The organism is Variovorax sp. 679 (assembly GCF_003952185.1).
In the GTDB taxonomy this organism is placed as follows: domain Bacteria; phylum Pseudomonadota; class Gammaproteobacteria; order Burkholderiales; family Burkholderiaceae_C; genus Variovorax.
The window spans coordinates 220,949-278,378 of record NZ_RXFS01000005.1 but is presented as its reverse complement, the minus strand read 5'-3'; the positions used below and the strand labels follow the sequence as shown (position 1 = coordinate 278,378).

Sequence of the window (57,430 nt, the reverse complement as noted above, 5' to 3'; positions counted from 1 at the left end):
CGCACAGGCCGGGCTCACCGCCGCCGACCTCGTCACCGGCGGCAAGGGTCCCGCTGTCCGCCCGCTGGCCACGGAGGTCCGCGCAGTCTCCGGAACCCCGCGAGCCGCAGGGTCCGCGCGAAGCGGCGGACTCCAGGTCGAGGTCATTCGCGGTGAACGCAGCGAAACCGTGAGTTACTGAGCCGACGCCAGCCAGCCGCCACCAGACACAGGTCACCCAGGAAAAACAAATGCATCACACGCCTCGCGAGTTGTCGACCCGTGCCGCTCGCCGTTCCAGAGATCTCAGCGATGTCGCGCCCAGGCTGCTGCGCTCATCGCTGATCGCCGCATTCGCGATGTCGCAAGCCATCTGGCCGATGGCCGTGACCGCCGCCGACGCGCAGGGAACAGGAACACGGCCGCAATTCCAGCCGCCGCGCTCGCTGGCGCTTGCCGCGGGCGCGCAGCAGGAGTTGCTGGTCGACAAGGGCATCGACCGCATGGCCATCGGCAACGAGGCCGTGGCCGGCGTCACCATCACCCGCAAGACGCCGAACTCGCCGGCCGCGCGGCTGATCGTGACCGGCAAGGCAGCGGGGCGCACCACGCTGATGGTCTGGGAAAAAGGCAACACCGCCGCGACCACTTACGAGATCGAAGTACGGCGCGCCACGGCCAACGTCACCGGCACCGTGGACAACATGGCCGCGCACCAGGCGCAGCGGACCGCGGCACTGGCCAGCCTGCCGCCCGGCGCCGAGAAGACCGACCTCATCGACCGCTCGGTCGTGAACGTGCGCAGCAGCACCGTCCAGGTCGAAGTGAAGGTGGTGGAGTTCAACCGCAGCGTGCTCAAGCAGGCCGGGCTGAACATCTTCAGCACGCGCGCCAACTCGAGCGGATTCAGCTTCGGCGTGTTCACGCCCTCGTCGCTCGGCAAGACCACCTTCTCGAGCAACGGGAGCATCAGCGGCGAATACAGCAACCCGGTAACGCAGGCCTTCGATCTTCTCTTCAACTTCGGCAAGGCCGGCATCGGCATCAACATGGGCTTCCTCGAAGGCAACGGCATGGCCCGCGTGCTGGCCGAACCCACTCTGGTGGCGCTGTCGGGCCAGAGCGCGAGCTTCCTGGCCGGCGGCGAGCTGCCGATCCCCGTGCCGCAGGGCCTGGGTACGACGAGCATCGAATACAAGCCCTTCGGCATCGGCCTCACGCTCACGCCCACCGTGCTGTCGAACGACCGCATCGTGCTGAAGGTGGCGCCGGAGGCCAGCGACCTCGACTACACCAACGCACTGAGCCTGAACGGCGTCGCGGTGCCGGCGATCACCACGCGCCGCGCCGACACCACCGTCGAGCTGGGCGACGGCGAGAGCTTCATCATCGGCGGCCTCGTTAGCCGCACCACCACCTCGAACGCTGACAAGGTGCCGCTGCTGGGCGACCTGCCGATCCTGGGCGCCTTCTTCAGCAAGAACAACTACCAGATGAAGGAGAAGGAACTGGTGATCCTGGTCACGCCGCACCTGGTCAAGCCCATCGCGCGCGGCACCGACCTCACACCGTATCTGCCCGGCACCGCCGAACAGCGCGACGGCGCCGTGTGGCGCTCGTACTTCCTCGGCGGCGCGGCCGACACCGCCGTTCCCGGCTTCTCCCGCTGACGGCAACCCGATGACCCGGACCATGCATCGCAGGCTGGCACCATGAACGCACCACGCGACAGCATCCCCGAGACAGGCAGCGAGACCTATCTGTTCGCGTCGAGCAACGGCGGCCACATCACGTGGCTGACTGACGCGCTCGGCACCCTCGGCTCCGTGGTGGTACTGCCCCCGGACACGAAGTCGATCGACGAACGCATCGCCCTGCTGGGGCCGGTGGCGGTCTTCATCGACTTCTCGCCCGACCAGGGCGCCACCGCCAGCCAGCTCCACCAGCGCCTCAAGCGCGACTGGCCCACGCTGCCCGTGCTCGCCACCGGCGTGTCGGCCGAGCCGGCCGCCATGCTCTCGGCCCTGCGCGCGGGCGTGGACGACTTCATCGACATGGCCGCACCACCCACGGAAGCCGTGGTGACGCTGCGCACGCTGCTCGAACGACGCAGCACGCTGCAGGGCGGCACGCGCGGCAGCACGCTGGCGCTGCTGGGCGCACGCGCCGGCCTCGGCGTGACCACGCTGGCCACCAGCCTTTCGCTGTCGCTGAACGACCAGCTCACGCAGGCGCCGCAGCGCCCGCCGGGCCGCAGCTCGCGCCACGGCGTGGCCCTGCTCGACCTGGGCCTGCCCGCGCGCGACGGCCTGCTCTATCTCGACACGCAAAGCGGCTTCAGCTTCGTCGACGGCGTGCGCAACCTGCGCCGGCTCGACCAGACGCTGCTGCACACCGCGCTCGCCCATCACACCAGCGGCGTGGCCATCCTGCCGCTGCCCGCGAGCCTGGCGCAGGTGCGCGAGATCTCGCACGCCGACTCCGTCTCGCTGATCAAGCGCCTGGCCGACTTCTTCGACTTCCAGATCGCGGACCTCGGCGGCTTCTCGACCATCGACTTCATGGCGCAGACGGTGCGCGAGGCGCAGCAGGCGTGGGTGGTGTGCGACCAGAGCATCGGCGGCATCGTTTCCACGGCCAACATGCTGAAGGAGCTGCGCGCGCGCGGCGTCGAGACCGAGCGCCTGTCGCTGGTGGTGAACAAGTTCGACAGCCACGTAGGCCTGTCGGCCAAGGACATCGCCGAGCGGCTCGAGCTGCCGCTGCGGCACGTGCTGCCCGCGCGCAGCGCACAACTTCTTGCCGCCGCAAGCCGCGGCGAGATGCTGGTGCGCACCGCGCGCAGCGACCCCTATGCGCAGGCCGTGACGGGACTCGCCCGCAGCCTGCACCAGGAATACATGTCTGCCACGGGCCAACCCCCGGCCAAGGATCCACGCTGGGTTGCGCTCATGTCGCAGGTCACCGGCCTCTGGAAGAGTTCACACGAAGGTTGAGCCCATGTCCACCGATATCGAATTTGCCGACGACGACCAGGCGTTCATCAACTCCCAGCAGTTCCAGGACATCAAGAGCTGGACGCACGACCACCTGCTCAGCCGCATCGAGGAGCTGGGCGCGGAGTTCGGCCGCTGGTCGCGCGCATCGATCCAGCAGTTCGTCGAACTGGAGGTCGACAGCTTCGTGCGCCTGCGCCGCGTGCCGATCAACGACCGCGAAATGCAGCTCATCTCCGATGCGCTCACGAAGGAGCTCGCAGGCTTTGGCCCGCTGGAAGACCTGCTCAACGACCCGGCCGTGGAAGACATCCTGATCAACGGCTACCAGAACGTGTACGTGTCACGCCACGGCGTTCTGGAGCGCGAGACGGTGCGCTTCGCGGACTCCGAGCACGTGATGCGCATCGTGCGCCGCATCCTCGCACCGCTGGGCCGCCGGCTCGACGAGTCGAACCCGATGGTCGACGCGCGCCTGCCCGACGGCGGCCGCATCAACGTGATCATCGAGCCGCTGGCCATCGACGGCCTGTCGGTGTCGATCCGCAAGTTCCGCAAGGAGCCGCTCACGCCGGCCGACCTGGTGAAGCTGGGCACCTTCGATGCGGGCATGGCGCAGCTGCTCGAGATCGCGGTGCGCGCGCGCTGCAACGTCCTGGTCAGCGGCGGCACCAGCTCGGGCAAGACCTCGCTGCTGAACGCGCTGGCGAGCTTCATCCCGGCGCGCGAGCGCGTCATCACCATCGAGGACACGGCCGAGCTGTCGCTGGGCACCAGCCACGTGGTGCGGCTCGAGAGCCGTCCCGGGGGCTTCGACGGCCAGGGTGTGGTGTCGATCCGCGACCTGCTTCGCAACAGTCTGCGCATGCGGCCCGACCGCATCATCGTGGGCGAGGTGCGCGGCGCCGAAGTCATCGAGATGATGCAGGCCATGAACACCGGCCACGAGGGCTCGATGGGCACCATCCACGCGAGCTCGCCGCGCGAATGCCTCTATCGCCTGGAGATGCTCGCGGGCTTCGCCGGCTACCAGGGCAGCGAAGTGAGCCTGCGCCGGCAGATCGCCAACGCCATCGACTTCATCGTGCAGATCGGACGGCTGTCGAACGGGCAGCGCCGCATCATCTCGCTGAGCGAAGTCACCGGCGTCAACGACAACGTGGTGGCGATGCAGGAGCTGTACCGCTACGAGCCCATCGCCTCGCCCGACGGCGAGGAGCGCGACCGCTGGGTGTCGCTGGGTATCGCGCCGCACTCGCCGAAGATCACGCGCTTCCGCCAGTCGCTGCAGCGCGCATCGCAGCATGGAGGCGACAACCGTGCATGAGGCCCTGCTCATCGCGCTCTGCATCGCGCTGCTGATGGCGGCCGCGGGGCTGTTGCTGTGGCAGTGGGCGAAGAACAGGCAGGTGCGGCTGGCGACGGAGCGGCATCTGGACCAGCAGATACAGGCAACTGCTGCTGCCGGCACGAACGCGACGCCGATACCGATGCCGCTGCGGGACCTTGCCAGCGACGGCCTCGTCTCCGGCCTCACCACCGACCCCTGGCTCGACGGCGAGGCGGCATCCGCCGCCCCCGTCAGCACCAGCCTGATCGAGCGCGCGATCCCCGGCTGGATGGTGGGCGTGATCGAGCCGCGCACCATCGTCTTCGCGCTGGGCGTCATTGCCGGCGTCTGCCTGCTGGTCGGCGTTCTCGTGGGGGCGCTCGCCGCGCTGGGGGTGCTGTTCCTGCTGGTGCTGATGGCGAGCTTCGTCCTGTGGCTGCAGCTGCAGAAGTTCCGCCGCAAGCTGATCCACCAGCTTCCCGGCTACATCGACGCGATGGTGCGGCTGATCACCATCGGCAACTCCACGCAGGCCGCGTTCCAGCTGGCGATCGCGACCACGCAGGCGCCGCTGCGCGGCCACCTTGAGCGCTCGGCGGCGCTGGTGCGCGCGGGCATGGACCTCGACCGCGCGCTGCACCAGACGGCCTCCAGCGTGCGCATCGAGGAACTGTACCTGCTGGCCGCGATCCTGGGCCTGGGCGTGCGCTACGGCGGCCGCGCCGACCTGCTGCTGGAGCGCGTCGGCAACTTCATGCGCGACCGCGAACAGGCGGAGCAGGAGCTCAACGCCCTGTCCGCGGAGACACGCCTGTCGGCCTGGATCCTGGGCCTGCTGCCGGTGGGCGTGGGCGCCTTCCTGATCCTCACCAACCCCGGCTACTTCATGGGGATGTGGAACGACGACACCGGCCGCATCCTGATCTTTTCCGCGCTGGGCTTGCAGCTGACGGGCGCGGCGCTCCTCTACCGGCTGGCGAGGCTGGCATGACATTGACGCCCAACCTGCTCGCCATCCTCAGTCTCGTGCTTCTGGCACTGGGCCTGCTGGTCGGCGCTGGAGCGCTCGTGGCGGCCGAACTGCGCCGCACGCGCAGCGGACAGATCATCGGCCGGGCGATCCGGCAGGCAGCCGTCGCGCCCGACCTCAAGTCCGCCACGGAAACTCCGGCGGACCCCGATGCGCCCTTCAAACCAGAACTGGACCTGCCGTTCCACTGGCTGGATTCGCGCGTCGGCCGGGCCCTGGTGGCGGACGAGGACCGCAACCTCATCGACCAGTGCGGCCTGCCGTCGAAGCGGGCCCAGCTGGTCTTCCTGGTCACACGGATCTCGCTCGCCTTCGTGCTCCCGCTGCTGGCGTACGTGTTCTGGAGCAGCGGTCACACGCAGGGCACCGTCACCATCGTGCTGACGGCAGCGGCGGCCATCGGATTCATGGCGCCCAAGTGGGTGCTGGGCCGTATCGCCGCCGGCCGGCGCGAACGTGCGGCCCGGGAGCTCCCGCTGTTCGTCGACCTGCTTCGGCTGCTGCAGGGCGTGGGCCTGAGCCTGGACCAGAGCCTGCAGATCATGGCGACCGATTTCTCGCACGTGCTGCGCGTGCTGGGCTACGAGCTGAGCATCGCCAACGCGCAATACAGCCAGGGCCGCACCCGCGAGCATTCACTGCATCGCCTCGCCACGCTGCACAAGAACGAGAACATGCGCGGCCTCGTCTCGCTGCTGGTGCAGGTCGACCGGCACGGCGGCGCGGTGCAGGAGCCGCTGCGCGTGTTCAGCGACCGGCTGCGCGAAAGCCGCCGCTCCGAATTGAAGGAACGCATCGGAAAGATCACCGTGAAGATGACCGGCGTCATGGTGACCACTCTGTTGCCGGCGCTGGTCATCGTCACCGCGGGGCCGGGCTTCATCGCGATATTCCGTTCACTGGGAGGCATCATCAAGTGAATACCGAAAACCTTCCCGCCTGCACGCACCGCGCCGGCCGCCTGCTGGCATGCGCCGTCGCCGCCATCGCCATCACCGGCTGCGGCGCGCTCAAGGACCAGTACGCCGCCAGCGCCGACGCCCAGCAGCGCGCCTCCGCCGAAGCTGCCGCCGACACCAAGGCCGGCGCCGCCGTCGACACCAAGGCCACCTACCTCAAGCTCGTCGAGCAGATGCAGAAGGAGGGCCTGTGGTTCGCCTCGCTCGCGCATATCGATGCGCTCGAACAGCGCTGGGGCGTGTCGCCCGAATCCACGCGCATGCGCGCCGATGCACTTCGCCAGGCCGGCCAGGCCGAAGCGAGCGGGCAGGCCTACAAGCGCCTCATGGGCACGCCGCTCGAAAGCGCCGGCTACCGGGGACTCGGCCTGCTGGCGGGCGCGCGCGGCAGCTATGCCGAAGCCGCGCAGCTGCTGAGGCAGGCGCAGCGCCTGACACCCACCGACGCTGGCCTGCTCAGCGACCTGGGCTACGCCAGCCTGCGCGCGGGCCAGGTCGCCGACGCCCGGCTGCCGCTGATGCAGGCGCTCCAGCTGCGCCCCGACAGCACGCAGGCCCTGTCCAACCTCGCGCTGTACCTTGAAGTCACGGACCAGGGCGAGCAGGCGAACAGGCTGATGGAAGCCAACCGCATGTCCCCGGCCGCCCGCGCGGCGGTGCGGGAGGCGGCACAGCAGCTTCGTGCGGGTGGCGTGACGCCGGCTCCAGTTGCCGTGCGCCCGCTTCCAGACACGACCACACTTGCACGCGAAGAGCCGATGCAGCCGCCGCCGCTGATGCTCAAGGCATCGCGCTGGCCGGGCAACGGCGGCATCCGCACCGCCAGCCAGCTCAATCCGTCCACCGCTGACACCGCCACCAGCGCCGCGGCGGCTTCCATTTCGCCGAATTCGACTTCACGAGGCACTCCATGAGAAAAACATCCACGCCCCGTCTCGCCACGCTTTCGTCCGCATTCGGCCTTGCGGCCGCATTGATGACGGTTGCGCCCTCCGCGCTCGCGCAGCAACAGCAGCCGGCCCCGGCCAAGGCACAGGAGCCCGCCGCGGCGCCCGCGAGCACCATGACACCAGCGGCAACACCGGTTGCACCGCAAGGCCAGGAAGAGGCAGCGCAGGCCCAGGAGCCCGTCTACGAGCGGCTGCAGGTGGGCGACGCCACGCAGAGCCTGCTCGCATGGCAACGCAGCGGCGAGATCACGTCCGCCACGCCGCGGACCATTTCGGGCGATGTCGCGAACCGCAGCTACGAGCGCTACCTGAAGAGCTTCGAGTTCCCGATACCGGAGCGCATGACTTCCAGCGTCAAGCCGTCGTCGGGCGGCGGTGGTGGCGGCGGCGCCACGCCGAAGTAGGCACGACCAGGCACAGGAAGATCCAGGCATCGCCATGGCAGCACCACGTCTTCGCACCGGCACGCGCGCGCATTCGCAGCGCGGCGCGTACGCGGTCGAGTTCGCCATGGTGTTCCTGATCTTCTTCGCGCTCCTCTACGGGATCATCAGCTACGGCATGCTGTTCGCGTTCCGGCTGGGGCTGCAGAACGCGGCGGAAGACGGCGCGCGCGCCGCCCTGCGCTACCAGTCGACCTTCGCGGCACGCGCCACCCAGGCCCAGACGACGGCAACGGCGAGCAGCGACTGGATGCCGCCGGTGGTCACGCGCAGCGTCAACGCCACCGTGTGCGGCGTGGTCAGCAACAACTGCACGGCCCCTACCTGCGGCGCCACCTGGGACACGCGCTGCCAGATGGTCGTGACCGTCACGGCCAGCAACCTGCAGATGCTGCTGCCGCCGTTCCCGAGCTTCGCCATGCCCACCACCATCGTCGGCAAGGCCAGCATGCTGCTCGACGGGAGGTCGCCATGATCCGCAACGGGCGCCCCCGGTCACTGCAGGGCAGCGAGCGCGGCGTGGCCGCCATCGAGTTCGCGCTGGTCTTCGTCGTGCTGTTCAGCGTGCTGTATGCGCTCGCGACCTTCGGCGCGGTGCTCTACACGCAGCAGTCGGTCACCCGCGCATCGGAGGAAGGCGCGCGCGCCGTGGGCCTGCTGACGCCGGCACCGACGGCGGCCGACCAGCGGGTCAAGGATGCGGTGTACGACTCGCTGGCCAACTCGCTCGTGGTTCCCGTGTCGGCCAACACCAGCGTGACGACGCGGCGCAGCTGGATCGTCTCCAACGTCACGGTCGACGTGACGCGCAGCGACCCGAGCGCGCCGGGCGCCTACATCCGCTACGTGGTGACCGTGACCTATCCGTACAGCGCCAACCGGCTGCTGCCGACGATGCCGCTGCTGGACACCAGCCAGTGGATGCCCGACCAACTCCGCAGCCGGACCACCGCCGCGCTGAAGTCTTCCTGAGGGCGCCAACGACATGAACGCCGCACCCCGGAACCGCTCCCGCCGCTCGCGATCGCGCGGCTCGGTCATCATCAACACCGCGATCGCGCTGAGCCTGATCGTGATCACGCTGATCGGCACCGAGATCGGCTTCATGTACTTCATGAAGCGCGAGTTCCAGAAGACCGCCGACCTCGCCGCGCTGGCCGGCGCGCAGCAGATCCGCGCCGGCTGCGCCGCGGCCACCACGGCAGCGCAGCTCAATGCCAACGGCGCATCCGGCGGCGTGCCGCGCAACATGCCGACGGGCCTCACACTGCTGCCGGGCGAAGTCCAGTGCGGCTACTGGGACAAGGACACCAGCTTCCAGTCGCCCGCCGTCACCGGCCCGGCCAACGCGGTGCGCGTGGCCTTCCAGAAGGCATCGCCCACGCTGCTGTCGTTCTTCACCGGCAACCGGCTCATCAGCGTGAGTGCGGTGGCGGCGCTGAGCGCGCCGCTCGCCGAGTTCTCCGTGGGCAGCAAGCTCGTCGTCGTGAGTGGCGACTCGACGCTGGGGCGACTGCTGAAGGGCATCGGGCTCGACCTGTCGGGCACCTCGCTGGTGGCCTACGACGGCCTCGCGCAGGCCAAGATCACGCCCGGCGGGCTGCTGGGCGCGCTGGGCATTCCGGTGGCCGCCGACATCGGCGTGGGCGAACTCAACACACTGCTCGCGGGGCGCTCGGTGGCACTGGGCGATCTGCTGAATGCCATCGTGACGGTGGCGGGGCAGAACAGCCTGCTGGCGAGCAACATCGCGCTGCTGCAGGCCATCCAGGCCAAGCTCGGGCTCACCAATCTCATGGTGCAGCTGGGTTCGCTGGCCAATGGGCCGAGCGGTTTGTTCGCGCAGATCATCTCGCCGGGCGGTACCGGCGCCAGCGCGCTGAACGTGGGGGTGAGCGCGCTGGACCTGCTCTATACCTCGATCGGCGTTGCGACTGCCAACCATGCGATCGATGTCAGTTCGCTCAACATCAACCTGCTTTCGCTGGCGCAGGTTTCAGTGAAGGCGGGTGTGATCCAGCCTCCGTCCATCGGCATCGGCGGCATCGGAGCCAAAGCCTACAACGCACAGGTTCGCACCTATATTCGTGTGACCACCACCGAAGGTCTGCTCGGCTCGCTGCTGAAACCGCTGGTCAGTCTCGACCTGCCGATCGTGCTCGATGCGGTCACGGGCACCGGCACGATCACCGACATGTGCACGCCTGCGCTGCAGGACCCGGCGAGCGGCAAGGATCGCGTTCAGTTTTCCGTGAACAGGAAGATCGCGAACGTGTGCGTGGGGGATATCGCGTCGACGGACCTGTTCTCCAAAACAAATGCCTGCAGCTATCCGGCCACGCTGAAGGACATGGAACTCATCAACGTGCTGGGGCTGCTTAAGGTGAACAACCACCTAGCCTTGGCTGCGCTGGAAGCCACGCCAGACGCGCAACTAACCCTTGCCGAAGGCGAGACCGGTACCACGCCAGTCAACAACCTGCAACTGGGCACACTGGTAGCGGACCTCCTTGGCCAATTGACCAACCTTCTCTTCGGAGGGCCTACGCCAACAGGTACCCCCAGCAGTGGTGATCTGGACAAGCTCACCAATCAGATCTGGGATCAAACTGCTAGCGTCTGCTCGGCGGATACATCCTCTTGCCGCGCCCAGCGACTCGACCAGGCTCGCGCCGTCATCGGCCAAAACTCACAAACCAGCGGTTTGCTCACGGGTTTGCTGAACGGGTTGAGCGACCTGCTTACAAGCATTGCCAACCCCTGTTCTGGTGTGATTCTTCTCGGTGGCGGCGACGTCACTGGGTGCAAAAAGATGATCAAAGACACCCTGAGCAAAACAACCGACGCGAATACGGGCGGCAAAGTCTCGAACGCGCTATCCGTCCTAGCAGGACTGCTAAAGCCCATCCTGAACGCAATTGGCGAGTCCGTCCTCACCCCCCTCCTGACCAACGTGCTCGGCATCAACCTCGGCCAGGTCGACGTGAACCTGAAGTCGCTCGATTGCAAGGGCCTGCCCATGCTGGTGTATTGAGACCCCTCCCCTTCCGATGAATTCCCCCGCCTCCAACTTCGACGAACTCGACCTCTTTGTCTGGGAAGGCAAAGCCGACATCCTCGACCGCATCGCGCGGTGCATGGCGAGCTTCGACGTGGAAGTGGTCCGGGCCGACGGCATGCCGCCTCCGCCGACGAACGGCGGCGCCGCGCTGCGGCCTTCGGTCGCGATCATCAGCGTCACCGTCATCGACAGCGGCGGGCTCGCGCATGCCACCGAGATGCTGCAGGGCATGCCGGTGATCTGGGTGGCGGCCGGTTCGCGCGAGCGCGACTCGCGCACCTATCCGCCCGAGTACCTGCACGTGCTGCCCTACGACTTCACCTGCGCCGAACTGCGCACGATGGTCGCGAAGCTGGTGCGGCAGTTGCGCGCGCGCGAGGTGGCGCCGCAGGCGCCCGACGTGCTGGTGGCGCACTCCGAGGCGATGAAGGCGCTGCTGGCCGAGGTGAGCGCCTTTGCCGACTGCGACCACAGCGTGCTGGTGCGCGGCGAGACCGGCGTGGGCAAGGAGCGCATCGCGCAGCAGCTGCACCTCGGTCACGAGCGCTACGGCAAGGGCGCGTTCGTGGCGGTGAACTGCGGTGCGATTCCCGACGGACTGTTCGAGTCGCTCTTCTTCGGCCACACCAAGGGCTCGTTCACCGGTGCCGTGCATGCGCACCGCGGCTACTTCGAGCAGGCCACGGGCGGCACGCTGTTCCTCGACGAAATCGGCGACCTGCCGCGCTACCAGCAGGTGAAGCTGCTGCGCGTGCTGGAAGACAACGCGGTCACGCGGCTGGGTGCGACGGCGCCGGTGCGCGTCGACTTCCGTCTCGTGGCGGCCACCAACCGCAACCTGCGCGAGATGGTGGCGAGCGGCGAGTTCCGCGCCGACCTGTTCTACCGGCTCGCGGTGATCGAGCTGCACGTGCCCAGCCTCGAGGAGCGCGGCGAGATCGACAAGATCGCGATCTTCAAGGCGCTGCTGACCAACGTGCTCGGCGAAGAGCTCGAAGCACTGGGCGAAACGCCGCACTGGCTCAGCGACGCGGTGGCCGAGACCTACTTCCCCGGCAACGTGCGGCAGCTGCGCAACCTCGCGGAGCGCGTGGGCGTGATCGCGCGGCAACTGCACAGCTGGGACCAGAACCTGATCCAGCGCGCCATTGCACTCACGCGCGGCACGCCTGCACCGGCGACCTCGGCCGAGCGCAACGGCATGAACGGCAACGGTGGCGGCGGTTTCATCGACGGCAGCGCCGACCGCAAGGGCTGGAACAGCAGCGAGCGCAACCGCATCATCGCGGCGCTGGAGATCAACGACTGGAAGCGCCAGGACACCGCGCAGCACCTTGGCATCAGCCGCAAGGTGCTGTGGGAAAAGATGCGCAAATACCAGATCCTCGACGGGGAACCCGGAATCCCTGAAGAGCAATAGGCTCGCCCCCAGGCTGCGCGGCACTTCGTGTCCGCTTCGCCTACCCCCTACCGGGGGCAACACCTGAGGCCCGGCAGAGCCGGTTCCTCGGTGCAATAGGCTCGCCCCCAGGCTGCGCGCACTTCGTGTCGCTTCGCCTACCCCCTACCGGGGGCAACACCTGAGGCCCGGCGAAGCCGGTTCCTCGGTGTTCTGGAATTTGGGCTTCGCTGCGCTTGCCCGTCCCCCAGGGGTCAGGGGATGGACAGTCGCTGTGCCCTGCGCAGGGACGGCGGCGCTCCTGTTGCGCCCACCGTGCGCTCGGCCACCGGCTCGCTTGCGCAGGTCGTGTTGCTCGAGATGCACAGCGTGCCGAGCAGGCCGTCTTCCGTCAGCACCTGGCGCCTCGGCGCGCCGAATAGGCTGTCGATCCAGCCGTTGGGGCCTGCCGGGTCGATGCGCAGTTCGCCGGTGGTGCGCGCCAGGCGCAGCTCGGAGATGCGGAGGTCGAACACACCGTCGACGTAGTCGAACAGCAGCGTGTAGTAGTCGAGCTGTGCGTCGAGCACCTTGGGCAGGGTCTCGCGGCCGAACTCCATCAGGCGGCGGCGGCCGCGGAAGGCCTGGCCCGATGTGCTGACGGCTTCCATCAATTGCTTCTCGCGCTCGCGGCCGGAGACGGTGCGCGACCACGATGCCGACGTGAGCTCGAACAGGTTGAGCTTCACGCCTTCGAGCTTGGCTTCCTGGTTGGCGACTTCGGCCAGCGCCGACTTCAGGCGCAGCTGCCGGTCGAAGCCGTTGCCGAAGTTCCAGTTGAGCTCGAAGGCCGCGCGCGTCGGGTCTTGCGGCGAGACGCCGCGCGGGTCCTTGCTCTTCACGAGCACGGCGTCGAGCGTGGGGTAGAGGCTGGCGTCCTGCTGGTCGGCCAGCGCCCTCGCCCGTTCGATGCGGCCCTGCGCTTCGGCGATCTCGGTGCTGCGCGCCTCTGCGCGGCGCAGCGCTTCTTCCTGCGTGCCGATGCGCCACTGCGTCGGCGCCGCGAGCACGGGGAGCGACTCGGCGTTGGGCGAGAACTTGAAGTAGTTGCGGAACTTGGCGAGCGCCTCGTCGCGCTGTGCCTCGAAGTCCGATTCGCGCGCGGCCACCAGCGCACGGCGCGAGGCGGCCATGTTGAGGTCGTTGTCGCCGCTCACGCCCAGCGCCACGCGGCGGGCCTCGGCCTTCGAGAGGTCAGCCACCACCTCGGTGGCCTTGTGCGCGATCTGCTTCTTGAGGTCGAAGCGCTGCACCTGCAGGTAGGCGGTGAGCGCGTCCAGCACGACCTTCTGCGAGGTGGTGACGACGGCTTCGTCGTCGGCCTGGTTGCCGGCCTCCGCGGCGCGCTGCGCGGCGCTCATCGCACCGCCGTCGAGCAGGCTCACGCGAGCCTCGGCGGTGAGCACGGTGTAGCCCTGCGTCTTGGCGTTGGCCGCGCCGCTGTTGTAGTTGCCGGACGAGGTGCCGACCTTGAAGCGCGGGTAGCGCGCCTGCTTCGCGGCATCCACGCCGTAGCTGCTGGTGCTGGCCGCGGCCTGCGCGGTCTGCACCTCGGGGTATTCCTGCGACAGCGCGACCAGCGCCTGCTTCACCTGCTGCGCATAGCTGGCCGCGCCGAGCGAGGGCTGGGACAACCTGCGCGCGAGCATCAGCGATGTGGCGCCCGTCTCCTCCTGGAATTGCTGCTCCTGCGCAAGGGCGGCGGGCGGCAGCGCGAAGCCTGCACACAGCGCCGCGCAGACGGCGCCGGTGCCCACGCGGCGCAGATCGACCGGGTTACGGTACTTCATGGTTCGCGGAAGGCTTCGCGGCGAAGCTTGAGCACGGGTCGAAGGATGTACCAGATGAACGGGTCGGTGCCCACACGCAAGTCCACTTCGGACTCCATGCCGGCGGTGATTCGGTTCTCGGCGCGGCCCACATGCGACTGCGACATGCTGATGAGCAACCGGTAGTACGGCGCGCCGCTGGAAATGGCAGGGTCGCGGTCGGCGTCGGCCGCCACCAGCTTGACCTTGCCGTCGACCGCGCCGTAGCGCAGGTAGTCGTAGGCGGTGATCTTCACGCGGGCCTGCTGGCCCACCTCGATGAAGCCGCGGTCGTTGGGATTGAGCCGCGCCTCGACCATGATCTCGTCCTCGTCGGGCACCACTTCGAGGATCGATTCGCCGGGCTTCACCACCCAGCCCGGGCTGGAGTTGCGCAGGCCCTTCACGATGCCGTCCGACGGCGCCTTCACCACCGTGCGCGAGCGCTGGGTGCGCGCGCGCGCCAGGTCTTCGGCCAGGCTCGCGAACTGGCGCTCGACCGTTGCCAGCTCGTCCGACGCGCGGCGGCGGAAGCGCCCTTCGGCCTCCGCCATCTTGGCCTGCGCCTCGGTGATGGAAGCGTTGGCCGAGACCACGCCCTGGCGCGCCACCGCGAGTTCGCTGCGCACGCTCTCGGCCTGGCGCCGCTTCTCCAGCACCTCGACCTGGCCGACCAGCTTCTCGCTGAGCAGCTGCTCGGATATTTCCAATTCCTTCTGCATCAGCGCCAGCCGGTCGCTCAGGCCCTTGACCTTGGCCTCCTGTTCCAGCTTCTTGCTGCGCGCCTGCTCCAGGCCCGACACGGCGCCGGCCATCACGCCGCGCTGTTCGAGCGCGCGTGCCTGGTAGGCGCCGGTCTCGCCCTCGAACACGCCTTCGTCGATGTCGGCTGCGAAGGAGCCGCGCGTGAGCGGCTGCCCCCGGCTCTCGGCCATGAGCCGCACGCGCGTGGCCTGCGTGGCTGCATAGCGGGCAGTGAGTTCTTCGAAGTTGAGGCCGCTGCCGCCGAGATCGATCTCGACCAGCGACTGGCCCTGCTTGACCTTATCGCCTTCCTTCACCAGTACGTTGCTGACGATGCCGCCTTCCAGATGCTGGATCGACTTGACGCGGTCCGACGGGATCACGCGCCCGGGCGCGACCACCACCGTCTCCATCGGAAAGCCGAGGCCGACCAGCGCAAGCACGCCGATCGCGCCGCCGATGATCCACTGGCGCCGCCGTCCCTGCGGCGAAGTCTGTGCCGCGCGCTTGTCGTTCTCGTCCTGAAGAATCTGCGGCAGGTCTATTTTCAAATCGCGTCCCCGGTCACTCGTCGTTCATCACTCGTCACGCCATGGAGCGGGAAGCTCCTGCTCCCGCCGCGCCGTCTTCCGCATCGCCCAGCGCGACCAGCGGCTTCTTCACGCCGAAGAGCTTCGGCACCATCACCGCGGCGGTGCCCGTCTCCACATTGCCCTGGCCGGTGACGTGGTAGACCACGTTGGCGGCCGAGACGATGCGCAGCGAGTGCGTGACCACCACCACGGTACGCACCTTGGCCACCGCGAGCAGCGTGGCGAGCAGGTTGCGCTCGCTCTGAAAGTCGAGGTCGTTGCTGGGCTCGTCGAGCACCAGCACCGAGGGCTTGCGCAGGAAGCTCATGGCCAGCGCCAGCTTGCGCCGCTCGCCCACCGACACGCCGGTGCCACCTTCGCCGACCATGGTGCGGTAGCCGTCGGGCAGCCGCGAGATGAAGTCGTGCGCGCCCGAGAGCCTGCAGGCCGCGACGATCTGCTCGTCGCTCTGGCCCGGGGCGTTGCGGCGCATCACGTCGATCAGCGAACCGCCGAACCAGTAGACCTCCTGCGAGAGGTAGCTGATCCAGCGAGAGAGTTCTTCGCGGCCGAACTGCGAGAGGTCGTACTCGCCGATGCTGATGATGCCGCGCGTGGGCGTGTACAGGCCCGACAGCAGCTTCACCATCGTGGACTTGCCCGCGCCGTTGCGCCCGACGATCACATGCAGCCCGCCCGGGCCGATGTCGAGGTCGACGTTTTCCAGCACCGGCTGCTGTGCGTTCTCGGTGAAGCTGAAGCTCACGTCCTTGAACGTGATGCGGCCCAGCGGCTGCGGCAGCGTCATGCCCGTGGGCGGCTTCTCGACCGGTTCGCGCAGCACGGTCTCCAGGCGCCTGGCGGCTTCCTTCGCGGTGGCCAGCGAGCGCCAGTTCGACACCAGCCCGGCCACCGGCTGCAGCGCCTTGAGCGCCAGCATGTTCGAGGCGACGAGGCCGCCCACCGTCATCCACTGCTCCATCACCGAGACCGCGCCCACCGTCACGACGACGACGGAGAACACGGTGAGCAGCACGGTGGTGCCGTCGCGCGCGGTTTCGATCTGGCCGTTCTTGCTGAAGCTCTCGGTGAGCCAGGCGTTGTAGGTCTGGCGCCACATCTCGATGGTGGGCCCGTCGTTGGCCTGGCTCTTGAGGGTTTCGCGCGCGTTGCAGATCTCGGAGGTGATGCGGTCCAGGCCTCTGCCGCGCTGCACTTCCTCGACGCGGCCGGAGCGCACCTCGTCGGCCCACCACCACGCCAGGAAGGACATGATCGCCAGGAACAGCGCCACCACCGGCAGCACCGGCAGCGCGACGATGCCGATGACGATGAGCGCGAAGATGGCCATGGGCAGGTCGAAGATGGATTGCGCCAGCCCGCCGGTGACGGTGCCGCGCACCGAGGCCACGTCGCGGAAGTACAGATGCCACACCGACGCAGGCCGCGCTTCGAGCGCGCGCAGCGGACGGCCCAGCATCGAGTTCAGCAGCGCGCCCGACACGCCGTGGTCGATGATGGCGCCCGCGTTGCGCAGCAGGCGCGAGCGGCGCGTGCGCAGCCAGAACTCGATGCACAGGAAGAACAGGATGCCGCTCACCAGCGCCGCGAGCGTGGAGGTGCCGCTGCGCGAGAGCACGCGGTCATACACCTGCAGCAGGAAGATCGAGGGCAGCAGCCCGAACAGGCTGATGGGCAGCGAGCGCCATGCCGCGCTCTTCACGAGCGGGTAGGCGGCGCGGAACGCGGCGTTCAGCGCGCCCGCGTAAGGACTGGCTCCGGGCTCATCCGGGGTCTCGGCAACCAGTTGGCTTGGCAGGAGGAACTTGATCATGGGAAAGAGCCGGTTCGTCGTGCAATGACGCCTGCGTCATTATCAACTGTTACCCAGCTGTTACAAGGCAAATATTCACTCACGATGTGCTTCAAACACACATCAGCACGGCAGCTTTTGCCCCCTCGCAATATCGGCCCTGATCCCATGAACCGGCTCCGGTTGCGCGGCGCTTCCCGTAACCGCGCAACCGGCCGGCCTCCCTGCCCTGGCCTCCCCTGTTTGTCCGGGCAAACCCTGTGCGAACACCAGCGCGATGTTGGCGCACAGCAGCATGCAGAGCACCCATGCGCACAGCAGCTGCAGCCAGCCCAGCCACCAGCGTCGCGCCGGCTCGCGCCGCAGCCGCGGCTCATGGTCGAAGGGCGAATGCAGGAGTGCGTTCCATCTCATGGCAGTGCTTTCAAAACCCGGGCCAGCCGCGACAGGCCGACACCCGCGGAACTCTTCGCCAACACCCAGTCGCCGGGCTGCAGCAGGCCACCCAGCGCGGTCGACAGGTCGGACACATCGACGAACCAGTGCGAACGGACCTTGGTGCGGATGCGCGCATGCAGCGCGCGCATCAGCGGACCGCACAGCAGCACGCGATCGGGCTGCGATGCGAGCAGCTCGGCCTCGAGGTCGAGGTGATGGCGTTGCGCGGCAGGGCCGAGCTCCTGCATGTCGCCGAGGATCGCCACGCGCCGCGCCGGCTCGCACGGCGCCTGCGAGAGCAGTTCCAGCGCCGCGCGCATCGAGCTCGGGTTGGCGTCGTAGGTCTCGTCGATCAGCTTGAAGCTGCCGCCGCCGATGTGAATGGTGTGCAGCGCGCCGCGTCCGCCCGGCGGCTCGAAATGCGCGAAGGGCTCGACCGCGGCGGCCAGCGGCAGGCGCATCGCCTGCAGGGCCGCGAGCGCGGCGATGGCGCTCGCGCCCATGTGGCGCCCCGGCGCATTGAGCCGCAGCTGGAAGGGTTCGCCCGCCACCTGCGCCTGCACTTCGCCGTGGTCGAAGGCGAGCAAGCGCACGTCGGCGTCCTTGTGCTCGCCGCAGGTCACGATCTGCAGCTGCTGCGCCATCGCCGCTTCTGCGAAGGTGGCGAACTCGGGCATGTCGCGGTTGAGCACCACGCTGTCGCCCGGCGCCATGGCCTGGAAGATCCGGCTGTCGAGCCGCGCGGCCGCTTCCGAGGGGCCGCGATGCTTCTGCGACGCGGCTGAGAGCCCCGTCACCACCATCAGCGAAGGCCGCACCAGCTGCGCCGATGCCGGCATGTGCGAGGTGCCCATCTCCAGCACCCAGTAGGCCGCGTGGCGCGGCATGCAGGTCATGTTCCAGGCGATGCCCGACGGCAGGCTGATGTTGCCCTCGGGCTGGCCGACCTCGCCCCACACGGTGAGTGCGCCGGCCAGCATCGCGGCCACTGTGCTGCTGCCCGCGCCGCTGCCGAGCACGCCGCACACGCGGCCCGCGAATTCGGCGCGCGCATGGTCGCCGAGCTCGAGCACGGCCTGCAGCACGTTCGACACCTTGAGCACGGGCACGCGCTTGTCGAGGTGCGGCTTGGGGTCCGAGCAAAGCACTGCGGCGGCCGGCTGCAGCACGCCCTTGAGCGTGACGGCGGCCAGCGGCGTCTTCGAGGGCCGCGTCTGGTGGTCGAACACCACGCGGCCCTTGCGCATGAACGAGCGTTGCGCCACGCCCGCGGCACGCCAGCCGTCCTCGGGCTTCACGACCCATTCGCCACCGGTGACGCGCGCCATCTCGCTCGCGGTCCACACGGCGCCGTCGTCGCGCGCGCCGCCGGAGCCCGTGCCCGCGCCGCCGGGCGAGGCGCGCCGCTCCACCAGGTAGCGGTGATAGGCGGCGAAGCCCGACAGGTATTGCTCCACGTCGTCGATGCGCACGCGGAACGAGTGGTGGCGGATGAAGAAGGAGCCCACCACGGTCGACGGCCGGCGGAAGTACATCGCCATCTCGGGCCAGAAGAAGCCGTTGAGCAGGTAGTGCGCGCGGTAGTCGAGCGCGCGGTAGAACTTCTCGACGTCGAGCTCGTCCAGAAGGTGCCGCATCGCGGGCATGCCTTCGAGCCGCTGGAGCATCTGCTGCGCGGCCAGCATGAGTTCGAGCAGCGTCGGGAAGGTGGTCTTCCGGTCGAGCACGAAATCGAGATACCCCGCCACGTTCTGCAGGCCGAAGCGGAAATACTTTTCCTGCGGGCTCCAGTGCGTGAGTTCGTGAACGCAGCAGCTGAGCCAGTGGTCGTGCGCCTGCCAGTGCTGGCTCGCGATGAAGTGGTCGAAAGCCTTCTCCACCACCGCCAGCCATTGCGGCTCGCGCGTGAGGCTGTACAGGCGCAGCAGGCCGTAGGCCGCCTCGCCGTCGTAGTAGATGATGCGCGAGGCCTGCTTGACCGTGAGATCGGCCGCGTGCAGCACGTGGTTGAAGCGGCCGGTGGCCGGGTCCTGCATCGAGGCGATGCCCAGTGCAAGCTTCTCGAGCAGCGGCAGCCAGCGGCGCGTGTCCATCAGCTCGCAGTACTTCACCAGCGCGAGCACGCAGGCCGCATTGCCGCCGAGCTTGATCTCGCCGCCGGTGTCGACAAGGAACGCCACCGCGCGCCCGTCGAGCAGTATGTAGTCGCGGATCAGCGAGCTGGTGAGATGGTCGAGCGCGCGGTCGATGGCCGCGCGCAGCGTCTCGTCGCGCGTGAGCTCCCACGACTCGAGCATGGCGTAGACCGCGCTCGCATGGCGCATCGCGTCGTAGGTTGGAATGCGGCGGTCGAAGCACGGGAAGTAGCCGTACACGAAGAGCCCGTCGCTCTGCACCTGGCGCGCCAGGTACGACGAGCCGCTGCGCACGAGGTCGAGCACCGACTGCGGGTTGAGCGCCGGCAGCTGCCGGCGGCCCGCGTCGAGCCCCGTGCCAACGAGCTTGTGCACCACGCCGTCGGGCTGGCAGAACACGCCCACGGTCGCGAGCAGGTAGACCGGCTGGTCCGCGGACATGTCCAGCGGCGGCGAGCACTGGAAGCGCGCCTGGCCGTAGACCTCGAAGTTGCGCACGTTCACCACCGAGTGCGGAATGGTCGAATCGCCGCACAGCATCGCGTTGGCGTTGAGCTCCTGCTCGGTGAAGGCCTGCGCGAAGTCCTTGTCGAATGCCAGGCCGAGGCGGAAGTAGTTGCGCTTGACCGCCGTGAGCTGGGTCTTGAACTGGGCCCAGTCCATCGGGCTCGCGCCCTCGACCCAGTCGATGCGCAGCCACGGCGACACGATGCCGCGCTCGCTCACCCAGCGTTCCACGTGCCCGGCGCCTTCGCGCCATGCGGTCTCGAAGTCGGCGGCCCGTGCGTGCACGACATGCGCGCGCTGCGAACCGTCGCTGACGGAGAAGAACAGCGTGAACGCAGGATACGGGGCAGGCAGCGCCGCGCACACCGACGCAAGGCGTTCGTGGCAGGCGTGGAGCTGGTCTGGGAAGGACATCATTCGGCCCCGGTCGGATGCGGGAAACCGGCCACGCCCGTCATCTGCTTTCGCTCTGGTGACGTATGCGCGGACCGGAAACTGCCGCTGAAGTCATCGCGGTGATCCGGCTTCAGCGATAGCTGAATTCGGCTCTGCGATTGAGCTGATAGCCCTCCTCGGTGGTCTCGTTCGATGCGGGTTTCTCCAGGCCCCAGCTGATGGCCTCGATGCGCTCGGCGGGCACGCCGAGCTGCGTGAGCGCGCGCTGTACCGAATCGGCACGGCGCTGGCCGAGCGCCAGGTTGTATTCGCGGCCGCCGCGCTGGTCGGTGTGGCCCTCGATCACGATCCGGCTCGACGGCCGGTTGCGCAGGAAGCTCGCGTGAGCTTCGACGATGTTGCGGTCGCCGGGCCTGATGTTGTATTTGTCGAAATCGAAGTAGACGATCTTCGGCACGCCGACCGGTCCGTTCTGCACCGGCGGCGGCGGTGCCGGTTCCACCTTCGGCACCGCGGTGGTGGCCTTGTTCGAGTAGTAGTAGGTCGCATCGTCACGACCGGTCTTCGGGGCCACGCAGCCCACGAGTGCTGCGCCGAGCGCGACGATGGCCAATGTCTGGAAATTCTTTTTCATGTCGGTCCTTTCGCGGGACAGGCCGGTGGCGGCCTGTCCCTGGTGCTGCAGCAAGCTCCCTCGCCCCTCTTCCTTCTGTTGTCTGTTTCCGGCCGATCAGCCCAGCAGGCCGTGCAGGACGTTCGTCACGGGCGACACGGCGTGCTCGACCAGGCTGGTGATCGGGGTCACGACGTTCGTCACCAGCGGGGTGACCGCATGGTCGACACCCGTCGTCACGCTGCTGACCGCGTCCGCCACCGGAGCCACCGCCGTCGTGGCGCCTGCCAGGATGTCGGTCACCGGCGCGGTCACGTCGTGCACTGCGCTGGTGGCGGTCGACACGACCGGCGTCACGGTGCCGGTCACGCTGCTGGCGACATCGGTCACCGGCTGCAGGATGTTGGCCACCGGGCTGTTGCCGCCGGTCAGGCCGCCGAGCAGGCTGCCCACCAGGCCGTCCTGACCCAGGAGGCTGCCGACGAGGCCGTCGTTGCCGAGCACGCCGTCGAGCACGCCGCCAGTGCCGCCGCCGGTCACCGTGCCGAGCAGACCGCCGACGAGGCCGTCGCTGCCGAGCACGCCGTCGAGCAGGCCACCAGTGCCGCCGCCGGTCACCGTGCCGAGCAGACCACCGACGAGGCCGTCGCTGCCGAGCACGCCATCCAGCACACCGCCGGTGCCGCCACCGGTCACGGTGCCGAGCAGACCACCGACGAGGCCGTCGCTGCCGAGCACGCCATCCAGCACACCGCCGGTGCCGCCACCGGTCACGGTGCCGAGCAGACCACCGACGAGGCCGTCGCTGCCGAGTACGCCGTCGAGCAGACCACCAGCGTCGCCGCCGGTCACGGTGCCGAGCAGGCCGCCGACGAGGCCATCGCTGCCGAGTACGCCGTCGAGCAGACCACCAGCGTCGCCGCCGGTCACGGTGCCGAGCAGGCCGCCGACGAGGCCATCGCTGCCGAGTACGCCGTCGAGCAGACCACCAGTGCCGCCGCCAGTCACACCGCCGAGCAGACCGCCGACGAGGCCGTCGCTGCCGAGCACGCCGTCGAGCAGACCACCAGCTCCGCCGCCGGTCACACCGCCGAGCAGGCCACCGACCAGACCGTCGCTGCCGAGCACGCCGTCGAGCAGGCCACCAGTGCCGCCGCCAGTCACACCGCCGAGCAGGCCACCGACCAGGCCGTCGCTGCCGAGCACGCCGTCGAGCAGGCCACCAGCTCCGCCGCCGGTCACACCGCCGAGCAGGCCACCGACCAGACCGTCGCTGCCGAGCACGCCGTCGAGCAGACCACCAGCTCCGCCGCCGGTCACACCGCCGAGCAGGCCACCGACCAGGCCGTCGCTGCCAAGTACGCCGTCCAGCAAGCCACCAGCGTCGCCGCCGGTCACGGAGCCGAGCAGACCACCGACCAGGCCGTCGCTGCCGAGCACGCCGTCGAGCAGGCCACCAGCGTCGCCGCCGGTCACGGAGCCGAGCAGACCACCGACCAGACCGTCGCTGCCGAGCACGCCATCGAGCAGGCCACCAGCGTCACCGCCGGTCACGCTACCGAGTACGCCACCAAGCAGACCGTTGTCGCCAAGTACTCCGCCAAGCAGACCACCGTCACCACCGAGCACACCGCCCAGCAGACCGTTGTCGCCCAGAACACCACCGAGCAGACCACCGTCACCACCGAGCACACCGCCCAGCAGACCGTTGTCTCCCAGAACACCGCCGAGCAGACCACCGTCACCGCCGAGCACGCCGCCCAGCAGACCGTTGTCTCCCAGCACACCGCCGAGCAGACCATCGCCGGACAGGAGGTTGGCTACACCGTCCGTCAGGTAGTCGACCTGCGCCGTGACGCCGTTCAGCAGCGCGGCCGTCGTGTTCGTGCCGAGCAGCTGGTCGGTCAGCGGGCTCAGCAGGCCGGCGGCACCGCCAGCCACCTGGCCAACGAGGCCGTCGACCGGGTCGAGCACGTTGGGATCGTTCGGCGTGAAGCTGGTGCCGAGCACCGGGCCCAGCAGGCCGTCGACCGTGTCGGTCAGGTTGTCGGCCACGCCGACCACCGGCCCGAGCACGTTGCCCAGGCCAAGCCCACCCAGCAGGCCTTCGTTCAGGCCGTCGGCCAGGTTGCCGAGCACGCCGTCGGCCGGATCGAGCAGCGCCGCGCCGGTGCCAGGGGTGCCGCCACCACCGATGCCGTCCAGCAGGCCGCCGAGCAGACCACCGACAAGGCCATCGTTGCCGAGCAAGCCGCCGACGACGCCGTCGTCGCTCAGGAGGCCGCCGACCACGCCGTCCGGCCCGAGCAGGCCGCCAGCGAGGCCGTCGCCGCCGAGCACGCCACCCAGCAGGCCATCGCCGCCCAGCAGACCGCCGACAAGGCCGTTGTCGCCGAGCAGGCCGCCCACGGGGCCGTCGCTGCCAAGCAGGCCGCCGACCAGGCCGTTGTCGCCGAGCACACCGCCCAGCAGGCCATCGCCACCGAGCAGGCCACCGACGAGACCGTCGTCGCCCAGCACACCGCCGAGCAGGCCGTCATTGCCGAGCACGCCACCCAGCAGGCCATCGCCGCCCAGGACACCGCCGAGCAGGCCATCGTTGCCGAGCAGACCGCCGACGAGGCCGTTGTCGCCCAGCAGACCGCCGACCAGGCCGTCGTCGCCGAGCAGGCCACCGAGCGCACCGCCCAGCAGGCCGCCTTCGCCGCCGAGCAGGCCACCCAGCGGGCTGTCGGCGATGATGCCGGAGATCGCGCCATCCTGGCCGAGCAGGCTGTCGATCAGGCCGCCGTGGCCCAGCAGTTCGCCGGTGAGGCCGCCGCTGCCGAGCACGTTGGACAAGGTGCCGTCGCCGCCCAGCAGGCCACCGACCAGGCCGTCGTTGCCCAGCAGGCCACCCAGTGCGCTGCCGTCGCCGAGCAGGCCGCCCAGCAGGCCGTCTTCACCCAGCAGGCCGCCGGTCAGGCTGCCCACCGCGCCGTCGCCGAGCAGGCCGCCCACGAGGCCGTCGCTGCCCAGCACGTTGCCGAGGAGGCCGCCCACGGCGCCGTCTTCAGCCAGCAGGCCGCCCACGAGGCCGTCGTGGCCGAGCAGGCCGCCGACCAGACCGTCTTCGGCCAGCAGGCCCGAGACCAGGCTGCCGTCGCCGAGCACGTTGCCAAGCAGGCCGCCTACCAGACCATCGTTGCCGAGCAGCTGGTCGGTGACGCCACCGAGGCCTAGGGCATCGGTCAGGCCGCTGACGATGCCGTGGTCGCCGACCAGGTTGGTCAGGCCGTTGTTCAGCGCGTCGGTCAGGTAGTCGACCTGGCCCAGCACGGTACCGAGGATGGCGGTGGTGGCACCGGCGCCCAGCAGGTTGTCGAGCGTGGGGCTCAGGGTGCCGCCCAGCAGGTCGGTCACGCTGCCGACGGTGTTGTCGATCGGATCGAACTGGTTGGGATTGTTCGGCGTGAACTCGCTGCCGAGCAACGGAGCCAGCACGTCGTCGAGCGTGTCGGTCAAGCCGTCGACCACGTTGGTGACCGGCGTGAGCGAGGTACCGAGGCCGAGCGCGCCGCTGAGGCTGTCGGTGACGTGGTTGACGAGGCTGTCGCCCGGGTCGAGGAGGTGGTCTGCGTCTGCATCGGCATCGGCGTCTGCGTCTGCGTCTGCGTCTGCGTCTGCGTCTGCGTCTGCATCGGCGTCTGCGTCTGCGTCTGCGTCTGCGTCTGCGTCTGCATCGGCGTCTGCATCGGCATCTGCGTCGGCGTCTGCATCGGCGTCGGCGTCGGCGTCTGCATCGGCATCGGCGTCTGCATCGGCATCGGCGTCTGCATCGGCATCGGCGTCTGCATCGGCATCTGCGTCTGCATCGGCATCTGCGTCGGCATCTGCGTCGGCATCTGCGTCGGCATCTGCATCTGCATCTGCGTCGGCATCGGCGTCTGCGTCGGCATCGGCGTCGGCATCACCGTCCGCATCCGCGTCGGCATCGGCATCCGAGTCGGCATCCGCGTCGGAATCACCCGGCGTGGTCGGGTTGCCCGAACCGACGAGCAGCGGAACCACGCTGTCGCTGCCGCCGCCACCGCCGCTGAGCGCGGCGCCGAGTGCTGCGGCGCCGAGGGCGCCGAGTGCGAATTCACCCAGCCCGATGCCGCTGCCGGCAGCGAGCTTCTTGGTGACGGCCAGGGCAGCTGCATCCGCATCGCTGTCCGGCGGGGTCACCTGCAGGTCGCCCGAGGCGACATCCACATTCACTTGTTCGAGGCCGCCGGGCAGCTTGGTCGAGCCGATGGTGGCATCGGTGCCGCCGGTGAACACGCCGGCGAGCGGGGCCTTGTTGGTGGCCGATCCGGGGAAGAGAACATTGGCGTGGCCGTCCTGAGGAACGATCACGCGGTCGCCGGCCATCAGCGTCTGATTGCCATCGACGGGAATGCGGACACCGTCGCGCATCACCTCCACGCCTGGCGTGGCGTTCGATAATGTGCCGATGCTGGCGGGGGCCGCAGCTGCGGCGGGCGCCGCCGAACTCACCACGCCGGGAGTGCCGAGCGGTGTGACGGTGGCCTGGGCGATGACCACAGGAGCAGCGCCAGCGGCGGCAAGTCCCTCGGTCGGATTGGTCGATGCTTGTTGAGCGGTCATGGCAGCCTCTGTGACAAAAGATGCCTACTCAGGGGCAACTAGCGTGCCGCTTTTTCCGCGCCCCATGCCAAAGCGGTTGCAGGTGCTGCAACTTGTTGATTCACATGGAGAATTTTCTTTTTGCCTGCCTTCCGGCGAGGTGTGGAAACAGCTCGTAAGGAGGTCAATCAGCGATTCGTTACGTAACGATGTAACGCCTCGTACCCGGAACGTCCGACACATCCGAGAGTCCGCGAAGCCGCCTGCGAAGAGGCTCGCGCGCACGGCCCCCACTCTTCTTTTTTCTACCTCTATATAGATATGTTCAACCCCTCCCAGGAAGACGTGCGCCGCTTCTTCTGCGACGTGTACGCCAAGCACCGGCAGGGCCTGCCGATGGAAGCGCTCGAGACCATCGCCGCCGGCTGGATCGACGAGCACCCCGAGTACCACGAGGACCTGGCCGACGCCGACGCGGCGGTGGCGCGGGTCTACGACGGATCGAACGGGCGCGAGAACCCGTTCCTTCATCTGTCGATGCATCTGTCGATCAGCGAGCAGTGCTCCATCGACCAGCCGCGCGGCATCCGCCAGGCCGTCGAGCTTCTGGCCGCGCGCCGCGGCTCGCTGCTGCATGCGCATCACGAGGCGATGGAATGCCTGGGGCAGATGATGTGGGAGAGCCAGCGCGCCGGCAGGCCGCCGGACGGCGAGGGCTACGTGGCCTGCGTGCAGCGCAGGGCGACGAAGGACTAACCCCCAGGCTTCGCGCACTTCGTGTCGCTTCGCCACCCCCTTGCAGGGGGCAACACCAGCGGCCCGGCAAAGCCGGTTCCGCGGTGTTCCCGGTGGAAACCGGCTAGCCGTCTCGCTTCCGTCAGCCGTCTCGCTTCCGTCTGGCTGCGGATGGCACCGCACCCTGCTGCTTCGCCGCCTCGCGCAGCAGCGCGGCCATGGCGCCGCGCAGCGCCGAAGGCTCGGCGTCGCTGCGCTGCAGCAGGCCGACCGGCTCCTCGGTGCCGCCGGTCTCGATGCGCAGCCGCACGAGACGGCCGTCCGCCAGCTCGCCGCGCGCGGCGCCCAGCGGCGTGATCCACACCGCATCGGACACCGCCACCAGCGCGCGGGCCACCGCCACGTCGAGCGTCTGCAGCGCATTGGCCGGCAGCACGAGGCCGCGTGCCGACAGGAAGCTCTCGGTGTTGTGGCGCGGGATCGTGCCCTCGCCGTACACCACCAGCGGATAGGCCAGCACCGCCTGCACCGACACCGCCCTGTGCGCCAGCGGATGCCCCGCGCGCACGGCGAACACCAGCGCCTCGGTGTGCAGCAGCTCGAAGCTCAGGCCGCCCATCAGGCGCGGATCGCTCATGCGGCCGACGACCAGGTCGAGCTCGCCGGCGCGCAGCTCGTCGAGCAGCGCGGCGTTGGCCGCGCTCTTCACCACGATCTGCACCGAAGGCCGGCTGTCGCGCAACCTTGCGAGCGCCGCCGGCAGCAGGGCCGGCGCCACGCTCGGCAATGCGCCGATGCGCAGGCGTTCGATGCGCCCGCCGGTTGCCGGCGCCACGGCCTGCGCGCTGGCGTCGAGCGCCTCGAGCACGCGCAGCGCATGCGCGAGCAGTTGCTCGCCGGCCGCCGTGAGCCCTTGCACGCCGCGCCGGCCGGCCTTGCTGCGCTCGACCAGCCGCGTGCCGGCGATGGCCTCCAGCTCGGAGAGCGTCTTGGACACGGCCGGCTGGCTCAGCGCCAGCCGCTCGGCCGCGCGCGCGAGGTGGCGTTCCTGCGCCACGGCGACGAGGCAGCGCAGGTGCCGCAACTGCACGTTGCGCACGAAATCCTGTCGAAGATCGGCGGAGTCTTTCAATGCCTTCTGGTTATTGAGAACGGAGCAATCTTCAATTTACATCATCGGATGCCGCTTCTAAAGTGGCGGCTTCCGGATTCGTCCCACGACAGGAGACAACGTTCATGTTGACCAAGACCCAAGGCAAATCGCCCATCCTCACGCCGCGCGACTGGGAAGCCCATCCCAGCTACGTGTATCCCGGCTACAAGTCCACCGTGAAGCGCGGCCCGCAGAAGCCGCTGATTCCGCTGAAGGCCTCGCTCGGCGAACTGCAGCAGCCGGTGTACGGCCACGACAGCATCGGCGAGTTCGACCACGACCTCACGCGCAACGCGCGCAAGAACGGCGAGCCGCTGGGCGAACGCATGATCCTCACGGGCCGCGTGCTCGACGACCGCCGCCGCCCGGTGGCCAACACGCTGGTCGAGCTGTGGCAGGCCAACGCCGCCGGCCGCTATGTGCACAAGGTCGACCAGCACGACGCGCCGCTCGACCCCAACTTCCTCGGCGCGGGCCGCTGCCTGACCGACAGCGAAGGCCGCTACCGCTTCCTCACCATCAAGCCCGGCGCGTACCCGTGGGGCAATCATCCGAACGCCTGGCGTCCGCAGCACATCCACCTCTCGCTGTTCGGCCAGAGCTTCGCGAGCCGCCTCGTCACGCAGATGTACTTCCCCGGCGACCCGCTGATGCAGTACGACCCGATGATCACCGGCACCCCCGAGCGCTATCGCAACCGCCTGATCGCCGATTTCAGCCTCGACATCACCGAGGAAGGCTACGCGCTGGGCTACCAGTTCGACATCGTGCTGCGCGGCGCAGACGAAACCCCCTTCGAGAACCGCTGAGCCAGGAGACACGCATCATGTTGATGACCGCACAGGAAGCCGACTTCGGCCAGACCCCCTCGCAGACCGTGGGCCCCTACTTCGCCTACGGCCTCACCGCCACGCAGTACGGCTACGACTTCGACCAGCCCTTCGACTCCGTCGTGGCGCTCGACAACGCCACCGGCCAACGCATCCGCCTCGAAGGCCGCGTGATCGACGGCGACGGCAATCCGATCAACGACGCGCTGGTCGAGATCAGCCAGCCCGACGGCGAAGGCCGCTATCCACAGACGCCGGAAGAAGCGCGCGCCATGGGCTTCCGCGCCTTCGGTCGCGTCGGCACCGGCACGCACGAGGGCAACCGCTTCGTGTTCCACACCGTCAAGCCCGGCGCCGAATCGCCCGGCGAGGCGCCGCACATCAATGTCATCGTGCTGATGCGCGGCCTGCTGCTGCATGCGTTCACGCGCGTGTACTTCAGCGACGAGGCCGAGGCCAATGCGAAGGACGCGGTGCTGCAGAGCGTGCCGGTCGACCGCCGCCACACGCTGATCGCCGAGCGCGTGGAGCAAGGCGGCGCCGTCACCTATCGCTTCGACATCCGCATGCAGGGCACGGACGAGACGGCGTTCTTCGACGTCTGATCCGCGGTTCTCTCAGGGAAATCCCGGACACAAAAAAGCCCGCAGCAGCGGGCTTTTTTGTTTGTGCGCAACGAAGCGCCTGCACTGAACGCTTATTCGGCGCCGTGATGGATGCGCGATTCGGGCACCGTCTTCAGCTCACCGGGCAGCGAGCTGATGTAGCTGGCGAGCGTCTTGAGCTCGGCGTTGGTGAACTTCTTCTCCTCGACCTGCTGGCCCATCACCGCATTCGAGCGGCCCAGGTGCGAGTTGTTCTTCACGCGGTACGACTTGAGTGCGACGAACAGATAGTCGGCATGCTGGCCGGCCAGCTTGGGCACGGTGCCATCGTTCGGCGTGTTGAAGTTGGCGCCGTGGCACTTGGTGCAGCTGTTGTCTGCGTTGCGGGTGATGAGTGCCTCGACGTTGGCGGGCGTGGCCTTGGCCAGCGTGGCGGGCGGTGCGCTGCCGTCCTTCGTGCCGAGCTGGCTGTAGTAGGCGGCGACGTCGGCGATGTCCTGGTCGGAGAGCGAGTCGGCGATGGCGCGCATCGTGGGATGCTTGCGGTCGCCGCCCTTGTACGCGGTGAGCGCTGCCGTGATGTAGGTGGCGCTCTGGCCGGCGATCATCGGCACCTTGTGAATCTCCGGGAAGCTGGCCTGATAGCCGATGATGCCGTGGCAGCCCACGCACATCTGTACCTTCTTTGCTCCGTCCTGGGCCTTGCCAGTGACTTGTTGGGCTTCAGCCGAGACCGTCACGGAAGCGACAGCAAGGGCAAACATCGTGGTCAACAACTTGTTCATTTTGCGCGCACAATCTCGTGGAGAGTACAGTTTTTCGGATCAACATTCGATTATATGCAGGGGTCCCCTGGAACCCTGTGCAGGCCAACCCTGAGGCTGCACGACGCACATCGGGTGTGTTCTTTTCTCCACCCCAGCCTCCGTTTCACTCATCGCATTCATGAAATTCCAGGGCTCAGACAATTACGTCGCCACGCAGGACCTGATGCTCGCGGTCAACGCGGCCATCACACTCAAGCGCCCGCTGCTCGTCAAGGGCGAACCCGGCACCGGCAAGACCATGCTGGCCGAGGAAGTGGCCCAGTCGCTCGGCCTGCCGCTTCTGCAGTGGCACATCAAGTCGACCACCAAGGCGCAGCAGGGCCTCTATGAATACGACGCCGTGAGCCGCCTGCGCGACTCGCAGCTCAAGGACGTCGACGGCGGCGAACGCGTGAGCGACATCAACAACTACATCGTCAAGGGCGTGCTCTGGCAGGCCTTCACCGCCGACCAGCCGGTGGCGCTGCTCATCGACGAGATCGACAAGGCCGACATCGAATTCCCGAACGACCTGCTGCGCGAAATCGACCGCATGGAGTTCTACTGCTACGAGACGCGCGAGCTGATCCGCGCCAAGCACCGGCCGGTGGTGTTCATCACCTCGAACAACGAGAAGGAACTGCCCGACGCCTTCTTGCGCCGCTGCTTCTTCCACTACATCAAGTTCCCCGACGCCGAGACGATGAAGCACATCGTCGGCGTGCACTTCCCCGGCCTCAAGCAGGAACTGCTCGCGGCCGCGATGAAGACCTTCTACGACGTGCGCAACCTGCCCGGCCTGAAGAAGAAGCCTTCCACCTCCGAGCTGCTCGACTGGCTCAAGCTGCTGGTCGCCGAAGACATCCCGCTCGAAGCCCTGCAGAGCAAGGACGACAAGGTCGCCGTGCCGCCGCTGGTGGGTGCGCTGCTCAAGAACGAACAGGACGTGACGCTCTTCGAGAAGCTCGTCTTCATGCAACGCAACAACCGCTGAACCCATGAGCAGCCAGAAACACTCCACCAGGCAGCTCATGAAGCTGGGCATTGCCCAGGCCGTGATGTTCGTGGTGGGCGCGCTGCTGGGCCGCGGGCTCGGGCTGCTGCTGGGCCTCGACGCCTTCGGCAGCGGCGAATACAACAAGCGCGAAATCATCGGCATCGCGCTGATCGGCCTGGGCGGCGGCGCCGGCGCACAGGCCGCGCGCGTCTGGTACGCGGGCAAGTACGGCGATCCGCGCGGCTGAAGCCCGAGGAGAGCCCGGAGAAAAGAATGGCATTCGTCGAACCCGTCACGCTGAAGGCCCGCGGCATCGCGCTGGTGCCGCTGTCGCTCGAACACGAAGACGGCCTGCGCGCCGCGGCCGCCGACGGCGAGCTGTGGAAGCTGCGCGTCACCTCCGTGCCCGAGCCGGAGAACACCCGCACCTACATCGAGACCGCGCTCAAGACGGCTGACCGCTTCGCCTTCGCCGTGACCGACGAGGCCACCGGCACCGTGCTCGGCAGCACCAGCTTCCACGACATCCTGCCGGCCGTGAAGCGCGTGGAGATCGGCTACACGTGGTACGCCGCGCGCTGCCAGCGCACCCACGTCAACACCACCTGCAAGCTGCTGATGCTCACGCACGCCTTCGACGCGCTGGGTTGCAACGTGGTGGGCTGGCGCACCGACAACTTCAACTACGCCTCGCAGCGCGCCATCGAGCGGCTGGGCGCGAAGAAGGACGGCGTGATCCGCGGCCACGCGATGCGCCGCGACGGCACCATCCGCGACACCGTCATGTACAGCCTGCGTTCGGGCGAATGGCCCGAGGTGAAGGCGCAGCTGCTGTACCTGCTCGACAAGCCGCGCGGCTGAGCTGCCTGCCACACACAAGGAAGGAGCGCCCCAATGCTCATCGACTTCTTCTACACCCTGCGCTCGGCCAAGCTGCCGGTCTCGGTCAAGGAATACCTCACGCTGCTCGAGGCCCTGCAGGCCGACGTGGTGGGCCCCAACTCCGACGGCGCGCACAGCCTGGACGACTTCTACTACCTCTCGCGCACCGCGCTCGTGAAGGACGAGAAGCACTACGACAAGTTCGACCGCGCCTTCGCCGCCTATTTCAAGGGCGTGGAGATGCTCACCGACTTCACCAAGGAAGTGCCGCTCGACTGGCTCAGGAAGACGCTGGAGCGCGAGTTCACGGCCGAGGAAAAAGCCAAGATCGAGAAGATGGGCTGGGACGAGCTCATGGAAACGCTCAAGAAACGCTTCGAGGAGCAGAAGGAGCGCCACGAGGGCGGCAGCAAGTGGATCGGCACCGGCGGCACCTCGCCCTTCGGCAACGGCGGCTACAACCCGCAGGGCGTGCGTATCGGCGGCGCGGGCAAGAACAAGAGCGCCGTGAAGGTGTGGGACCAGCGCGCCTACAAGGACTACGACGACACGCAGGAGCTCGGCACCCGCAACATCAAGGTCGCGCTGCGCCGGCTGCGCAAGTTCGCGCGCGAGGGCCATGACGAGGAGCTGGACCTCGACGATACCATCCACTCGACCGCCGCCAACGCCGGCTTCCTCGACATCAAGATGCGGCCCGAGCGCCACAACAACGTCAAGGTGCTGCTGCTGATGGACGTGGGCGGCACGATGGACGAGCACATCCAGCGCGTGGAAGAGCTGTTCTCGGCCGTGAAGACCGAGTTCAAGCACCTGGAGTTCTTCTACTTCCACAACTGCGTGTACGACTTCATGTGGAAGAACAACAAGCGCCGCTTCTCCGAGAAGTTCGCGACCTGGGACATCCTGCGCAAGTACAACAAGGACTACAAGCTCATCTTCGTCGGTGACGCGACCATGAGTCCCTACGAGATCCTGCAGCCCGGCGGCAGCGTCGAATACAACAACGAGGAAGCCGGCGCCGAGTGGATCCAACGCCTCACGCACACCTTCCCGAAGTTCGCGTGGATCAACCCCGAGCCGCAGGGCGTGTGGCAGTACCGCCAGAGCATCGCGGTGATGCAGCAGCTGATGTCGAACCGCATGTACCCCCTCACGCTGCGGGGCCTCGAGGAAGCGATGCGCATGCTGTCCAAGTAGGACGATGCCGGCGATCCGGCCGGGCCTTCAGGAACCGGCCGGGCTTGCTGTCAGAATCCGCCCATGGTCAGGGCGGTTTCTGTTTCTTCGCCGGCGTTGTGGCCGGCTTTGCTTTTTTGCGGCGTCCTGCTCCTGCAAGGCTGCAGCCTGCTGCCGAAAAAGGACTCCGCCGAAGAAAGCAACAAGCCCGTGGCGGGCCTCGTGCGTGCCGGCTCGGCCGGCGGCACCACCACCGCTTCGGATGAGGCCGGCAAGGAAGACGGCGACAAGAAGCCCACGGACAAACGCGACGCCTTCACCGTCGACGTGCGCGGCCCCGAGGCCGTGCGCGACTACCTCAAGCTGCACCTCGAGATCCAGCGCTACCGCGAGCTCGACGACCTGGGCGCAACCGAGATCTCCCGCCTCATGGTGGCCGCAGAGGCCAATGCGCGCGAACTGCTCGGCACCCTCGGCTACTTCGCTCCCACGCTGACGCTCGAACTCAACGAGACGCCGCAGGGCGAGAAGGCCCCGCGCGAGATCGTCATCACCGTGTCGCCGGGCGAGATCACCAAGGTCAGCAACGTGCAGATCAGCTATGCCGGCGCCATCGCGGACGACGCGGCGGCCGAGTCGCAGCGCGATTCGATCCGCACCGCCTGGGCCCTGCGCGCCGGCCAGCCCTTCACGCAGCAGGCCTGGGACGATGCAAAGACCACCGCGCTGCGCAGCCTCACAGCCAGGCGCTTTCCCACCGGCACCATCGAGATCAGCCGCGCCGAGGTCGATGCAGACCGCAGCGAGGCGCGCCTGAGCGTCACCTACCAATCCGGTCCTGCCTACAGGTTCGGCCCGCTGGTGCTGCGCGGCATCCAGCGCTACGACCCCGACGGCGCGCGCCGCATCGCGCGCCTGCCCAGCGGCCAGGACTACGACCAGCAGAAGCTGCTCGACGCGCAGCAGCGCCTTGCCAGCAGCGGCTACTACGACTCGGTGTTCCTCACGCTCGACACCGAGAGCGGCAACCCGCTGGCCGCGCCCGTCATCGCGCAGCTGCGCGAGGCGCCGCTTCAGAAGGTGGTGCTGGGCGTGGGCTTCACCACCGACAACGGCCCGCGCCTGTCGATCGACCACATCCACAACCAGATCCCGCTGCTGGGCTGGCGCGCCGTCTCGCGGCTGTCGGTGGACAACGACATCAAGTCGCTCTCCACCGAATTGAAGGCGATTCCCGACGACCACGGCTGGCGCTGGTTCTCGGGCGCCGAGCTCAAGAGCGAGCAGGCGGGCAGCTACGTGGTCGACAGCGGACGCCTGCGCGGCGGGCGCGACAAGTCGGGCGACCACATCGACCGCAGCTACTTCCTGCAGTACGACTACGCGCAGAACCGCGGCACCAACGCCCCGCCCTCGGCCTCCGCCGTGACGGCCAACTGGGGCTGGACCGGGCGCTACTTCGACAACAACTCCGCGCCCTCGCGCGGCTTCGGCATCGCGCTCGAAGTGGCCGCGGGCTACACGCTCACCGGCGAGCGGACGCCCTTCACCCGCACCTACGCGCGCTGGCTCGGCGTGCTGCCGCTGGGCTCGGGCGAAGACAAGGAAACCAGCGCGCGCCGCAGCCGACTGCAACTGCGGCTCGAAGCCGGCGCGGTGGCGGCCAAGGAAAGCGCGCAGATTCCCTCCACGCTGATGTTCCTGACCGGCGGCGACACCACCGTGCGCGGCTACAGCTACAAGCAGATCGGCACCGTGCGCGCCGACGGCACCACGGTGGCCGGCCGCTACCTCGGCGTGGCCAGCGTTGAGTGGCAGCGCCCCTTCGTCTACAACAACAAGCTCACCGAATGGGAGAGCGTGGTGTTCGTCGACGCCGGCGCCGTGGCCGACAAGCCCGGCGAACTCAAGCCCAAGGTGGGCGTGGGCGTGGGCGCGCGCTGGCGCAGCCCGGTCGGGCCGGTGCAGGCCGACCTGGCCTACGGCGTGGACTCGAAGAAGTTCCGCCTGCACTTCCGCCTCGGCTTCACTTTCTGACTCACCGCCAGATGCAGACCGACGACGACAAATCCACGCCGACGACGCAGCCCCCTCGCCGCTCGCGCGCGCGCCGGGTGATGCGCGCCGTGGCCTGGACCCTGGCCGGCCTGCTGCTCGCCGTGGCGCTGCTGGTCGCGGGCGCATGGTGGTGGCTGGGCTCGAACACCTCGCTCGCCTTCGCGCTCGCGCAGGCCGCGCAGCGTCTGCCGGCCGGGCAGACGCTCGAAAGCCGCGACGTCACCGGCTCGCTGCGCACCGGCGGGCGCATCGGCTGGCTCAAGTACCAGAGCGAAAGCATCGCCGTCGAGGTGAACGACGCCACCATCGGCTGGCAGCTCGCGCCGCTGCTGCAGCGCAAGGTGCAGCTCGGCGAGGTGCATGCGAAGCAGGTGCTGATCGAGAAGCGCGGCCCGCCGAGCGACAAGCCCACCGAACCGCTCGAACAGCTCGCGCTGCCGGTCGAGGTCGAACTGCCCTTCCGCATCGACGAGCTGCGCTGGGCCGGCCCGCCGGTGCTGCAGGCGCTGAACCTTTCGGGCAGCTACAGCTACAAGGCCGCGGAGCACCTGCTCGAGGTGAAGGGCGTGGACATCGCCGACGGCCACTACAGCACCCGCGTGAAGCTGCAAGGCCCGGCGCCGATGGCGATCGATGCCGCACTCGACGGCCGGGTGAAGGCACCGCTGGCCGAGGACCACGACATCGACGTGCTCGCCACCGCCACCGTGAAAGGCACGCTTGCCGGCACCGCCGCGCGGCTGCAGGTCGCGGCCGAGCTGAAGCCGGCCGAGGAGAACGCCGACGCGCCCATGGAAGCCAGCCTGCAGGCGCAGATCGCGCCCTGGTTGCCCCAACCGGTGATCGACGCCAAGGCCAACCTGCGCAACGTCGATGCATCGAGCCTCTGGCCCGGCGCGCCGCAGACCCAGCTCACAGGCACCGTCGAGCTGCAGCCCGACGCCGACACCGGCCCCGCCGCATGGAAGGCCTCGGCCGACATCCGCAATGCCGTGCCCGGCCCGTGGAACGAAGAAAAGCTGCCGATCGAACAGGTGCAGGCCAGGGTCGGCTTCGACGGCACGCACTGGACCCTTCCCGAAGCCACCGTGCGCGCGGGTGGCGGGCGCATCGACGCGGCCGGCAAGTGGAGCCCCGCGCCCTCCCCCTGGCAGGCGCAGGCCACAGTGCGCGGCGTGCGCCCCGGCGCGCTGCACAGCCAGCTCTCCGGCGCCCCCGTCAGCGGCCAGCTCAAGGCCGAACAGAAGGAAAGCACCATCGTCTTCGACGCGACGTTGCGCGCCGAGGGCGGCGGCGCGGGCAGCAAGGCCCTGCCCGGCTTCGCGCTCGACCGCGCGCTGGCCCAGGGCCAGTGGAAAGACCAGGTGCTCGACCTGCGCACGCTGCGCATCGAGGCACAGCGCGCCAGCCTCGACGGCCGGCTGCAGGTGCGCGTGGCCGAGCAGGCCGCCAGCGGCAAGCTCGCGCTCGTGCTGCCGGGTGGCAGCGCGCAGGTCGAAGGCCGCATCGCGCCGAATGCGGGCGCAGGCGACATCAAGGCAAGCATCGACGATGCCGACACCCTGCAGCGCTGGGTGCAGGGCCTGCCGGGGCTGTCGGACGTGTTCGCCAACGCGAGTGCCAAGGGCTCGGCGAAGCTGGACGCCAGCTGGCAGGGCGGCTGGCAGGCCATCCAGCGCCGGCTTGATAACCCCAACGCGCCCGCGTCGCGCGGCAGCGCAGAACCCAGCCTCAAGGCCGTGCTCGGCGTGCCGCGCCTGGACTTGGCCCTGCCTTCCGCGCAGCCCGGCGGAACCACCACCGACATCCAGGTGCGCAACCTGCAGGCCGACCTCGCCGGCAGCCTCGCGCAGGCCACGCTCGCGCTGAAGGGCGAAGCCGCCACCGGCACGCAGAAGTTCGACATCGACACCCGCGCCAGCGGCGGCATCGCCGGTGCCGGCCAATGGCGCGCTGCGCTGGCCAGCCTGAAGCTGCAGGCGCAGGACAGCGCCCGCCCCGGCGCGCCATGGGTGCTGGAGCTGGGCCGCGAGGTCACGGCGACGATCCGCAGCGGCAACAACAGCGCGGGCACCGCGCCGCGTCTCGACGTGGAGGCCTCCGCCGCCTCAGCCACGCTGCGCGGCCCTGTCCCCGGCACCGTGCGCATCGACTGGCAACCGCTGCGCTTCAGCCAGAGCGGCGCCGCGTCCAACCGCGTGTTCCGCGTGCAGTCGAAGGGCCAGATGCAGGGCCTGCCGATGGCCTGGGCCGGCGCGTTCGGCGCGAGCACCGCGCTGAGCGAGTACGGCATCAGCGGCGACCTCATGTTCAACGGCGACTGGGACATCGACGCCGGCGACACGCTGCACGCCAAGGCCCGCCTCGCGCGCCAGAGCGGCGACATCCGCGTGCAGGCGGGCGAAGCGGCACTCGTCACGCGCATCACCAGCACCGGCACGGGCACCGCCAGCGAGCGCACGATGAATTCAGCCTCGGCAGCGGGCGGCGACGCGCCCAGCACGCCCGCGGGCCTGCGCCAGGCCGAGCTGCGCCTCGATGCCGACGGCGACGCCGTGCGCGCCGTGCTCGCTTGGGACAGCGAACGCGCCGGCAAGATCGACGCCGACATCAACACCCGCGTGCAGCAGCGCGCCGGCGGCTGGCAATGGGCTCCCGACGCGCCGCTGGGCGGCACCATCAAGGCCACGCTGCCGAACCTCGGCGTGTGGTCGATGCTCGCACCGCCGGGCTGGCGCATCGCCGGCACGCTCGACGCCAGCGCCACGCTCTCTGGCAACCGCGCCGTGCCGCGCTGGAACGGCACGCTGGGCGCCGACAAGCTCGCGCTGCGCGCACCCGTCGAAGGGCTGGACCTGCGCGACGGCAGGCTGCGCGCCACGCTCACCGGCGAGCGCGTGGAGATCACCGAATTCACGCTCAAGGGCGGCGCCGGCAGCTCCGCGCGCATCGGCGGCCAGAGCGGCAACCGCAGCACCGCCGCGAGCGAAGCCCGCACCGACGGCGGCACCCTCTCGGCCACAGGCGACCTCAGCTGGGGCCCGGCCGGCGGCACCGCCTCGGGCATCCGCATGGCCCTGCAGGGCCAGTTGCGCGCGCTGCGCGTGCTGGTGCGCACCGACCGGCAGGTCACGCTCTCGGGCGACCTGCAGGCCAGGCTGGACAACGGCCAGTTCACCGTGCGCGGCAAGCTCAAGACCGACCGCGCCGTCATCATCCTGCCCGACGAAACGGCGCCCAGCCTGGGCAGCGACGTGGTCGTGCGCTCCGCCGCCAAGGACCGCGAGGCGGCCGAGACGGCGCAGCGCGAGTCCGCCCGCGCCGACGCGCAGGCCGCCAAGCCGCAGACCGCGAAACCGCCGGACATCGCCGTCGACTTCGACCTCGGCGACGACTTCGCGGTGCAGGGCCGCGGCATCACCACCCGGCTCGAAGGCAACCTGGAAATCCGCAGCACGAGGCTGAACGCGCCGCCGCGCATCACCGGCGAAGTGAAGACCGTGAAGGGCCAGTACCGCGCCTACGGCCAGCAGCTCGACGTGGAGACCGGCATCGCGCGTTTCAACGGACCCTTCGACAACCCGGCGCTCGACATCCTCGCGATCCGGCCGAACCTGTCGCAGCGCGCGGGCGTGCAGATCACCGGCACCGCGCAGTCGCCGCGCGTGAAGCTGTATTCGGAGCCGGCGCTGTCCGATGCCGAAACGTTGTCGTGGGTGATCCTGGGCCGCGCCTCGGCCACCAGCGGCGGCGAATCGGTGCTGCTGCAGCAGGCCGCGCTGTCGCTGCTCGGCAGGATCGGCGGCGGTGGCACCGGCGGCGGCCTGGCCAGCCGCTTCGGACTGGACGAGCTCGGCTTCAAGGGCCCGGGCAGCGGCGGCGACCTGCGCGAGTCGGCCGTGACGCTGGGCAAGCGGCTGTCGAAGGATTTCTACATCACCTACGAACGCAGCATCGGCGGCACCTTCGGCACGCTCTTCATCTTCTACGACCTGACGACGCGCCTCACACTGCGCGGGCAGGCCGGCCAGACCAGCGGGCTCGACCTGATCTACACGGTCAAGTACGACTGAAGGCGGCAGCGGGGTACCGCATCCGACTTCGGTCTTGACCCGCGTCTCGCGCGCGTGATAAGAACCGTCCCTCGCCTTCACCGAGGAGCGACGACGATGAAAAAAGATGGAGACAAGGGCGAGAGCCTTCGGAACTTTCCAGAAGGCTCTCGGACGTCCGCCCCACCCGGGCTCTCGCGCATCGCGTTCATGCGCGGCGCGCTGCGCGGCACGATCGCGCTGATCGCGGGCATCGCGGCGGTGGCTTCCATTCCCTACTGGGGTGGCGAGCACTTCCCGGTCACGAGCCTCGTGATCTACGTGGCGGGCATGGTGTTCATCGCCATGCCGCTGTGCCTCTACTACGAATCGCTGCTGCAGGCGCAGGAAGGCCCGGCACGCGAGCAGCCTCCCATCACGCCCGCGCAGGCGTGACCGCAGCGGTGCCCCTGCTCAGCTCCCGGTAGCGGGCAGCAGCGTCGCGCGGTGACTGCGGATCGCCGAGGCGACGATCGGCATCAGCAGCGGCGTCTTGCCCGCGTCGAAATCGCGCATCAGCTGGATGCGCATGCTCGGCGCCCAGAACGACTTCAGGTGCGCGGCGATTGCCTGCGTGGCAGCGCCCGCATCGCTCGGCGACTGCGCCTGGAAGAAGGTGCCGATCTGGTTGGCCATCTTGACCAGCTGTGCCGAGTGATCGTGCTCCATGGGACTTTCTGAAAAATGTGTTGCTTGATGAAGTAATGAAGCTTCAGCGCACGCTGTGCGGCTGTGCCGTGCGCAGCCGCTGCGGATGGCTGTAGACGCCCAGGTCGTGCTGCCGCGCGAAGCCCACCAGCGTGAGGCCCGCGCGCTGCGCCGTGGCCACCGCGAAGGAGGTCGGTGCCGACACCGCGGCGAGCAGCGGTGCGCCGGCCATCGCGGCCTTCTGCACCATCTCGAAGCTCGCGCGGCTGGTGACGGCAATGAAGCCGGCCGAGGCATCGACGTCGTTGGCAGCGAGCGCGCCCACGAGCTTGTCGAGCGCGTTGTGGCGGCCCACGTCCTCGCGCAGCCACATCACCTCGCCATCGGCAGAGCACCAGGCGGCCGCGTGCACGCCGCCGGTGGCTTCCTGCAGGGTCTGCTGCGACGGCAGCTGCGACATCGCGCGGCCGATGGCCTCGCGGTCGAACCGTGCGGTGTCGCCGCCGCTCAGCACCGGCAGTTCGCGCGACACCTGAGTCAGGCTCTCGGTGCCGCACAGGCCGCAGCCGGTGCGCCCGGCCATCGAGCGGCGGCGCTGCTTCAGGCGCGAGAAGGCGGCGCCCGACACCTGCATGTGCACCGTGAAGCCCAGCGCCGACTGCTCGGCCTCCACCGAATAGAGCTCGTGCGCCGCATCGAGGATGCCTTCGCTGAGCGAGAAGCCGAGCGCGAAGTCTTCCAGGTCGAGCGGCGTCGCGAGCATCACCGCGTGCGAGATGCCGTTGTATTCGAGTGCCACGGGCACTTCCTCGGCCACCCAGTCCTGCACATCGAACGGCCGGCCGCCGCGCACGCCGCGCACGGGCAGCAGCTGCGCGCCTTCGCAGAACTGCACGGTGTCGGTTGCCAGGTTCATGCGGCGGGCATCCTCACTTGGCCGGCACCATCTCGCCGCCCTGCGGCGCCGACGCGGCGGCGAGCAGCTCGTGCTGCGTGCGGTTGAAGCGGCTGTACTCCTGCTGCCACGAAGATGGCTGCATCACCGGCATCACCTGCACCGCCGTGACCTTGTACTCGGGGCAGTTGGTGGCCCAGTCGGAGTTGTCGGTGGTGATCACGTTCGCGCCCGACTCAGGGAAGTGGAAGGTGGTGTAGACCACGCCCGGCTGCACGCGCTCGGACACCGTGGCGCGCAGCACCGTCTCGCCCGCGCGGCTCTGGATGCCGACCCAGTCGCCTTCCTTCACGCCGCGCTCCTCGGCATCGTGCGGATGGATCTCCAGCCGGTCCTCGCTGTGCCACTGGTTGTTCTCGGTGCGCCGCGTCTGCGCGCCCACGTTGTACTGCGAGAGGATGCGCCCGGTGGTCAGGAGCAGTGGGAACCTGCGCGTGACCTTCTCGTCGGTCGCCACGTACTGCGTGACGATGAACTTGCCCTTGCCGCGCACGAAGCGGTCGATGTGCATGGTGGGCGTGCCGTCGGGTGCGTTCTCGTTGCAGGGCCACTGGATGCTGCCGAGCTCGTCGAGGCGCTTGTAGCTCACGCCGTGGAAGGTGGGCGTAAGCGCGGCGATCTCGTCCATGATCGCCTCGGGGCTCTTGTAGTCCATCGGATAGCCGAGAGCCTGCGCGAGCTTCACGGTCACCTCCCAGTCGGCAAGGCCGGCCTTGGGCGGCATCACCTTGCGCACGCGCGAGATGCGGCGCTCTGCATTGGTGAAGGTGCCGTCCTTCTCCAGGAACGAGGAGCCCGGCAGGAATACGTGCGCGTACTTGGCGGTCTCGTTGAGGAAGATGTCCTGCACCACCACGCATTCCATGCCCATCATCGCGGCCGCCACGTGCTGCGTGTTCGGGTCGGACTGCACGATGTCCTCGCCTTCGCAGTACAGGCCCTTGAAACTGCCGCCGATGGCGGCGTCGAACATGTTGGGAATGCGAAGGCCCGGCTCGGGGTTGATCTGCACGCCCCAGGCCGACTCGAACGTGGCGCGCGTGGTGCTGTCCGAAACATGCCGGTAGCCCGGCAGCTCGTGCGGGAAGGAGCCCATGTCGCAGGAGCCCTGCACGTTGTTCTGGCCGCGCAGCGGGTTCACGCCCACGCCTTCGCGGCCGACGTTGCCGGTGACCATGGCGAGATTGGCGATGCCCATCACGGTCGTCGAGCCCTGGCTGTGCTCGGTCACGCCCAGGCCGTAGTAGATGGCGCCATTGCCCGCCTTGGCGAACAGGCGCGCGGCGGCGCGCATCTCTGCCGCCGGCACGCCGGTGACCTGCTCGGTGGCCTCGGGCGACTGTTCGGGGCGCTCCACGTACGACTTCCATTCCTTGAACGAGGCCGAGTCGCAGCGTTCGGCGACGAAGTCGTCGGCCATCAGCCCTTCGGTGACGATGACGTGCGCCAGCGCCGTGACCACGGCCACGTTGGTACCGGGCCGCAGCTGCAGGTGATGCGCGGCCTTGATGTGCGGCGACTTCACGATGTCGATGCGGCGCGGATCGACCACGATCAGCTTCGCGCCCTGGCGCAGCCGTTTCTTCATGCGCGAGGCGAACACCGGGTGGCCGTCTGTGGGGTTGGCACCGATCACCATGATCACGTCGGCCTTGTCCACCGAGGCAAAGGTCTGCGTGCCCGCAGATTCGCCCAGCGTCTGCTTCAGGCCGTAGCCCGTGGGCGAATGGCACACGCGCGCGCAGGTATCGACGTTGTTGTTGCCGAAGGCGGCGCGCACCAGCTTCTGCACGAGGTAGGTTTCCTCGTTGGTGCAGCGCGACGAAGTGATGCCGCCGATGGAGTCCTTGCCGTACTTGGCCTGCAGGCGCTTGAACTCGCTGGCCGCGTAGTTGATGGCCGTGTCCCAGCTCACCTCCTGCCACGGGTCGCTGATGTTCTTGCGGATCATCGGCTTGAGCATGCGGTCCTGGTGCGTGGCATAGCCCCATGCGAAGCGGCCCTTCACGCAGGAGTGGCCCTCGTTGGCCTTGCCGTCCTTCCACGGCACCATGCGCACGACCTCGTTGCCCTTCATCTCGGCCTTGAAGGCGCAGCCCACGCCGCAGTAGGCGCAGGTGGTGATCACGCTGTGCTCGGGCTGGCCGAGCCAGATCACCGACTTCTCCTGCAGCGTGGCGGTGGGGCAGGCTTCGACGCAGGCGCCGCAGCTCACGCATTCCGAATCCATGAAGGCCTCGTCCTGGCCCGGCGACACGCGCGACTCGAAGCCGCGGCCGCTGATGGTCAGCGCGAAGGTACCCTGCGTTTCCTCGCAGGCGCGCACGCAACGGTTGCAGACGATGCACTTCGACGGGTCGTAGCTGAAGTACGGGTTCGACTCGTCCTTCTCGCTCTTGATGTGATTGGCACCGTCGAAGCCGTAGCGCACGTTGCGCAGGCCGGTCACGCCCGCCATGTCCTGCAGCTCGCAGTTGCCGTTGGCCGAGCAGGTGAGGCAGTCGAGCGGATGGTCGGAGATGTAGAGTTCCATCACGCCCTTGCGCAGCTCCTGCAGCTTCGGCGTCTGGGTGCGCACCTTCATGCCCGCCTCGGCCGGCGTGGTGCACGAGGCCGGAAAGCCACGGCGCCCCTCGATCTCGACCAGGCACAGCCGGCACGAGCCGAAGGGCTCCAGGCTGTCGGTGGCGCAGAGCTTGGGCACCTGGATGCCCGCATCCACCGCCGCACGCATCAGCGAGGTGCCCGCGGGCACCGTGACTTCGTTGCCGTCGATCTCCAGCGTCACCTCGCGCTCGGATTCGCGCTTGGGGGTGCCGTAGTCGGTTTCCTTGAGATGGTCCAACATGTCTGTCTAGCCTTGCTGATTTCTTCTCTGGATGCGGCCCGGGGCTCAGGCAGCTTTTCGGTCAGGTGCTTCGATGCCGAAGTCCTGCGGGAAATGGTCCAGCGCCGAGAGCACCGGGAAAGGCGTCATGCCGCCCATGGCGCACAGCGAGCCGTGGACCATCGTGTCGCACAGGTCGCGCAGCAGCATCACCTGCTGCGGACGGTTCTGATTGCCGCGGATCTTGTCGATCACCTCGACGCCGCGCGTCGATCCGATGCGGCAGGGCGTGCACTTGCCGCACGACTCCAATGCGCAGAACTCCATCGCGTAGCGCGCGAGCTTCGACAGGTCGGCCGTGTCGTCGTGCACCACGATGCCGCCGTGGCCCACGGTGCCGCCGACGGCCGCATAGGCTTCGTAGTCGAGCGGCAGGTCCCACTTCGATTCGGGCAGGTAGGCGCCCAGCGGCCCGCCGACCTGCACAGCCTTGATCGGCCGGCCCGAGGCCGAGCCCCCGCCGTAGTCGTAGAGCAGCTCGCGCAGCGTGACGCCGAAGGCCTTCTCGACCAGGCCACCGTACTTGATGTTGCCCGCCAGCTGCATCGGCAGCGTGCCACGCGAGCGGCCCACGCCGTAGTCGCGGTAGAAGGCCGCGCCGCGCGCCAGGATCAGCGGCACGCTGGCCAGCGTGATGACGTTGTTGATCAGCGTGGGCTGGCCGAACAGGCCTTCGATGGCCGGCAGCGGCGGCTTGGCGCGCACGATGCCGCGCTTGCCCTCCAGGCTTTCGAGCAGCGCCGTTTCCTCGCCGCACACGTACGAGCCCGCGCCCTTGCGCACGGCGAGCGAGAAGCGCTTGCCCGAACGCAGGATGTTGTCGCCGAGGAAGCCCGCGGCCTCCGCGACGCGGATGGCCTCGTTCAGCGTCGCGATCGCATGCGGATACTCCGAGCGCACGTAGATGTAGCCCTGCGTCGCGCCGGTGGCGAGGCCCGCGATGGTCATGCCCTCGATCAGCATGAAGGGGTCGCCCTCCATGGTCATGCGGTCGGAGAAGGTGCCCGAGTCGCCCTCGTCGGCGTTGCAGACGATGTACTTCTGCGCCGCCACCGTGCCCAGCACCGTCTTCCACTTGATGCCCGCCGGAAAGGCCGCGCCGCCGCGTCCGCGCAGGCCCGAGTCGAGCACCTGCTGCACGATCTCCTCGGGCGCGAGCGCCAGCGCGCGGCGCAGGCCGGCGAAGCCCTCGTAGGCCTGGTAGTCGGTGAGCGACACCGGGTCGGTGATGCCCATGCGTGAGAAGGTCAGGCGCTCCTGCTTCTTCAGGTACGGAATGTCTTCGGTCGGGCCGAGCGCGAGCGGATGCTTGCCGCCCGTGAGGAAGCCTGCATCGAACAGGCCGGCCACGTCGTCGGGCGTCACCGGCCCGTAGGCCATGCGGCCGGCGGGCGTGTTCACCTCCACCAGCGGCTCGAGCCAGAACATGCCGCGCGAGCCGTTGCGCACCAGCTCGAGCATCAGGCCGCGCGCCGCAGCCTCCTTCGCGATGCATCGGGCCACGCGGTCCGCGCCGGCAGCGAGCGCGGCCGAGTCGCGCGGAACGTAGACGGTGATCGTGCTCATGCGCGGCCTCCTTCGGCCTGCGCCAGCAGTGCGTCGAATGCCTTGGGCGTCACGCGCGCATGCGGCTGGTCGTCCAGCGTCATCGCGGGCGACGAGGCGCACAGGCCGAGGCAGAACGCCGGCTCCAGCGTGAACGCACCGTCGCTGGTGGTACCGTGCGCACCGCAACCCAGGCGCAGTTCGGCGTGCGCGAGCAATGCGTCCGCGCCCATCGACTGGCAGGCTTCGGCGCGGCAGATCTGGATCACATGGCGGCCCGCGGGCTCGCTGCGGAAGTGGTGGTAGTAGGTGACGACGCCGTGGACCTCGGCGCGCGAGAGGTTCTGCGCCTCGGCGATCACCGGCACCGCGTGGGCGGGGATGTAGCCGAGCGCATCCTGCACGTCGTGCAGTATCGGCAGCAGCGCGCCGGGCTCGTTCGCATGCAGCTGCAGGATGCGCTGCACGGCGGCGAGTGCGTCCGCATCGTGCTGCCCTTGCCGCGCCTGTTCTTGTTTCATGGTCCGTCCGATCTGCTCCGTTGCCATCAGCTTGCAAGCGGAGCTGTTTTCATCGTGGTTCTGTCACGGGTTCGACGTCGTGGAATTCGACGCGAATCCCGTGGTCATCCGCTTGGGGATCAATGTCGATGAATCGGGCGTCGGGGGCCTTGACACAAGTCAATTTCCGCCGAAACAAGCACGGTGCCAATGCGCACAAACCCTGCGGCCGAGCAGGGTTTCAATGCGCACAACCCTGCGGCCACGCAGGGTTTCGGAAGGACCGGAAAGACCCTATCGGGTGGAAGCTTCGCGCGCCCTGCGCAACTGCGCCTCGGCCTGCGCGTCGTCGACCTCGCCGACGACCTTTGCGGGGCGGCCCGCGATGCGCGAGCGATCGGGAAAGACCTTGCCTTCGGTCAGCAGCGAACCGGACTCGACGATGCACGAGCGCCCCACCACCGAGCCGTTGAGCGCGATGGTGTGCTCGCCGATCACCGCGCCGTCGCCCACGGTGCAGCCGTGCAGCATCACGTGCGGCTCCACCGTCACGTCGGCGCCGATGGTCAGCGGATAGCCCGGGTCCGCGTGCAGCATCACGCCCGCCTGCACTTGGCTGCCGCGGCCGACCGTGATGGGCTCGTTGTCGCCGCGCAGCACCGAGTGCGCGCCGATGCGGCTGCCGGGCGCCAGCACGACCTGCCCGATCACGCTGGCGCTTTCGGCCACGCGGGCGCTGGCGTCGATGACCGGTTCATGCGCGTCAAGTCGGTAGATCGTCACTGCGGGGGCTCCTGTTCATCGGCAAAAAGCCCCGCCATCTTCATGGCGGGGCTGTGTGGGGAAGCAATGTCCGGATGGTACCGGCGATGGAGGGAAACCGGTTGCCTATTCGGCGCGGCTCGCCTCGATGTGCTTGCGGCGCATCGGCCGCAGCACGAACCACGCCATCAGCGCCGCGAGCGCATTGACCGCGCTGGCCGCGATGAAGACGGCCTGCCAGCTGCCGGTGGCGGCGGCCAGAACGCTCGACAGCGGTACCAGCAGCGAGGCCGTGCCCTTGGCGGTGTAGAGCATGCCGGCGTTGGATGCCGCGTACCTGGAGCCGAAGGTGTCGGCGCAGGTCGAGGGGAACAGGCTGTAGATCTCGCCCCATGCGAAGAACACGATGCCCGTGAGGATCACGAAGAGGATCGGGTTCTGGCCGTAGTGGTAGAGCATCAGGATGCCGACCGACTCCATCGCGAAGGCGATGAACATGGTCTGCTCGCGGCCGATCTTGTCGGACACCCAGCCGAAGAAGGGCCGCGTGAGGCCGTTGAGCACGCGGTCGATCGCCAGCGCAAAGGTCAGCGCGGGCAGCACCAGTCCCATGATGTTGACCGGCACGTCCATGATCTTGAAGTCCTTGGCGATGGGCGCGAGCTGCGCGGTGGCCATCAGGCCGCCGGCGGCCACCATCACGAACATCGCGTACATCACCCAGAAGACAGGCGAGCGCAGCACCTCCGAGGGCGCGTAGTCGCGGCGCGACTGCTGCACGTTGCGGCTTCCCGAGGCCTTGGCATGGTCGGGTGCGCGGGTGAGCATCCATGCGAGCAGGAACACGATGAGTCCCTGCCCGATCCCAAAATAAAGAAAGGCTGCCTCGTAGCCGCTCGACTTGATCATCGCGGAGATCGGGATGATCGTGAGCGCCGAGCCCGCGCCGAAGCCCGCCGCCGTCATGCCCGCTGCAAGCCCCCGGCGGTCGGGGAACCACTTGAGCGCATTGCCCACGCAGGTGCCGTAGACAGCGCCCGCGCCGATGCCGCCGATAGCCGCAGCAACGTACAGCAGCGTCAGCGAATCGGCCACCGAGTTGAGCACCCAGCCGAGGCCGCACAGCACGCCGCCCACCAGCACCACGGGACGCGGGCCGAAGCGGTCGACGAGGTAGCCCTCGATGGGCACCAGCCAGGTCTCGGTGAGAACGAAGATGGTGAACGCCACCTGGATCGCGGCGCGGCTCCAGCCGTGCTTGTCGGCGATCGGATTGACGAAGAGCGTCCAGCCGTACTGCAGGTTGGCGATCATCGCCATGCAGACGATGCCGATCAGCAACTGACCCCATCGGTACGCCTCGGATCGGGTCGCGGTGGCGCCATAAGTTTCGGACGGGGGGTACATCGCGGGGTTGGATCCTGCGATCGTGGAGGTGGGCCGAGTCATGGAGTTGTCCTTGGTGTTTTCGTTGAAATCCGACGGGCTGCAAATGCAGAGCAATCAGTCGAGCTAGCGATGCGCATCGACGGGCGACGAGGCTTCGTTGACATCGATACACGGCATTGGGATCACCAGTTTTCTGCGCGTGAATGACTGTCGGACCGAGCGACTCAAAAACTCTTGACCTCAGTCAAGTTCACACGAATCGCGCTCTCGCGGAACCCCCGAGGTATCCCTATGAAATTGCGCCGTGCGCGATGCGCGATGAGAGGGCTTTGCGATGCGCATCCGGCGATGCTTTCGCGTTGCATGAAGGAAGAGAAATCGATGAGCGGAGTTCGATGATTTCCGCGTGATGCTTGAGCGATCGACGCGATGGTTCATGCGTCGTCTTCGGTGACTCCGCGGTGCGCGTTGCGCGCACTTCCGCTTCTCTTTCGAAGGGCTCTGGCAGCGGGATTTCCGGCGTATCCGGCCCCTCATCTGAAAAGGAAAAAATTGACCCAGGTCAAGAAACGCGAAAATGGCGTTTGCCCTCGTCTAGGGTAAACCCTAAAATTCAGGGTAATCCCTTCGGTCTTTTCGATTCAGTTTCAGATTCTTTTCTTGGAGCACTCAATGAGCCACACCACCCTGGATTCCAACGCACTGCGCGCCCCCGCCTCGTCGTCGACCGCCAGCAACATCATGCGCGAGCTGTTCGCCGTGATGCCCATCGTGATCTTCTACAAGGCCGCGCGCGCCGCGCTGATCCAGCGCCGCTCGGCGCCCGTGCAGCGCTGAGCCGCAACACCGGATCCGCACCTCTCGAAGAGCGCGCGCGAGTCACTCGCCGCGCTCTTTTTCCTTGGTGCCTTCGAAGGGCACGATCTGCGAGATCAGCGACGGTCCGTCGCTCAGGAGAAAGTCCTTGAAGGCCTGCGCCACCGGCGGCAGCCGCTTGCTGCGCCGGTGCACCACGTACCAGTTGAGCATCAGCGGAAAGCCTTCGACGTCGAGCACGCGGAGGCTGCCCGCGCGTAGCTCCTGGCTCACCGTGTGAGCCGACACGAAGCTCACGCCCATGCCCGCTATCACCGCCTGCTTGATGGTCTCTGTGCTGCGGATCTCCATCGCGACGTTGATGCCGCTCAGGTCGCCGCCGAAGCCGTCTTCCATCGAATGCCAGGTGTCGGATGCCTTCTCCCGCACCACGAAGGGCTCGCGCATCAGCCTCTGCATCGCGATCTTCTTCTCGCCCACCAACGGATGGCCCGGCGCGGCGACGATCACATAAGGATGCGGCGCGAACGGCTGGTTGACGGTGTCGAGGTCTGTGGGCGGCCGCACCATGATCGCGAGGTCGGTGAGGTTCTCCGCGATGTGGGTCAGGAGCCCCGCGCGGTTGTGCACGGTGAAGTTCAGCGTCACGCCCTGGTGGCGGCTCGCGAACTCGACCAGCAGGCGCGGAAAGAAGTAGTCGCCCGCGCTGATCACGCCCACGTTGAGCTTGCCGCCCGAGACGCCCTTGAACTGCATCATCGCGTGCTCCGCCGCCTCGAACTGCTGGATGATCGCGCGGCTGATCTGCAGCAGCTCGGTGCCCGGGGGCGTGAGGTAGATCTTCTTTCCGAACTGCTCGAAGAGCGCGTTGCCCGCATGCTCCTCGAGCTTGCGCACCTGCGTGGAAACGGCGGGCTGCGTGAGGTGCAGCTCCTCGGCCGCGCGCGAGAAACTCAGCAGCCGCGCCACCGCCTCGAAGACCTTCAGCTGGCGCAGGGTGGCGTGCTTCATCGGCTCAGTGCGGTATTCGCGCGACGTGCAGGAGATTGGTGGTGCCCGACTGTCCGAAGGGAAGGCCCGCGACCACCACCACGTCGTCGCCCGCCTTCGCGAAGCCCTCGGCGTGCGCCGTGCGGCACGCGCACTCGATCATCTCGGCCACGTCGTGCACGTCGTCGACCAGCACCGCGTGCACGCCCCAGACCATCGCCATGCGGCGTGCCGCTGCAATGTCGGGCGTGAGGCTCAGGATGGGCACTGCCGGGCGCTCGCGCGCCGCGCGCAGGCTGGTGAAGCCCGACGAGGTGTACGTGACGGTGGCCGCCGGTGCGAGCAGCGAGGCCACCTGGCGAAGCGAGGCGCACACCGCGTCGGCCGTGGTCGACAGCGCCGCGTCGTGCGTGGCGTCGATGCCCGCGCGGTACGACGGATCGGCCTCCACGCGCGCGATGATGCGGTCCATCATCGCGACCGCCTCGAACGGGTACTTGCCCGAAGCCGATTCGGCGGAAAGCATCACCGCATCGACGCCGTCGTACACAGCGGTCGCCACGTCGGACACTTCCGCGCGCGTTGGCACGGGCGAGGCGATCATCGATTCGAGCATCTGCGTCGCCACCACCACCGGCTTGCCGCGCTTGCGGCATGCGCGAACGATCAGCCGCTGAAGCTCCGGCACCTGCTCGGGCGGCAGCTCCACGCCGAGATCGCCGCGCGCCACCATGATGCCGTCGCACAGCGCGACGATCGCGTCCAGATGCTCGATGGCGGCGGGCTTCTCGAGCTTGGCCATGATCCAGGCGCGCGAGCCGATGATGGCGCGCGCCTCCTCGATGTCCTCTGGCCGCTGCACGAACGAGAGCGCGACCCAGTCGACGCCCATCGAAAGGCCGAAGTCCAGGTCGTCACGGTCCTTCGGCGTCAGCGGCGAGATCGGCAGCAGCACGCTCGGCACGTTGACGCCCTTGCGGTCGGAGATCGGTCCGCCGACCAGCACCGTGGTCTCGGCGAAGTCGGGGCCATGGCTGTCCACGCGCAGCCGCAGCTTTCCGTCGTCGAGCAGCAGCTCGGTGCCATCCTGCAGCGCGGCGAAGATTTCCGGGTGCGGCAGCGGCGCGCGGCGTGCGCTGCCGCTGGCCTTGTCCATGTCGAGCCTGAAGCGCGCGCCCGCATCGAGTTGCGCGCGGCCGCCCTCGAAAGAGCCCAGCCGCAGCTTCGGCCCCTGCAGGTCCAGAAGAATGCCGATGGGCCGGTCGAATTCCTTCTCGAGCCGGCGGATGGTCTCGAGCCGCCGCGCATGGTCGTGCTGCGTGCCATGGCTGAAGTTGAGCCTGAACACGTCCACGCCGCGCTCGAACAGCGCGCGGATGGCCGATTCCTCCGTGGTGGACGGGCCGAGGGTGGCGACGATCCTGGCGCTGCGCGTGCGTCTCATGGCTTCATGCCATTTCGTGCAGCTTGACCCGGCCGCGCTGGTCTTCCATCGTGCGCGCGAGCAGCTTGACGAGGCTGTAGACGGTGTCGATGTGCGGCGTCGGCGTCTCGGTGAGCCGGGCCAGCTCGACCACCGCGCCGACCAGCGCGTCGATCTCGGGTGCGCGGCCCGCTTCCACGTCCTGCAGCATGGAGGTCTTGTGCTTGCCGACCTTCTCGGCACCCGCGATGCGCTTCTCGAGCGTCACGCGGAACTCGATGCCGAGCTTGTGCGCGACCGCCTGGGCCTCGCGCATCATCGCCGCGGCAAGCTCGCGCGAAGGCGGGTACTGGCAGATGTCGACGAGCGTCGAATGCGAGAGGCTGCTGATCGGGTTGAAGGTGAGGTTGCCCCACAGCTTGAGCCAGATCTCCGCGCGGATGTTGTCGAGCACCGGTGCCTTGAAGCCCGCGCCGGTGAAGCAGGCCGAGACGCGGTTCACGCGCTCGCTCGCCGAGCCGTCGAGCTCGCCGACGGGGAAACGGTCGCCCTCGATGTGCCTGACCACGCCGGGCGCGATGAGCTCCGACGCCGGATAGACCACGCAGCCGATCACGCGCTGCGCCGGAATCTTCGCCGCGACGACGCCCGAAGGATCGACGCTGCGCACCGGGGTGCCTTCGAGCGCACCGCCGTGCTTGTGGAAGTACCAGTACGGGATGCCGTTCTGCATGGTCACGACCACCGTGTCGGGCCCGAAGAGCTTGGGCACGTCGTTGGCCACGGCCTCGACCTGGTGGGCCTTCATCGCGAGCACGACGATGTCCTGCGGGCCGGCCTCGTCATAGCGGTCGGTGGCCTTCACGTTGCGCGCCACCTGTTCCTCGCCCTCGGCCGAAACCAGCTTGATGCCGTTGCGCGATATGGCGTCGAGATTCGCGCCGCGCACGATGAACGTCACTTCCTCGCCGGCCAGCGCGAGCTTCGCGCCGACCAGTCCGCCGATGGCGCCCGCGCCGATGATTGCAATCTTCATGTCGATCCCCAAGAGTTGAATTCGTTGCGCGGTCAGCCGAAGCGATTGCTGAGCCTGCCGATGCCGCCGATCTCGATCTCCACGAGGCTGCCGGGCTTCATCGAGCCGACGCCGACCGAGGTGCCGCAGAGGATCACGTCGCCGCGGTGCAGCGTCATGTCCTGCGAGATGAGGCTCACGAGCTGTTGCACCGAGAAGCGCATGTCGCTGATCGGATAGTCCTGGCGCACCTCGCCGTTGAGCAGCGTGGTCACGGTGAGCGCGGTGGGGTCGAGGCCGGTGGCAACCACCGGACCCATGGGGCAGAAGGTGTCGAAGCCCTTGGCGCGCACCCATTGCGCGAAGGAAGCGTCGCGGTTCAGGATGTCGGCCACCGTCACGTCGTTGGCGCAGGTGTAGCCGAACACATGGTCGAGCGCGTCGCCTTCGGAGACGGCGGTGGCGGTCTTGCCGATCACGATGCCGAGCTCGCCCTCGAACACCACCTTGCCGTCGCACAGCGGCTTGCGGATGGGCGCGCCGGGCGCGAGGTACGAGTTGGGCGTCTTCAGCAGGTACAGCGGCTCGGCGGGCACCGGCAGGCTGAGCTTGGCGCCGAGCGCGTGGAAGTTGTTCCACAGCGCGATCACCTTGGTGGGCTCGGTGGGCGTGAGCAGCTGCAGCCCCGCCAGCGCGAACACGCGGCCGGTGGGCTCGGAGCTGCCGAACATGTCGCCCTGGCGCTCGTGCACGGCGTCGCCTTCGAGCGTGCCGAAGCCGATGCCGCCGGCGTGCTCGAAGCGGACCCATTTCCTCTGCTGCTGCTGTTCCATGTTGTTGTCTGCTTTCTGGATGGATGATGAAATTCGGGCCCGTCGCCGGTCGGTCAGTCGAACGGGAGGTAGTCGGGAATCACGAGCGAGGCGAGCAGCTTCCCCATGTCCGCCGGGTTGCGCGTGACGTGGATGCCGCACTCCTTCATCACCGCGAGCTTTTCCTGCGCGGTGCCGCGGCCGCCGGAAACGATGGCGCCCGCATGGCCCATGCGCTTGCCGGGCGGCGCGCTGGCGCCGGCGATGAAGCCGATCACGGGCTTGGTCATGTGGTCGCGGACCCAGCGCGCGCATTGCTCCTCTGCATCGCCGCCGATCTCGCCGACCATGATCACGGCGTCGGTGCGCGGGTCGTCGTTGAACATCTTCAGCACGTCGATGTGCCGCAGCCCACCGACCGGGTCGCCGCCGATGCCCACCACGGTCGACTGCCCGATGCCGAAGCTCGCGAGCTGGCTCGCGGCCTCGTAGGTCAGCGTGCCCGAGCGCGAGACCACGCCGATGCGCCCGCGCTGGTGGATGTGGCCGGGCATGATGCCGATCTTGATTTCGCCGGGCGTGATGAGGCCGGGGCAGTTGGGGCCGAGAAGCACCGTCTTGCGGCCCTGCATGCGATGGCGGGTGCGGATCATGTCGCGCACAGGAATGCCTTCGGTGATGCAGATCACCAGGTCGAGTTCGGCATCGACCGCCTCGTCGATGGCTGCGGCGGCGAAGGGCGGCGGCACGTAGATCACGGAGACCGTGGCGCCGGTCTCGGCCTTCGCCTCCTTCACCGTGCCGAAGATCGGGACGCCGGCCATCGACTGGCCGCCCTTCAGCGGATTCACGCCTGCCACGAAGCAGTGCCTGCCGTTGCCGTACTCCAGGCAGGCCTGCGTGTGGAACTGGCCCGTCTTGCCGGTGATGCCTTGCGTGATGACGCGGGTGTGCTTGTTGATCAGGATGGACATGCGGCGAGCTCCATCGAGTGTTGGAAAAAAGGGCGCTTCATCGCTGGCGCTCCCAGTTGCTGGCCGCACCGATGGCCCGCTGCGCCGCCTCGGCCATGTCGTCGGTGTTGATGATCGACAGCCCCGACTGCGCGAGGATGGTCCGCCCCAGGTCCTCGTTGGTGCCCTTCATGCGCACGATCAGCGGCACCTTGAGGCCGGTCTCGCGTGCCGCGGCGACCACGCCGTGCGCGATCACGTCGCACTTCATGATTCCGCCGAAGATGTTGACCAGAACCGCCTTGAGCTTCGGGTTGCGCAGCATCAGCTTGAAGGCTTCCGTCACCTTCTCCGGCGTGGCGCCGCCGCCGACATCGAGGAAGTTGGCGGGCGCGCCACCGTAGAGCTTGATCACGTCCATCGTCGCCATCGCAAGGCCGGCGCCGTTGACGAGGCAGCCGATGTCGCCGTCGAGCGCGATGTACGAGAGATCGAACTTCGAGGCCTCGACCTCCACCGGGTCTTCCTCGTCGGTGTCGCGCATCGCGGCGATCTCCGGCTGGCGGAAGAGCGCGTTGGCGTCGAAGTCGAACTTCGCGTCGAGCGCGATCACGCGGTTGTCGCGCGTGAGCACCAGCGGATTGATCTCGGCCAGCGAGGCGTCGCTGCCGTCGAAGGCCTTGTAGAGGTTCTGCATCAGCACGCGTGCCTGCACCACCGAGCGCTCGGTGATGCCGATGCGGCGCGCCATGCCGTCGGCTTCGGCGATGCCGAGGCCGGTGTCGGGGTTGATGAAGAGCTTGTGGATCTTCTCGGGCGTGCGCGCAGCCACCTCCTCGATGTCCATGCCGCCTTCGCTCGATGCCATCAGCGCCACGCGCTGCGAATTGCGGTCGACCACGAAGCCGAGGTACAGCTCCTTGTCGATCTCCACGCTCTCCTCCACCAGCAGCTGCTTCACCACGCGGCCCTCGGGGCCGGTCTGGGGCGTCTTCAGCGTCATGCCGAGCATCAGGTCCGCGTGGCGCCGCACTTCGGCAACAGACCAGGCGGGCTTCACGCCGCCGCCCTTGCCTCGGCCGCCCGCATGGATCTGCGCCTTGACCACCCAGGCGCGGCCGCCGATGCGGGTGGCGGCGTCCGCAGCCTCGTCGGGCGAGCGGCAGACGAATCCGCGAGGCGTTGCCACGCCGTATTGGCGCAGCACTTCCTTGCCCTGGTATTCGTGGATGTTCATGGCTGGAACGGGCTGTTTATTCGAATGGATGAATTTCAGGCACCGAGCTCGACGCCATGACTTTCCGCCCAATTGAAATAGCTCGAGGAGGCCATTTCCCGCTTCCGGTGAATTTCCTTCTTCTGCTCGATGGCAATAGCCAGGAATTCGGCGTCGTAGGCCTTCAGCAGATGCGGCTGATGGGTCTTCAGGTAATGGCCGATGCGCTCGTTGGCGTCCTGCCCAACGCCCATCAGGCGGTCGTAGGTTTCGCCGTCCCAATGCCAGCGCAATCCCAATTCGAAGAATGCGGCGTTATAGGCATTGCGCTCGATTTCGTCGCGCCAGTATTGAACGGGTGAATGGTTTTCCATGACCTTCTCCTTGAATGAATGCCGAATTGATGAATCGATTGAAGAATTCCGGCGAGTTCAAAATGTAGGATCGATGGACGATAAATAAAAATTAAATGAATTTATAAAAACCATTCACCATGAGTTATGGATTGGAGGCGCGCAATTCGCAGGCGCAGGAACCCTCCGCGCTGCCCACGGGCAGCGCTTTCAAGACTCGTAGATGACGGAAAGGCGGGCCTGCGCCGCGCCTCAGATCACGCGTTCGGCCCGCAGGGTCGCCAGGTCGTCCGCGCTGTAGCCGAGCTGCCTCAGCACTTCCTCGGTGTGTTCGCCCAGCAGCGGTGAACGCGTCACCTCCGTCGGGCTGTCGGACATCTTGATGGGGTTGCCCACCGTCAGGTACTTGCCGCGCACCGGGTGGTCGACCTCGACGATGGTGCCGGTCTCGCGCAGCGATTCGTCCGCGGCGATCTCCTTCATCGACAGGATCGGCCCGCAGGGAATGTCGTACTCGTTGAGGATGTCCATGGCCTCGAACTTGGTCTTGGTCATGGTCCACTGCTCGATGCGCGCGAAGATCGGCTTCAGGTGCAGCAGGCGCGCGGCCGGCGTGGCGTAGGCCTCGTCGTTGATCCAGCCTTCCTCGCCGATGACCTTGCACACCGCCGGCCACACGGCCGCCTGCGTGATGAAGTAGATGTACGCGTTCGGGTCGGTCTCCCAGCCCTTGCACTTCAGGATGGAGCCCGGCTGGCCGCCGCCCGATGCGTTGCCCGCGCGCGGCACCGCGTCGCCGAACTTGCCGTCGGGGTACTGCGGGTACTCGTGCATGGTGCCGGTGCGCTCCAGGCGCTGCTGGTCGCGCATCTTCACGCGGCACAGGTTGAGCACGGCGTCCTGCATCGGCGCGAGCACCTGCTGGCCGCGCCCGGTGCTGTTGCGCTGGAACAGCGCCGCGACGATGCCCAGCGCCAGATGCAGGCCGGTGCCGCTGTCGCCGATCTGCGCACCGGTCACGAGCGGCGGGCCGTCCTCGAAGCCGGTGGTGGAGGCCGCGCCGCCGGCGCACTGCGCCACGTTCTCGTACACCTTGCAGTGCTCGTACTTGCCGGGCCCGAAGCCCTTGACCGAGGCCACGATCATGCGCGGGTTGAGCTTCTGGATGTGGGCCCAGGTGATGCCCATGCGGTCGAGCGCGCCGGGCGCGAAGTTCTCGACCAGCACGTCGCAGGTCTTGATCAGGCTGTCCAGGACCTCCTTGCCCTTGGGGTTCTTGGTGTCCAGCGTGATCGAGCGCTTGTTGTGGTTCAGCATCGTGAAGTAGAGGCTGTCCGCACCGGGGATGTCGCGCAGCTGGCCGCGCGTGGCATCGCCTTCGCCGGCTCGCTCCACCTTGATGACGTCGGCGCCGAACCATGCCAGCAGCTGGGTGCAGGTGGGGCCGGACTGCACATGGGTGAAATCGAGGATTCGAACGCCCTCGAGTGCCTTGCTCATTGCCTGTCTCCTTCTTTGATCATCGTGGCTTCGACTTCTACCAGACGGGCGCGCAATTTGCGCTCCTCGGCAAAGCGGGCGGTCTCGTCGCGCACGATGGCAACGATGCCCGTGACCTCGTGATCGGCGGAGAACAGCATCGACACCGTGAAGGCGATCGACAGCGTGTGCCCGTCCTTGTGCAGCGCCGGCACGCGCAGCAGGTCGGCGCCGTACTTGGTGACGCCGGTTTCCATCGTCTTGTTGTAGCCGTCCCAGTGCCGCTGGCGCTGCCTCTGGGGAATGATCAGGTCGAGCGACTTCCCGAGCGCCTCGGCCTCGGTGAAGCCGAAGATGCGTTCGGCGGCGCGGTTCCACAACGTGATCGCACCTGCCGCATCGCACACCATGATCGCATCGCCGGCGCCTTCGACGAGCTGCTTGAAATCGACATTCGCTTGCATATGTACCTCCGGCGCTTCATTCCGATCCAGACCCTTACGCTACCGCCTCTCTTCCAGGGACACC

47 protein-coding genes (1 of these 47 only partly in view) are annotated in these 57,430 nt (G+C 68.1%); 23 read left to right on the top strand and 24 right to left on the bottom strand.

Annotation, left to right across the window (positions count from 1 at the left end; genetic code table 11):
- The 12 genes in view from cpaB to EJO71_RS14460 are tightly spaced (at most 49 nt apart) and all read left to right on the top strand, a layout consistent with a single transcriptional unit that may run on beyond the window.
- Window positions 1–181, top strand: partial view of a Flp pilus assembly protein CpaB gene (cpaB, locus tag EJO71_RS14515; RefSeq protein ID WP_125949391.1) — the 3' portion only. 815 nt of this gene lie to the left of the window's left edge; the window shows 181 of its 996 coding nt (coding positions 816–996); its start codon lies beyond the left edge, outside the window; the stop codon is at window positions 179–181.
- Between the two features lie 49 nt (window positions 182–230).
- Window positions 231–1,649, top strand: coding sequence for a type II and III secretion system protein family protein (locus EJO71_RS14510; RefSeq protein WP_125949392.1), 1,419 nt, complete (start codon window positions 231–233; stop codon window positions 1,647–1,649).
- A 42-nt stretch (window positions 1,650–1,691) separates the two neighbouring features.
- A complete protein-coding gene (locus tag EJO71_RS14505) occupies window positions 1,692–2,975 on the top strand; it encodes a histidine kinase (protein WP_125949393.1) in 1,284 nt (427 codons plus the stop codon).
- Window positions 2,976–2,979: 4 nt separating this feature from the next.
- Window positions 2,980–4,302 (top strand): CpaF family protein, encoded by a 1,323-nt coding sequence (locus EJO71_RS14500; protein WP_125949394.1) that lies wholly within the window; start codon window positions 2,980–2,982, stop codon window positions 4,300–4,302.
- Window positions 4,280–5,296: a type II secretion system F family protein gene (locus tag EJO71_RS14495; RefSeq protein WP_125949395.1), complete on the top strand. Its 1,017-nt coding sequence runs from the start codon at window positions 4,280–4,282 to the stop codon at window positions 5,294–5,296. The genes EJO71_RS14500 and EJO71_RS14495 overlap by 23 nt, the downstream gene beginning before the upstream one ends.
- Complete coding sequence (locus EJO71_RS14490; RefSeq protein ID WP_125949396.1) at window positions 5,293–6,255, top strand: type II secretion system F family protein; 963 nt, start codon at window positions 5,293–5,295, stop codon at window positions 6,253–6,255. The genes EJO71_RS14495 and EJO71_RS14490 overlap by 4 nt, the downstream gene beginning before the upstream one ends.
- The gene (locus EJO71_RS14485) at window positions 6,252–7,208 is read left to right on the top strand and encodes a hypothetical protein (protein WP_125949397.1); all 957 of its coding nucleotides are present in this window, start codon (window positions 6,252–6,254) and stop codon (window positions 7,206–7,208) included. The genes EJO71_RS14490 and EJO71_RS14485 overlap by 4 nt, the downstream gene beginning before the upstream one ends.
- Window positions 7,205–7,648: a DUF3613 domain-containing protein gene (locus EJO71_RS14480; protein ID WP_125949398.1), complete on the top strand. Its 444-nt coding sequence runs from the start codon at window positions 7,205–7,207 to the stop codon at window positions 7,646–7,648. Before EJO71_RS14485 ends, EJO71_RS14480 begins: the two co-directional genes overlap by 4 nt.
- A gap of 34 nt (window positions 7,649–7,682) precedes the next feature.
- Window positions 7,683–8,162 carry a TadE/TadG family type IV pilus assembly protein gene (locus EJO71_RS14475; protein WP_125949399.1) on the top strand — a complete coding sequence of 160 codons (480 nt, stop codon included), beginning with the start codon at window positions 7,683–7,685 and terminating at the stop codon, window positions 8,160–8,162.
- Entirely contained in the window at window positions 8,159–8,659 is a 501-nt protein-coding gene (locus EJO71_RS14470; RefSeq protein WP_125949400.1) for a TadE/TadG family type IV pilus assembly protein, read from the top strand. Before EJO71_RS14475 ends, EJO71_RS14470 begins: the two co-directional genes overlap by 4 nt.
- 13 nt (window positions 8,660–8,672) lie before the next feature.
- Window positions 8,673–10,721 (top strand): TadG family pilus assembly protein, encoded by a 2,049-nt coding sequence (locus tag EJO71_RS14465; RefSeq protein WP_125949401.1) that lies wholly within the window; start codon window positions 8,673–8,675, stop codon window positions 10,719–10,721.
- Window positions 10,722–10,737: 16 nt separating this feature from the next.
- Window positions 10,738–12,168 carry a sigma-54 dependent transcriptional regulator gene (locus EJO71_RS14460; protein WP_125949402.1) on the top strand — a complete coding sequence of 477 codons (1,431 nt, stop codon included), beginning with the start codon at window positions 10,738–10,740 and terminating at the stop codon, window positions 12,166–12,168.
- A 233-nt stretch (window positions 12,169–12,401) separates the two neighbouring features.
- On the opposite strand, the gene EJO71_RS14455 is transcribed toward EJO71_RS14460, so the two are convergent.
- From EJO71_RS14455 to EJO71_RS14425, 6 genes are all read right to left on the bottom strand, one after another.
- Window positions 12,402–13,976 carry a TolC family protein gene (locus EJO71_RS14455; protein WP_125949403.1) on the bottom strand — a complete coding sequence of 525 codons (1,575 nt, stop codon included), beginning with the start codon at window positions 13,974–13,976 and terminating at the stop codon, window positions 12,402–12,404.
- Window positions 13,973–15,289, bottom strand: a complete 1,317-nt coding sequence (locus tag EJO71_RS14450; RefSeq protein ID WP_125949404.1) for an HlyD family type I secretion periplasmic adaptor subunit — start codon at window positions 15,287–15,289, stop codon at window positions 13,973–13,975. The genes EJO71_RS14455 and EJO71_RS14450 overlap by 4 nt, the downstream gene beginning before the upstream one ends.
- A 34-nt stretch (window positions 15,290–15,323) precedes the next feature.
- Window positions 15,324–17,144 (bottom strand): ATP-binding cassette domain-containing protein, encoded by a 1,821-nt coding sequence (locus EJO71_RS14445; protein ID WP_125949405.1) that lies wholly within the window; start codon window positions 17,142–17,144, stop codon window positions 15,324–15,326.
- Between the two features lie 389 nt (window positions 17,145–17,533).
- On the bottom strand, window positions 17,534–20,620 hold the full coding sequence (locus tag EJO71_RS14435) for a Mur ligase family protein (protein WP_125949407.1): 3,087 nt from the start codon (window positions 20,618–20,620) through the stop codon (window positions 17,534–17,536).
- Between the two features lie 109 nt (window positions 20,621–20,729).
- Complete coding sequence (gene pal / locus EJO71_RS14430; protein WP_125949408.1) at window positions 20,730–21,233, bottom strand: peptidoglycan-associated lipoprotein Pal; 504 nt, start codon at window positions 21,231–21,233, stop codon at window positions 20,730–20,732.
- Window positions 21,234–21,329: 96 nt separating this feature from the next.
- Window positions 21,330–25,844 (bottom strand): hypothetical protein, encoded by a 4,515-nt coding sequence (locus EJO71_RS14425; RefSeq protein ID WP_240651398.1) that lies wholly within the window; start codon window positions 25,842–25,844, stop codon window positions 21,330–21,332.
- Window positions 25,845–26,144: 300 nt separating this feature from the next.
- Between EJO71_RS14425 and EJO71_RS14420 the strand changes: the two genes are divergently transcribed.
- The gene (locus EJO71_RS14420; protein WP_125949409.1) at window positions 26,145–26,579 is read left to right on the top strand and encodes a DUF1841 family protein; all 435 of its coding nucleotides are present in this window, start codon (window positions 26,145–26,147) and stop codon (window positions 26,577–26,579) included.
- A gap of 121 nt (window positions 26,580–26,700) precedes the next feature.
- Here the strand turns inward: EJO71_RS14420 and EJO71_RS14415 are convergent, their stop codons facing one another.
- The gene (locus tag EJO71_RS14415; protein ID WP_125949410.1) at window positions 26,701–27,690 is read right to left on the bottom strand and encodes a LysR substrate-binding domain-containing protein; all 990 of its coding nucleotides are present in this window, start codon (window positions 27,688–27,690) and stop codon (window positions 26,701–26,703) included.
- Between the two features lie 104 nt (window positions 27,691–27,794).
- On the opposite strand from EJO71_RS14415, the gene pcaH reads away from it, so the two are divergent.
- Both pcaH and pcaG read left to right on the top strand, forming a co-directional pair.
- Window positions 27,795–28,520 carry a protocatechuate 3,4-dioxygenase subunit beta gene (pcaH, locus tag EJO71_RS14410; protein ID WP_125949411.1) on the top strand — a complete coding sequence of 242 codons (726 nt, stop codon included), beginning with the start codon at window positions 27,795–27,797 and terminating at the stop codon, window positions 28,518–28,520.
- A gap of 17 nt (window positions 28,521–28,537) precedes the next feature.
- Window positions 28,538–29,146 carry a protocatechuate 3,4-dioxygenase subunit alpha gene (pcaG, locus tag EJO71_RS14405; protein WP_125949412.1) on the top strand — a complete coding sequence of 203 codons (609 nt, stop codon included), beginning with the start codon at window positions 28,538–28,540 and terminating at the stop codon, window positions 29,144–29,146.
- 92 nt (window positions 29,147–29,238) lie between these two features.
- Here the strand turns inward: pcaG and EJO71_RS14400 are convergent, their stop codons facing one another.
- A complete protein-coding gene (locus EJO71_RS14400) occupies window positions 29,239–29,931 on the bottom strand; it encodes a c-type cytochrome (protein WP_125949413.1) in 693 nt (230 codons plus the stop codon).
- Between the two features lie 160 nt (window positions 29,932–30,091).
- On the opposite strand from EJO71_RS14400, the gene EJO71_RS14395 reads away from it, so the two are divergent.
- The 7 genes from EJO71_RS14395 to EJO71_RS14365 all read left to right on the top strand — a co-directional run bounded on the left by EJO71_RS14395 (window position 30,092) and on the right by EJO71_RS14365 (window position 39,555).
- Window positions 30,092–30,946 carry a MoxR family ATPase gene (locus EJO71_RS14395; protein ID WP_093206569.1) on the top strand — a complete coding sequence of 285 codons (855 nt, stop codon included), beginning with the start codon at window positions 30,092–30,094 and terminating at the stop codon, window positions 30,944–30,946.
- 4 nt (window positions 30,947–30,950) lie between these two features.
- Window positions 30,951–31,196 (top strand): hypothetical protein, encoded by a 246-nt coding sequence (locus EJO71_RS14390; protein WP_125949414.1) that lies wholly within the window; start codon window positions 30,951–30,953, stop codon window positions 31,194–31,196.
- Window positions 31,197–31,222: 26 nt separating this feature from the next.
- A complete protein-coding gene (locus EJO71_RS14385) occupies window positions 31,223–31,810 on the top strand; it encodes a GNAT family protein (RefSeq protein ID WP_125949415.1) in 588 nt (195 codons plus the stop codon).
- A gap of 33 nt (window positions 31,811–31,843) precedes the next feature.
- Window positions 31,844–33,031 (top strand): VWA domain-containing protein, encoded by a 1,188-nt coding sequence (locus EJO71_RS14380; protein WP_125949416.1) that lies wholly within the window; start codon window positions 31,844–31,846, stop codon window positions 33,029–33,031.
- Between the two features lie 63 nt (window positions 33,032–33,094).
- On the top strand, window positions 33,095–35,047 hold the full coding sequence (locus tag EJO71_RS14375) for a BamA/TamA family outer membrane protein (RefSeq protein WP_125949417.1): 1,953 nt from the start codon (window positions 33,095–33,097) through the stop codon (window positions 35,045–35,047).
- An 11-nt stretch (window positions 35,048–35,058) separates the two neighbouring features.
- Entirely contained in the window at window positions 35,059–39,141 is a 4,083-nt protein-coding gene (locus tag EJO71_RS14370; protein WP_125949418.1) for a translocation/assembly module TamB domain-containing protein, read from the top strand.
- Between the two features lie 96 nt (window positions 39,142–39,237).
- Window positions 39,238–39,555 (top strand): hypothetical protein, encoded by a 318-nt coding sequence (locus EJO71_RS14365; protein WP_125949419.1) that lies wholly within the window; start codon window positions 39,238–39,240, stop codon window positions 39,553–39,555.
- An 18-nt stretch (window positions 39,556–39,573) separates the two neighbouring features.
- Here EJO71_RS14365 and EJO71_RS14360 read toward each other — a convergent pair whose 3' ends face one another.
- From EJO71_RS14360 to oxlT, 7 genes are all read right to left on the bottom strand, one after another.
- A complete protein-coding gene (locus EJO71_RS14360; protein ID WP_125949420.1) occupies window positions 39,574–39,828 on the bottom strand; it encodes a formate dehydrogenase subunit delta in 255 nt (84 codons plus the stop codon).
- Window positions 39,829–39,871: 43 nt separating this feature from the next.
- Window positions 39,872–40,723, bottom strand: a complete 852-nt coding sequence (fdhD, locus tag EJO71_RS14355; RefSeq protein ID WP_125949421.1) for a formate dehydrogenase accessory sulfurtransferase FdhD — start codon at window positions 40,721–40,723, stop codon at window positions 39,872–39,874.
- Window positions 40,724–40,736: 13 nt separating this feature from the next.
- A complete protein-coding gene (gene fdhF, locus EJO71_RS14350) occupies window positions 40,737–43,610 on the bottom strand; it encodes a formate dehydrogenase subunit alpha (RefSeq protein WP_125949422.1) in 2,874 nt (957 codons plus the stop codon).
- Between the two features lie 45 nt (window positions 43,611–43,655).
- Window positions 43,656–45,215 carry a formate dehydrogenase beta subunit gene (locus EJO71_RS14345; RefSeq protein ID WP_125949423.1) on the bottom strand — a complete coding sequence of 520 codons (1,560 nt, stop codon included), beginning with the start codon at window positions 45,213–45,215 and terminating at the stop codon, window positions 43,656–43,658.
- Window positions 45,212–45,715, bottom strand: coding sequence for a formate dehydrogenase subunit gamma (locus tag EJO71_RS14340; protein ID WP_125949424.1), 504 nt, complete (start codon window positions 45,713–45,715; stop codon window positions 45,212–45,214). The genes EJO71_RS14345 and EJO71_RS14340 overlap by 4 nt, the downstream gene beginning before the upstream one ends.
- A gap of 273 nt (window positions 45,716–45,988) precedes the next feature.
- Window positions 45,989–46,477 carry a gamma carbonic anhydrase family protein gene (locus EJO71_RS14335; protein WP_125949425.1) on the bottom strand — a complete coding sequence of 163 codons (489 nt, stop codon included), beginning with the start codon at window positions 46,475–46,477 and terminating at the stop codon, window positions 45,989–45,991.
- A gap of 105 nt (window positions 46,478–46,582) precedes the next feature.
- On the bottom strand, window positions 46,583–47,905 hold the full coding sequence (oxlT, locus tag EJO71_RS14330) for an oxalate/formate MFS antiporter (RefSeq protein ID WP_125949426.1): 1,323 nt from the start codon (window positions 47,903–47,905) through the stop codon (window positions 46,583–46,585).
- A 612-nt stretch (window positions 47,906–48,517) separates the two neighbouring features.
- Here oxlT and EJO71_RS34340 point away from each other — a divergent pair.
- The gene (locus EJO71_RS34340) at window positions 48,518–48,682 is read left to right on the top strand and encodes a hypothetical protein (RefSeq protein ID WP_164546829.1); all 165 of its coding nucleotides are present in this window, start codon (window positions 48,518–48,520) and stop codon (window positions 48,680–48,682) included.
- 42 nt (window positions 48,683–48,724) lie between these two features.
- Here the strand turns inward: EJO71_RS34340 and EJO71_RS14325 are convergent, their stop codons facing one another.
- The 9 genes from EJO71_RS14325 to EJO71_RS14285 form a co-directional block, all read right to left on the bottom strand.
- Window positions 48,725–49,672 (bottom strand): LysR family transcriptional regulator, encoded by a 948-nt coding sequence (locus tag EJO71_RS14325; protein ID WP_125949427.1) that lies wholly within the window; start codon window positions 49,670–49,672, stop codon window positions 48,725–48,727.
- Between the two features lie 4 nt (window positions 49,673–49,676).
- Window positions 49,677–51,095 carry a pyruvate kinase gene (pyk, locus tag EJO71_RS14320; protein WP_125949428.1) on the bottom strand — a complete coding sequence of 473 codons (1,419 nt, stop codon included), beginning with the start codon at window positions 51,093–51,095 and terminating at the stop codon, window positions 49,677–49,679.
- A gap of 4 nt (window positions 51,096–51,099) precedes the next feature.
- The gene (locus EJO71_RS14315; protein ID WP_125949429.1) at window positions 51,100–52,110 is read right to left on the bottom strand and encodes a 2-dehydropantoate 2-reductase; all 1,011 of its coding nucleotides are present in this window, start codon (window positions 52,108–52,110) and stop codon (window positions 51,100–51,102) included.
- Between the two features lie 32 nt (window positions 52,111–52,142).
- The gene (locus EJO71_RS14310; protein ID WP_125949430.1) at window positions 52,143–52,922 is read right to left on the bottom strand and encodes a fumarylacetoacetate hydrolase family protein; all 780 of its coding nucleotides are present in this window, start codon (window positions 52,920–52,922) and stop codon (window positions 52,143–52,145) included.
- A 53-nt stretch (window positions 52,923–52,975) separates the two neighbouring features.
- A complete protein-coding gene (gene sucD / locus EJO71_RS14305; RefSeq protein ID WP_125949431.1) occupies window positions 52,976–53,875 on the bottom strand; it encodes a succinate--CoA ligase subunit alpha in 900 nt (299 codons plus the stop codon).
- Window positions 53,876–53,912: 37 nt separating this feature from the next.
- Window positions 53,913–55,091, bottom strand: a complete 1,179-nt coding sequence (gene sucC, locus EJO71_RS14300) for an ADP-forming succinate--CoA ligase subunit beta (protein WP_125949432.1) — start codon at window positions 55,089–55,091, stop codon at window positions 53,913–53,915.
- Window positions 55,092–55,126: 35 nt separating this feature from the next.
- A complete protein-coding gene (locus EJO71_RS14295; protein WP_125949433.1) occupies window positions 55,127–55,444 on the bottom strand; it encodes a hypothetical protein in 318 nt (105 codons plus the stop codon).
- A 231-nt stretch (window positions 55,445–55,675) separates the two neighbouring features.
- Complete coding sequence (frc, locus tag EJO71_RS14290; protein WP_125949434.1) at window positions 55,676–56,923, bottom strand: formyl-CoA transferase; 1,248 nt, start codon at window positions 56,921–56,923, stop codon at window positions 55,676–55,678.
- Window positions 56,920–57,366, bottom strand: coding sequence for a PAS domain S-box protein (locus EJO71_RS14285; RefSeq protein ID WP_116267013.1), 447 nt, complete (start codon window positions 57,364–57,366; stop codon window positions 56,920–56,922). The genes frc and EJO71_RS14285 overlap by 4 nt, the downstream gene beginning before the upstream one ends.
- Between the last annotated feature and the right edge of the window lie 64 nt (window positions 57,367–57,430).

Excerpts from the sequence above, each read along its gene's own strand:
- pal (WP_125949408.1), bottom strand. The coding sequence starts at position 21,233 with ATGAAAAAGAATTTCCAGACATTGGCCATCGTCGCGCTCGGCGCAGCA.
- EJO71_RS14500 (WP_125949394.1), top strand. The coding sequence starts at position 2,980 with ATGTCCACCGATATCGAATTTGCCGACGACGACCAGGCGTTCATCAAC.
- EJO71_RS14380 (WP_125949416.1), top strand. The coding sequence starts at position 31,844 with ATGCTCATCGACTTCTTCTACACCCTGCGCTCGGCCAAGCTGCCGGTC.
- EJO71_RS14370 (WP_125949418.1), top strand. The coding sequence starts at position 35,059 with ATGCAGACCGACGACGACAAATCCACGCCGACGACGCAGCCCCCTCGC.
- EJO71_RS14345 (WP_125949423.1), bottom strand. The coding sequence starts at position 45,215 with ATGAGCACGATCACCGTCTACGTTCCGCGCGACTCGGCCGCGCTCGCT.
- EJO71_RS14285 (WP_116267013.1), bottom strand. The coding sequence starts at position 57,366 with ATGCAAGCGAATGTCGATTTCAAGCAGCTCGTCGAAGGCGCCGGCGAT.
- EJO71_RS14385 (WP_125949415.1), top strand. The coding sequence starts at position 31,223 with ATGGCATTCGTCGAACCCGTCACGCTGAAGGCCCGCGGCATCGCGCTG.
- pyk (WP_125949428.1), bottom strand. The coding sequence starts at position 51,095 with ATGAGACGCACGCGCAGCGCCAGGATCGTCGCCACCCTCGGCCCGTCC.
- EJO71_RS14510 (WP_125949392.1), top strand. The coding sequence starts at position 231 with ATGCATCACACGCCTCGCGAGTTGTCGACCCGTGCCGCTCGCCGTTCC.
- EJO71_RS14340 (WP_125949424.1), bottom strand. The coding sequence starts at position 45,715 with ATGAAACAAGAACAGGCGCGGCAAGGGCAGCACGATGCGGACGCACTC.
- EJO71_RS14475 (WP_125949399.1), top strand. The coding sequence starts at position 7,683 with ATGGCAGCACCACGTCTTCGCACCGGCACGCGCGCGCATTCGCAGCGC.
- EJO71_RS14435 (WP_125949407.1), bottom strand. The coding sequence starts at position 20,620 with ATGATGTCCTTCCCAGACCAGCTCCACGCCTGCCACGAACGCCTTGCG.
- pcaG (WP_125949412.1), top strand. The coding sequence starts at position 28,538 with ATGTTGATGACCGCACAGGAAGCCGACTTCGGCCAGACCCCCTCGCAG.
- EJO71_RS14470 (WP_125949400.1), top strand. The coding sequence starts at position 8,159 with ATGATCCGCAACGGGCGCCCCCGGTCACTGCAGGGCAGCGAGCGCGGC.
- EJO71_RS14495 (WP_125949395.1), top strand. The coding sequence starts at position 4,280 with ATGGAGGCGACAACCGTGCATGAGGCCCTGCTCATCGCGCTCTGCATC.
- pcaH (WP_125949411.1), top strand. The coding sequence starts at position 27,795 with ATGTTGACCAAGACCCAAGGCAAATCGCCCATCCTCACGCCGCGCGAC.
- oxlT (WP_125949426.1), bottom strand. The coding sequence starts at position 47,905 with ATGACTCGGCCCACCTCCACGATCGCAGGATCCAACCCCGCGATGTAC.
- EJO71_RS14390 (WP_125949414.1), top strand. The coding sequence starts at position 30,951 with ATGAGCAGCCAGAAACACTCCACCAGGCAGCTCATGAAGCTGGGCATT.
- EJO71_RS14325 (WP_125949427.1), bottom strand. The coding sequence starts at position 49,672 with ATGAAGCACGCCACCCTGCGCCAGCTGAAGGTCTTCGAGGCGGTGGCG.
- EJO71_RS14365 (WP_125949419.1), top strand. The coding sequence starts at position 39,238 with ATGAAAAAAGATGGAGACAAGGGCGAGAGCCTTCGGAACTTTCCAGAA.
- EJO71_RS14315 (WP_125949429.1), bottom strand. The coding sequence starts at position 52,110 with ATGAAGATTGCAATCATCGGCGCGGGCGCCATCGGCGGACTGGTCGGC.
- EJO71_RS14445 (WP_125949405.1), bottom strand. The coding sequence starts at position 17,144 with ATGATCAAGTTCCTCCTGCCAAGCCAACTGGTTGCCGAGACCCCGGAT.
- EJO71_RS14460 (WP_125949402.1), top strand. The coding sequence starts at position 10,738 with ATGAATTCCCCCGCCTCCAACTTCGACGAACTCGACCTCTTTGTCTGG.
- fdhD (WP_125949421.1), bottom strand. The coding sequence starts at position 40,723 with ATGAACCTGGCAACCGACACCGTGCAGTTCTGCGAAGGCGCGCAGCTG.
- sucC (WP_125949432.1), bottom strand. The coding sequence starts at position 55,091 with ATGAACATCCACGAATACCAGGGCAAGGAAGTGCTGCGCCAATACGGC.
- EJO71_RS14420 (WP_125949409.1), top strand. The coding sequence starts at position 26,145 with ATGTTCAACCCCTCCCAGGAAGACGTGCGCCGCTTCTTCTGCGACGTG.
- EJO71_RS14490 (WP_125949396.1), top strand. The coding sequence starts at position 5,293 with ATGACATTGACGCCCAACCTGCTCGCCATCCTCAGTCTCGTGCTTCTG.
- EJO71_RS14480 (WP_125949398.1), top strand. The coding sequence starts at position 7,205 with ATGAGAAAAACATCCACGCCCCGTCTCGCCACGCTTTCGTCCGCATTC.
- EJO71_RS14455 (WP_125949403.1), bottom strand. The coding sequence starts at position 13,976 with ATGAAGTACCGTAACCCGGTCGATCTGCGCCGCGTGGGCACCGGCGCC.
- EJO71_RS14295 (WP_125949433.1), bottom strand. The coding sequence starts at position 55,444 with ATGGAAAACCATTCACCCGTTCAATACTGGCGCGACGAAATCGAGCGC.
- EJO71_RS14400 (WP_125949413.1), bottom strand. The coding sequence starts at position 29,931 with ATGAACAAGTTGTTGACCACGATGTTTGCCCTTGCTGTCGCTTCCGTG.
- frc (WP_125949434.1), bottom strand. The coding sequence starts at position 56,923 with ATGAGCAAGGCACTCGAGGGCGTTCGAATCCTCGATTTCACCCATGTG.
- sucD (WP_125949431.1), bottom strand. The coding sequence starts at position 53,875 with ATGTCCATCCTGATCAACAAGCACACCCGCGTCATCACGCAAGGCATC.
- EJO71_RS14310 (WP_125949430.1), bottom strand. The coding sequence starts at position 52,922 with ATGGAACAGCAGCAGCAGAGGAAATGGGTCCGCTTCGAGCACGCCGGC.
- EJO71_RS14395 (WP_093206569.1), top strand. The coding sequence starts at position 30,092 with ATGAAATTCCAGGGCTCAGACAATTACGTCGCCACGCAGGACCTGATG.
- fdhF (WP_125949422.1), bottom strand. The coding sequence starts at position 43,610 with ATGTTGGACCATCTCAAGGAAACCGACTACGGCACCCCCAAGCGCGAA.
- EJO71_RS14465 (WP_125949401.1), top strand. The coding sequence starts at position 8,673 with ATGAACGCCGCACCCCGGAACCGCTCCCGCCGCTCGCGATCGCGCGGC.
- EJO71_RS14505 (WP_125949393.1), top strand. The coding sequence starts at position 1,692 with ATGAACGCACCACGCGACAGCATCCCCGAGACAGGCAGCGAGACCTAT.
- EJO71_RS34340 (WP_164546829.1), top strand. The coding sequence starts at position 48,518 with ATGAGCCACACCACCCTGGATTCCAACGCACTGCGCGCCCCCGCCTCG.
- EJO71_RS14375 (WP_125949417.1), top strand. The coding sequence starts at position 33,095 with ATGGTCAGGGCGGTTTCTGTTTCTTCGCCGGCGTTGTGGCCGGCTTTG.
- EJO71_RS14425 (WP_240651398.1), bottom strand. The coding sequence starts at position 25,844 with ATGACCGCTCAACAAGCATCGACCAATCCGACCGAGGGACTTGCCGCC.
- EJO71_RS14360 (WP_125949420.1), bottom strand. The coding sequence starts at position 39,828 with ATGGAGCACGATCACTCGGCACAGCTGGTCAAGATGGCCAACCAGATC.